The sequence below is a fragment of the Cupriavidus phytohabitans genome (assembly GCF_000426345.1).
GTDB lineage: Bacteria > Pseudomonadota > Gammaproteobacteria > Burkholderiales > Burkholderiaceae > Cupriavidus.
In genome coordinates, this window is record NZ_KE384523.1 from 22,958 (window position 1) to 71,973 (window position 49,016).

General features: G+C 66.2%; 53 protein-coding genes and 1 pseudogene. 21 read left to right on the forward strand and 33 right to left on the reverse strand.

Translation table 11 applies throughout. The annotated features are described in order from the left end of the window. The 3 genes from K309_RS43745 to K309_RS0135310 all read right to left on the reverse strand — a co-directional run. A partial coding sequence (locus tag K309_RS43745) for a hypothetical protein (RefSeq protein ID WP_035878996.1) occupies positions 1-359 on the reverse strand: 359 nt, incomplete at its 3' end. Positions 360-775: 416 nt separating this feature from the next. After that, entirely contained in the window at positions 776-1,342 is a 567-nt protein-coding gene (locus tag K309_RS0135300) for a TetR/AcrR family transcriptional regulator (RefSeq protein WP_029050525.1), read from the reverse strand. A 263-nt stretch (positions 1,343-1,605) separates the two neighbouring features. Further along, positions 1,606-2,115, reverse strand: coding sequence for a hypothetical protein (locus tag K309_RS0135310; RefSeq protein WP_029050526.1), 510 nt, complete (start codon positions 2,113-2,115; stop codon positions 1,606-1,608). A gap of 363 nt (positions 2,116-2,478) precedes the next feature. Between K309_RS0135310 and K309_RS0135315 the strand changes: the two genes are divergently transcribed. The 5 genes from K309_RS0135315 to K309_RS41445 all read left to right on the forward strand — a co-directional run bounded on the left by K309_RS0135315 (position 2,479) and on the right by K309_RS41445 (position 5,622). Beyond that, complete coding sequence (locus tag K309_RS0135315; RefSeq protein ID WP_029050527.1) at positions 2,479-3,501, forward strand: alpha/beta hydrolase; 1,023 nt, start codon at positions 2,479-2,481, stop codon at positions 3,499-3,501. A 176-nt stretch (positions 3,502-3,677) separates the two neighbouring features. Continuing rightward, positions 3,678-3,977, forward strand: coding sequence for a hypothetical protein (locus tag K309_RS0135320; RefSeq protein ID WP_029050528.1), 300 nt, complete (start codon positions 3,678-3,680; stop codon positions 3,975-3,977). Positions 3,978-4,104: 127 nt separating this feature from the next. Further along, positions 4,105-4,788, forward strand: coding sequence for an alpha/beta hydrolase (locus K309_RS0135325; RefSeq protein WP_029050529.1), 684 nt, complete (start codon positions 4,105-4,107; stop codon positions 4,786-4,788). Between the two features lie 67 nt (positions 4,789-4,855). Then, positions 4,856-5,224: a hypothetical protein gene (locus K309_RS0135330; RefSeq protein ID WP_029050530.1), complete on the forward strand. Its 369-nt coding sequence runs from the start codon at positions 4,856-4,858 to the stop codon at positions 5,222-5,224. A gap of 191 nt (positions 5,225-5,415) precedes the next feature. After that, positions 5,416-5,622 carry a hypothetical protein gene (locus K309_RS41445; RefSeq protein WP_084402732.1) on the forward strand — a complete coding sequence of 69 codons (207 nt, stop codon included), beginning with the start codon at positions 5,416-5,418 and terminating at the stop codon, positions 5,620-5,622. A 91-nt stretch (positions 5,623-5,713) separates the two neighbouring features. On the opposite strand, the gene K309_RS39030 is transcribed toward K309_RS41445, so the two are convergent. Further along, on the reverse strand, positions 5,714-6,835 hold the full coding sequence (locus K309_RS39030; RefSeq protein WP_035878997.1) for an AGE family epimerase/isomerase: 1,122 nt from the start codon (positions 6,833-6,835) through the stop codon (positions 5,714-5,716). Positions 6,836-7,013: 178 nt separating this feature from the next. Between K309_RS39030 and K309_RS0135345 the strand changes: the two genes are divergently transcribed. The 3 genes from K309_RS0135345 to K309_RS0135355 all read left to right on the forward strand — a co-directional run bounded on the left by K309_RS0135345 (position 7,014) and on the right by K309_RS0135355 (position 8,099). Then, the gene (locus tag K309_RS0135345; protein WP_029050531.1) at positions 7,014-7,262 is read left to right on the forward strand and encodes a hypothetical protein; all 249 of its coding nucleotides are present in this window, start codon (positions 7,014-7,016) and stop codon (positions 7,260-7,262) included. Between the two features lie 270 nt (positions 7,263-7,532). Beyond that, positions 7,533-7,811: a hypothetical protein gene (locus K309_RS0135350; protein WP_029050532.1), complete on the forward strand. Its 279-nt coding sequence runs from the start codon at positions 7,533-7,535 to the stop codon at positions 7,809-7,811. Positions 7,812-7,826: 15 nt separating this feature from the next. Beyond that, positions 7,827-8,099, forward strand: coding sequence for a DUF6566 family protein (locus K309_RS0135355; protein WP_029050533.1), 273 nt, complete (start codon positions 7,827-7,829; stop codon positions 8,097-8,099). A 12-nt stretch (positions 8,100-8,111) separates the two neighbouring features. Here K309_RS0135355 and K309_RS0135360 read toward each other — a convergent pair whose 3' ends face one another. After that, positions 8,112-9,746, reverse strand: coding sequence for an acyl-CoA synthetase (locus tag K309_RS0135360; protein WP_029050534.1), 1,635 nt, complete (start codon positions 9,744-9,746; stop codon positions 8,112-8,114). 156 nt (positions 9,747-9,902) lie between these two features. On the opposite strand from K309_RS0135360, the gene K309_RS0135365 reads away from it, so the two are divergent. After that, positions 9,903-10,607: a Crp/Fnr family transcriptional regulator gene (locus K309_RS0135365; protein WP_029050535.1), complete on the forward strand. Its 705-nt coding sequence runs from the start codon at positions 9,903-9,905 to the stop codon at positions 10,605-10,607. A 138-nt stretch (positions 10,608-10,745) separates the two neighbouring features. On the opposite strand, the gene K309_RS0135370 is transcribed toward K309_RS0135365, so the two are convergent. The 8 genes from K309_RS0135370 to kce all read right to left on the reverse strand — a co-directional run bounded on the left by K309_RS0135370 (position 10,746) and on the right by kce (position 18,818). After that, positions 10,746-11,315: an RBBP9/YdeN family alpha/beta hydrolase gene (locus K309_RS0135370; protein WP_029050536.1), complete on the reverse strand. Its 570-nt coding sequence runs from the start codon at positions 11,313-11,315 to the stop codon at positions 10,746-10,748. Between the two features lie 167 nt (positions 11,316-11,482). Beyond that, positions 11,483-12,640, reverse strand: coding sequence for a porin (locus K309_RS0135375; RefSeq protein WP_029050537.1), 1,158 nt, complete (start codon positions 12,638-12,640; stop codon positions 11,483-11,485). A 170-nt stretch (positions 12,641-12,810) separates the two neighbouring features. Then, complete coding sequence (locus tag K309_RS0135380; RefSeq protein ID WP_029050538.1) at positions 12,811-13,659, reverse strand: TauD/TfdA dioxygenase family protein; 849 nt, start codon at positions 13,657-13,659, stop codon at positions 12,811-12,813. A gap of 12 nt (positions 13,660-13,671) precedes the next feature. Next, positions 13,672-14,652: a tripartite tricarboxylate transporter substrate binding protein gene (locus tag K309_RS0135385; RefSeq protein WP_029050539.1), complete on the reverse strand. Its 981-nt coding sequence runs from the start codon at positions 14,650-14,652 to the stop codon at positions 13,672-13,674. Between the two features lie 138 nt (positions 14,653-14,790). Continuing rightward, positions 14,791-15,762 carry a quinone oxidoreductase family protein gene (locus tag K309_RS0135390; RefSeq protein WP_029050540.1) on the reverse strand — a complete coding sequence of 324 codons (972 nt, stop codon included), beginning with the start codon at positions 15,760-15,762 and terminating at the stop codon, positions 14,791-14,793. A gap of 69 nt (positions 15,763-15,831) precedes the next feature. Further along, complete coding sequence (locus K309_RS0135395) at positions 15,832-16,578, reverse strand: SDR family NAD(P)-dependent oxidoreductase (protein WP_029050541.1); 747 nt, start codon at positions 16,576-16,578, stop codon at positions 15,832-15,834. A gap of 107 nt (positions 16,579-16,685) precedes the next feature. Beyond that, a complete protein-coding gene (locus K309_RS0135400; protein WP_029050542.1) occupies positions 16,686-17,744 on the reverse strand; it encodes a beta-keto acid cleavage family enzyme in 1,059 nt (352 codons plus the stop codon). Positions 17,745-17,882: 138 nt separating this feature from the next. After that, on the reverse strand, positions 17,883-18,818 hold the full coding sequence (gene kce, locus K309_RS0135405) for a 3,5-dioxohexanoate:acetyl-CoA acetone transferase (RefSeq protein WP_029050543.1): 936 nt from the start codon (positions 18,816-18,818) through the stop codon (positions 17,883-17,885). Positions 18,819-18,981: 163 nt separating this feature from the next. Here kce and K309_RS0135410 point away from each other — a divergent pair, with 163 nt between their 5' ends. The 3 genes from K309_RS0135410 to K309_RS39035 all read left to right on the forward strand — a co-directional run bounded on the left by K309_RS0135410 (position 18,982) and on the right by K309_RS39035 (position 22,993). Beyond that, positions 18,982-19,992, forward strand: coding sequence for an AraC family transcriptional regulator (locus tag K309_RS0135410; protein ID WP_029050544.1), 1,011 nt, complete (start codon positions 18,982-18,984; stop codon positions 19,990-19,992). A gap of 422 nt (positions 19,993-20,414) precedes the next feature. Further along, positions 20,415-21,065 (forward strand): response regulator transcription factor, encoded by a 651-nt coding sequence (locus K309_RS0135415; protein ID WP_029050545.1) that lies wholly within the window; start codon positions 20,415-20,417, stop codon positions 21,063-21,065. After that, positions 21,062-22,993 (forward strand): ATP-binding response regulator, encoded by a 1,932-nt coding sequence (locus tag K309_RS39035; RefSeq protein WP_084402731.1) that lies wholly within the window; start codon positions 21,062-21,064, stop codon positions 22,991-22,993. Before K309_RS0135415 ends, K309_RS39035 begins: the two co-directional genes overlap by 4 nt. Here the strand turns inward: K309_RS39035 and K309_RS42770 are convergent. From K309_RS42770 to K309_RS0135450, 6 genes are all read right to left on the reverse strand, one after another. Continuing rightward, positions 22,960-23,127 carry a hypothetical protein gene (locus K309_RS42770; RefSeq protein WP_198030922.1) on the reverse strand — a complete coding sequence of 56 codons (168 nt, stop codon included), beginning with the start codon at positions 23,125-23,127 and terminating at the stop codon, positions 22,960-22,962. The genes K309_RS39035 and K309_RS42770 overlap by 34 nt on opposite strands. Before the next feature lie 210 nt (positions 23,128-23,337). Next, on the reverse strand, positions 23,338-23,760 hold the full coding sequence (locus K309_RS0135430) for a VOC family protein (protein ID WP_029050546.1): 423 nt from the start codon (positions 23,758-23,760) through the stop codon (positions 23,338-23,340). A gap of 29 nt (positions 23,761-23,789) precedes the next feature. Beyond that, positions 23,790-24,905: an NADH:flavin oxidoreductase/NADH oxidase gene (locus tag K309_RS0135435; protein ID WP_029050547.1), complete on the reverse strand. Its 1,116-nt coding sequence runs from the start codon at positions 24,903-24,905 to the stop codon at positions 23,790-23,792. A gap of 91 nt (positions 24,906-24,996) precedes the next feature. Then, positions 24,997-26,214 carry a YbfB/YjiJ family MFS transporter gene (locus tag K309_RS39040; protein ID WP_051320784.1) on the reverse strand — a complete coding sequence of 406 codons (1,218 nt, stop codon included), beginning with the start codon at positions 26,212-26,214 and terminating at the stop codon, positions 24,997-24,999. 154 nt (positions 26,215-26,368) lie between these two features. Continuing rightward, positions 26,369-26,989: a TetR/AcrR family transcriptional regulator gene (locus K309_RS0135445; protein ID WP_029050548.1), complete on the reverse strand. Its 621-nt coding sequence runs from the start codon at positions 26,987-26,989 to the stop codon at positions 26,369-26,371. A gap of 82 nt (positions 26,990-27,071) precedes the next feature. Further along, entirely contained in the window at positions 27,072-28,418 is a 1,347-nt protein-coding gene (locus K309_RS0135450; RefSeq protein WP_029050549.1) for an MFS transporter, read from the reverse strand. Positions 28,419-28,770: 352 nt separating this feature from the next. Here K309_RS0135450 and K309_RS0135455 point away from each other — a divergent pair, with 352 nt between their 5' ends. Beyond that, positions 28,771-29,658: a LysR substrate-binding domain-containing protein gene (locus K309_RS0135455; protein WP_029050550.1), complete on the forward strand. Its 888-nt coding sequence runs from the start codon at positions 28,771-28,773 to the stop codon at positions 29,656-29,658. 88 nt (positions 29,659-29,746) lie between these two features. Beyond that, positions 29,747-30,865, forward strand: a complete 1,119-nt coding sequence (locus K309_RS0135460) for an NAD(P)H-dependent flavin oxidoreductase (RefSeq protein WP_029050551.1) — start codon at positions 29,747-29,749, stop codon at positions 30,863-30,865. 22 nt (positions 30,866-30,887) lie between these two features. Here K309_RS0135460 and K309_RS0135465 read toward each other — a convergent pair whose 3' ends face one another. Beyond that, a complete protein-coding gene (locus K309_RS0135465; RefSeq protein WP_035878999.1) occupies positions 30,888-31,592 on the reverse strand; it encodes an MOSC domain-containing protein in 705 nt (234 codons plus the stop codon). A 112-nt stretch (positions 31,593-31,704) separates the two neighbouring features. On the opposite strand from K309_RS0135465, the gene K309_RS0135470 reads away from it, so the two are divergent. After that, positions 31,705-32,586 (forward strand): LysR family transcriptional regulator, encoded by an 882-nt coding sequence (locus K309_RS0135470; RefSeq protein ID WP_029050553.1) that lies wholly within the window; start codon positions 31,705-31,707, stop codon positions 32,584-32,586. A gap of 13 nt (positions 32,587-32,599) precedes the next feature. Here the strand turns inward: K309_RS0135470 and K309_RS0135475 are convergent, their stop codons facing one another. From K309_RS0135475 to K309_RS0135495, 5 genes are all read right to left on the reverse strand, one after another. After that, positions 32,600-33,025, reverse strand: a complete 426-nt coding sequence (locus K309_RS0135475; RefSeq protein WP_029050554.1) for a hypothetical protein — start codon at positions 33,023-33,025, stop codon at positions 32,600-32,602. Then, positions 33,026-34,021 (reverse strand): NAD(P)H-dependent flavin oxidoreductase, encoded by a 996-nt coding sequence (locus K309_RS39045; RefSeq protein ID WP_232232670.1) that lies wholly within the window; start codon positions 34,019-34,021, stop codon positions 33,026-33,028. Next, a complete protein-coding gene (locus K309_RS0135485) occupies positions 34,021-34,575 on the reverse strand; it encodes a cytochrome b (protein WP_029050555.1) in 555 nt (184 codons plus the stop codon). Before K309_RS0135485 ends, K309_RS39045 begins: the two co-directional genes overlap by 1 nt. Positions 34,576-34,652: 77 nt before the next feature. Next, complete coding sequence (gene actP, locus K309_RS0135490; protein WP_029050556.1) at positions 34,653-36,326, reverse strand: cation/acetate symporter ActP; 1,674 nt, start codon at positions 36,324-36,326, stop codon at positions 34,653-34,655. Further along, a complete protein-coding gene (locus K309_RS0135495; RefSeq protein ID WP_029050557.1) occupies positions 36,323-36,637 on the reverse strand; it encodes a DUF485 domain-containing protein in 315 nt (104 codons plus the stop codon). Before K309_RS0135495 ends, actP begins: the two co-directional genes overlap by 4 nt. 310 nt (positions 36,638-36,947) lie before the next feature. On the opposite strand from K309_RS0135495, the gene K309_RS0135500 reads away from it, so the two are divergent. From K309_RS0135500 to K309_RS42775, 3 genes are all read left to right on the forward strand, one after another. After that, positions 36,948-37,958, forward strand: a complete 1,011-nt coding sequence (locus K309_RS0135500) for a ribonuclease Z (protein WP_029050558.1) — start codon at positions 36,948-36,950, stop codon at positions 37,956-37,958. A 404-nt stretch (positions 37,959-38,362) separates the two neighbouring features. Continuing rightward, positions 38,363-39,784 carry an aspartate ammonia-lyase gene (gene aspA / locus K309_RS0135505; protein WP_029050559.1) on the forward strand — a complete coding sequence of 474 codons (1,422 nt, stop codon included), beginning with the start codon at positions 38,363-38,365 and terminating at the stop codon, positions 39,782-39,784. Next, positions 39,781-40,017 carry a hypothetical protein gene (locus tag K309_RS42775; RefSeq protein ID WP_029050560.1) on the forward strand — a complete coding sequence of 79 codons (237 nt, stop codon included), beginning with the start codon at positions 39,781-39,783 and terminating at the stop codon, positions 40,015-40,017. The genes aspA and K309_RS42775 overlap by 4 nt, the downstream gene beginning before the upstream one ends. On the opposite strand, the pseudogene K309_RS41450 reads toward K309_RS42775, so the two are convergent. Together K309_RS41450 and K309_RS0135515 are read right to left on the reverse strand one after the other, a co-directional pair. Then, a pseudogene (locus K309_RS41450) lies at positions 39,958-40,429 on the reverse strand (acetamidase/formamidase family protein); the annotation flags it as partial. The gene K309_RS42775 and the pseudogene K309_RS41450 sit on opposite strands and share 60 nt — an antisense overlap. A 264-nt stretch (positions 40,430-40,693) precedes the next feature. Beyond that, positions 40,694-41,461: an SDR family NAD(P)-dependent oxidoreductase gene (locus K309_RS0135515; protein ID WP_029050561.1), complete on the reverse strand. Its 768-nt coding sequence runs from the start codon at positions 41,459-41,461 to the stop codon at positions 40,694-40,696. A 126-nt stretch (positions 41,462-41,587) separates the two neighbouring features. Between K309_RS0135515 and K309_RS0135520 the strand changes: the two genes are divergently transcribed. Continuing rightward, positions 41,588-42,181, forward strand: a complete 594-nt coding sequence (locus tag K309_RS0135520) for a TetR/AcrR family transcriptional regulator (RefSeq protein ID WP_029050562.1) — start codon at positions 41,588-41,590, stop codon at positions 42,179-42,181. A 109-nt stretch (positions 42,182-42,290) separates the two neighbouring features. Beyond that, entirely contained in the window at positions 42,291-43,592 is a 1,302-nt protein-coding gene (locus K309_RS0135525) for an MFS transporter (protein ID WP_029050563.1), read from the forward strand. A gap of 103 nt (positions 43,593-43,695) precedes the next feature. Here K309_RS0135525 and K309_RS0135530 read toward each other — a convergent pair whose 3' ends face one another. Beyond that, entirely contained in the window at positions 43,696-44,334 is a 639-nt protein-coding gene (locus K309_RS0135530) for a CDP-alcohol phosphatidyltransferase family protein (protein ID WP_029050564.1), read from the reverse strand. A gap of 9 nt (positions 44,335-44,343) precedes the next feature. Then, complete coding sequence (locus K309_RS0135535) at positions 44,344-44,634, reverse strand: antibiotic biosynthesis monooxygenase family protein (protein ID WP_029050565.1); 291 nt, start codon at positions 44,632-44,634, stop codon at positions 44,344-44,346. Positions 44,635-44,785: 151 nt separating this feature from the next. Between K309_RS0135535 and K309_RS0135540 the strand changes: the two genes are divergently transcribed. After that, on the forward strand, positions 44,786-46,585 hold the full coding sequence (locus K309_RS0135540; RefSeq protein ID WP_029050566.1) for an ExeM/NucH family extracellular endonuclease: 1,800 nt from the start codon (positions 44,786-44,788) through the stop codon (positions 46,583-46,585). Here K309_RS0135540 and K309_RS0135545 read toward each other — a convergent pair. The 4 genes from K309_RS0135545 to K309_RS39050 form a co-directional block, all read right to left on the reverse strand. After that, positions 46,582-47,052, reverse strand: a complete 471-nt coding sequence (locus K309_RS0135545; RefSeq protein ID WP_029050567.1) for a DUF2127 domain-containing protein — start codon at positions 47,050-47,052, stop codon at positions 46,582-46,584. The genes K309_RS0135540 and K309_RS0135545 overlap by 4 nt on opposite strands. Positions 47,053-47,132: 80 nt before the next feature. Then, positions 47,133-47,570: a hypothetical protein gene (locus K309_RS0135550; RefSeq protein WP_029050568.1), complete on the reverse strand. Its 438-nt coding sequence runs from the start codon at positions 47,568-47,570 to the stop codon at positions 47,133-47,135. A gap of 73 nt (positions 47,571-47,643) precedes the next feature. Continuing rightward, a complete protein-coding gene (locus K309_RS0135555) occupies positions 47,644-48,210 on the reverse strand; it encodes an SRPBCC family protein (protein WP_029050569.1) in 567 nt (188 codons plus the stop codon). Positions 48,211-48,338: 128 nt separating this feature from the next. Then, on the reverse strand, positions 48,339-49,016 hold a 678-nt coding region (locus K309_RS39050; RefSeq protein WP_035879001.1), incomplete at its 5' end, for a TolC family protein.

The window sequence follows — 49,016 nt, forward strand, 5'->3', positions numbered from 1 at the left end:
TTGCCGACGCGTGCGCCATCGGTGTACGGGTCGACGCTGCGTGCCGGCGAGCCCGAGACGCCGCTGCGGTCCAGGCCGGCAACGATGCGGGCACCGTCGGTGTAGGGATCGGCCTTGCCGACACGTGTGCCGTCGGTGTACGGGTCGAACTTGCCGGCACGCGCGCCTTCGGTGAACGGGTCGAACGTGCCGGTGCGGGCGCCGTCGGTGAAGGCATCGGCTTTGCCGACGCGGAACTGGTAGCCGTACTTGTCACCGGCGAAGCTGCTGTCGTGCACGCCAGCGGCGTGGGCGGCGCCACCAGCGAAGGCGGCGGCAAGGGTGGCGGCGGTGATCAGGGTCTTGGCGAACTTGGTCATGATGGGCTCCTGGGGGCGAAGTTTCGGATCGTGTCAATCGGTGTCAGTGGCTCTGCAGTCTTTCTTCGGGGTGATTATCTACTAGTAGATAGATAACCGGTCCTGAAAAATGACCGCCTCCGGTCATGCATGGGATCGTCGCCGGGCCCTGCTTCTTGCTTGCTGCTGGCGCTGCGTCGCTTCCATGAGTCAAATACTATCTACTGCTAGATAGATAGTCAAGGAAGAATATTTCTATCGGGCCGATAGGCATCAGGCTCTTGATCGTAAGTTACTGATTTACAAGAATTTACGGTCATAACCGCGAACACTGCGGGACGGCGCGTCCCCGCCAATTGAAAAAGCCGCCGCGCAGCTTTCGCCACACGACGGCTCCGGACGCGCCACTGACAGCGCGAAAAATCGGTATGGAAACTTTAGCCAGTCACCGCTGCCATCAGCGTATCGGCCGCTGCCTCGACCCGGTCGGACGTGCCGAATAGGCGCGCTGCGATCAGGCCGCTTTGCAGCGAACCGAACACCACCTGCGCCAGCCGCGGCGGCGGCACCGGGAATGGCGTGGTGCGCAGCGGCTGCGCCCGCTCCAGCAGTCCCGTCAGCCACTTCTCGTGCATCAGGTAAAAGCCCTGCAGCAGCTTGTGCACGGATTCGGGCAGGCACAGGGTTTCTGTCGACAGCATGCCGCACAGGCAGATCTGGTCGGAGCCGCAGCTGTTGCGGAACGGCGCCAGGTAGATAGCCGCCTGTTCGGTCACAGGCAGCGTCGTGTCGATGGCGCGCAGGTGCTCACTCAGGCGTGCACTGTATTCCTTGACCGCTTCGAGGACGAGATCGTCCTTGGTCGGAAAGTAATAGTGGATGCTGGATGTTTTCACCCCCACCAGCTCGGCCAGGTCCCGATAGCTGAAGCCGTTGAAGCCGCGGCGGCGGATCAGGACGAGGGTGTGCTCGAGCAGTTGCTCGCGTACGGATTGCGTTTTCATGAAAGCAGTTTATCTACGCGAAGATAGACGCTCAAGTTGAAATGCCCCGACGCGCGGGTAATCCCCTAGCGCCGAGGCATGGCTTTAGCCTGGCAGGACCTGCGCGGCGAAGGTGATCATCGAGCCACTCGTCACGCAGAGCACCAGCCATCCGCCAAGCAGCAGGATGCTGTCACGCAAACTCATGATGGACTCCATCGGGCAGCGGCCTGGTGGCCGCCGCCGTAAAGGTGGTAAAGCCGCCGGCCGGTGGCCGGCAGCGATCAGGCGAGCGCGCCGTCGGTGTAGGGGTCGGCCTTGCCGACGCGCGCACCGTCCGTGTACGGGTCGAAGCTGCGCGCCGGCGCTGCCGAGACGCCGCTGCGGTCCAGGCCGGCCACGATGCGGGCACCGTCGGTGTACGGGTCAGCCTTGCCGACACGCGCGCCTTCCGTGAACGGGTCGAACTGGCCGCTACGGTAGTTGTAGCCGTAGGCGTCAGCCGGGACGTTCGCGGCAATGGTGCGAGCACCGTCGGTGTAGGGGTCGGCCTTGCCGACGCGGCCGTCGGTGTACGGATCGAACTTGCCAGCACGCGCGCCTTCGGTGAACGGATCGAACTTGCCGGTGCGGGCACCGTCGGTAAAGGCATCGGCCTTGCCGACGCGGAACTGGTAGCCATACTTGTCACCGGCAAAGTCGCTGTCCTGCACGCCAGCGGCGTGGGCGGCGCCACCGGCGAAGGCGGCTGCAAGGGTGGCGGCGGTGATCAGGGTCTTGGCAAACTTGGTCATGATGGGCTCCTGGGGGCGATGTTTCGGATCGCGTCAATCGGTGTCAGTGGCTCGCGGTTTCTTCTCAGGCCGATTATCTACTAGTAGATAGATATCCAGTCCTGAAAAAATGACCGCTCCGGTCATGCGATGGGATCGCCACTTATCCGCCCCTTCTTGCTTGTTGCTGGCGGTGCAGCGGTTCCATGAGGCAAATACTATCTACTGCTAGGTAGATAGTCAAGGCAAAAGTTTTCTATCGGCGCGATAGCGGCAGGCCCGCGCATGAAAAATCCTGCGGCGGGATGGACGTTTCTTCACATGTTCACAGTGGCCTGCTAGCCTGAATACACAGGCTCGTCACCACGGCGTGCCCTCTTATCAATGTTCGAGACGCCGCATCCCGACCCCCTCGCATCTTCGCCCTCGCCGGCGTCGCCCGGTTCGCTGCGCTGGATTGCCGTGGCGGCGGGGGTCGCACTGGCAGCCGGCGTTGCGCGCCACCTACTGTTTCGTGCGGTGGAGCGCAATGCATTTGTCACGCCGACGGATGAAACAAGCACCGAAATTCCCGTGCCCTGGTCATCCATGCCTGTGCGGCATACCACGTTCGCCAGCGGCGATCGCGAGCTGCATGCCCGCTTCGTTCCCGCCGCGCGCCACGATGCGCCCGCGTTGATGGTCTGCCATGGCGACAATGAAACCCTGGCCGACTGGCTGCCGGTACAGGCCATGCTGGCCGAGTCCGGCATTGCTTCCTTCGTGTTCGACTACAGCGGCTATGGCCGCAGCAGCGGACGCCCGTCCGTGCGCCATCTGCGCCAGGACGCCATGATCGCGTACCGGCAGTTTCTTGCGGCCGCGCCCGCGGCGTCGCGCCGCGTGGTGCTGGGCCACTCGCTGGGCTCGGGCATACTGCTTGACGTAGCGCGGCACTTCGCACCGCAGCCCGACGGCTACGTCATCGCCGCCGGCTTCAGCTCGGCGCGGCGCGCCGCGGTGCAGACCGGCCGCGTGCCGGCATGGGCGGCGTGGCTGCTGCCCGATCCCTGGGACAACGCCGCGCGTGCCAGCCGCCTCGAACGCCCACTGCTGGTGGTACACAGCCGCGCCGATGCCGTGTTCGCGCACGTCCATGCGGAGCGCGTGGCAGCTGCCGCGCGGCACTTGCACCAGTTGGTGATGCACGACGCCATGCCGCATGGCGCGGCCATCGAGCCAGACCATATCGCCGCATTCTGGCTGCCGATCGTGCGTTACGTGCAGGAATTGGACACCACTCCGCAGCATGAAATCGGCGCGCGCGTGGAGGTCGTGGAAGCAGGCGGGGAATACAGCCAGAGCCGGAATTCACGCGAAAATCCGCACAAAAACAGCGATTCAATGCGCGTGCCAGGCAAGCAGTAAAGAGGCGATCCGAAGTCGCCGGACAATCTACCGCAGACTCCCGCGAGCGGCAATCATCCTTGTGGGCGAGGCGCCACGGCAAGATAGCCAAGAGGTCTTTTATTGATTTCTTGTCTATATTTGTCCTCGTGGCACAAGCATCGCAATTTCGCTTTGACAGCACTGGAGGTACTGCCATGCGTTGGCTTGCAAACCTGTTCAGTCCGCCGACCCCGGAAAAAATCGCCGAAAGGGAACTGCAAAACATGAGGCTGACGCTGTTCCAGGCCGAGCGGAAATTGCTGGAGGCGCAGATGCAGGTGGCCTACTACCGCGACATGGTCGCGTTCCTGGAAGATGTCTCGGCCAAGGGCGTGGAGGACGTGGTGGACAAGCGCCGCGCCACCGTGCCTGCAATGCCCGAGCTGCCTGCCGCCGCGCTGAACGCGCGCGCGCCGGGCCTGACCACCGTGCCGATCGTTCCGTCCGCCGCCTGAACCGGCAGTCGCGCCGCCCTGCCCGCGTAGCGGGCGTGCGGCATCAGCGGGCCTGACCTGTGCGATACTCGCGCTGCCTGGCGCGCCCATCGGCGCGCGGGCACGCCGTCACACAGGAACCTGCCCCATGAGCGAACTGCTGCCCGCCATTGAAATCGAAACCGCGCCCGATCCCCGCTGCGCCGTGATCTGGATGCATGGGCTGGGCGCCGATGGCGGCGACTTTGCACCAGTGGTGCCGGAATTGCGGCTGCCCGCCTCGCCTGGCGTACGCTTTATCTTCCCGCACGCGCCGGCAATTGCCGTGACCTGCAACGGCGGCTATGTCATGCCGGCCTGGTATGACATCTATTCCCTCGACGAGGCCGGCCGACGTGCCGATGAGGCCGGCATCCAGGCTTCGTGCGACGCCATCCGCGCGCTGGTCGCGCGCGAGAATGCGCGCGGCATCCCCTGCAGCCGCATCGTGCTGGCCGGCTTTTCGCAGGGCGGCGCGATCGCCTATACCGCGGGCCTGACGCATCCGGAGCCGCTCGCCGGGATCGTGGCGCTGTCCACCTATATTCCCGCGGCAGCCGCGCTGGCTGCGAAGGCCAATGCCGCGAATGACGCCACGCCGGTATTTGCCGCACACGGCACGCAGGACGATGTGGTGCCGTTGCAGCTGGGCGTTGCCGCACGCGACTTTATCCAGGCGCGCGAGCATCCGCTGACGTGGCAGACCTACCCGATGGGGCATTCGGTCTGCCTGGAAGAGATCGTTGCCATCGGCGCATGGCTGGCGGAACGCTTCGGCCCTGCCGCTGCCTGACCCTATCCAACGCTGACATACCGACCACATCGCCGCCGGCGCCACGCCCGCGCGGCAAGCCGTACCCATGAGCCTCGCCCCACTGCCCCGCATCGATTTCAACACCCGCAAGGCGCTGCTGTTCGCGCTGGCCGCCGAGCGCCTCTCGGCCTTTTACGAGCACCGCACGTGGATGACGGACGCACAAGGCGCGACGCTTGCGGGCGAGTGGCTGTCGCGCTCGCGGCTGCAGCTGCCGCTGTCCGAGCGGCGCCTGCTGTCCGAGCTCAGCGACCAGTTCGCACGCCAGCTGGCCGGGACGCTGTCTCGCGAAGCGGGCTTGTATGCCGCGCATGAAATGATGGAAGCGCTCGATCCCAACTACCAGTCTGCCTTTGCGCACGACATGCTCGATGAATGCGAACGGCTGCTGCGCGAGAACGGCGTGATGGAATAAGCCGAATAAGCGAACAAGCCTTTCTTGCCAGCATTGCTGGAACTGGCGAAAACGCTAAACCGATTTGGAGGGGGACACGATTGCCAACGAGTCCAGACGTGGCATAACTGCTGCATTTGCAAAGATTCACAATCGCTTTGCGGCCGGGCGCTTACACTGCGCGCTCCGATAATGCCCCCATCCATTCCACCATGGAACGCAAGCACTGCCTCGCCTGGATCGCGCTGAGCATGATCGCAGCGGCCTTGCTGACGCTGCTGTGCCTGATCCTCAATGACCACGCGGAGACCCGCGCCGCCACCCGGATACGGCAGATGGAAGTCCGCGTAGGCACGCAGGTGTCGCCGCAGGCGGGTGCGCCCCGGCCCGCGACTTCAGAACGACGACCAGGTAGTTAAGAAGGACAACGCACGGGCGGAGCGCGGGCTTGAGTTTAGTCGCGCCCCCATGCCGCGACTGCAAAGAATTGATAACGCGATTGCGTCGCGGTCATCGGATCGGCCAGGACTGGCCCGCGGCTTGTGCCAGCGCCAGGTAGGACGTTGCCAGGTGGTATGGCGAAGTCGACGGCATCTCGGCACGCACCACGTCGCCTGACGGCGCGAGGCATTCATGCCATCCCTGCGCATGCAGGAAGCGGTTGCGGAACTGCCCGGCCCAGGCTTCCAGCGTGGCCAGCGACTCCGGTTGTCCATGCAGCGCCAGTGCGCGTGCATACTCGGTCTGCGCCCAGATGCGTTGGGTACCATCCAGCAGCCGGCCCTGCGCGTCCAGCGCCGCGCTGACGCCCAGCGTGCCAGGCGCAACGCCATGGCGTTGCGCAAAGTCGAAGGCCTGGCGCAGCGCGCCTTCCAGCGGCAGGTCACCGAACAGCTGCGGCCGGCTTGCGACCAGCGAGAACCATTCAAACTGATGGCCTGGTTCGATCCGGTTGTCCGCAGTGCCCTGCGGCAGCTCGGCAATGCAGCCGGTGGCGGGATCGACGAAGCGCTCGTACACGGCCATCGCGATTTCGCGCAGCCGCTCGGCATACCATTCGTCGCCGGTGGCATCGAGCGCCGCCAGATAGGCTTCGGTCAGATGCATCACGGGGTTCTGCAGCACGCCCATGCCTTTCGGGCGGAAATGCTCGCTGAGAGCGGCGTGGTAGAGCCCGCCGTCTTCGGCGAAGCGGTCTTCGACGATGTCGACGGTTTCGTCGAGCACTTCCAGCGCATCGGGATTGCCGCGCAGCGCGTGGTAGCTGGCGCAGGCGAAGATGACGAAGGCGTGCGTATAGAGGTCGCGCGTGGTGTCCAGCGGCGATCCATCCGGACCGACGCTGTAGATCCAGGCGCCGCCGCCATCTCCGAAATACGCCTGCAGCGAGCCGAACAGCGTATCGGCATGCGCCTGCTGGCCCGCCACCGAAAACACATAAAGCTGCCGCGCGCAGGCCATGGCACGGTAGCGCGCCGCCGGCAGCGGCGCTGCCGTGGCGCCGTCGAGGGCCTCATAGGGCAGGAACAGGCCGGCATTCCAGCCGCTGGCGGTCCACAGCGGCAGCACCGTGGCATCGTAGTGCGCCGTCAGGGCGGCAACCTGTTGGGTGAGCGCGGGCGAAATGAGCATGGTCGGTGGCGAGAAGCGGGCGCCACGTGGCGCCAGGCGCAGAAGGTTACTGGATTCGGCGCAGCTGGGGAAGCCACGCCACGCGTATCTTGCCATGCCGCGGTTGCAATTCTCCGATGGCGCCATGCGCTCGCAATTGCTAGCATCAATGCGTCCCACCTGCCAACGGGAGGCGCCAATGTCGACCCTGCCCCTTACGCTTTCGGACCATCACCGCACGCTGGTACTGCACGTGCTGGAAGAGCCATCCGGCCAGTACACCTGGCGCATCGTCATGGAAGAACTTTGCGGCGCGGCCTACGCCGACTGCACCGTTGAAGCGCCCTCCACTTACAGTTCGCATGCCGAGGCCGAGGCAGCCTGCTGGGCCGCAGGCAACGGCATGCTGGATGGCCCGCGCGCCGCGAGCGAACTGCGCACCACCTGATGCACGCCGCCCGCGCTGCCATGTGCAGGCGCGGGCGTCCGGGCGGCTCCAAACCTTGCGCGCTGCCGCGCATGTCCTAGTCTGGAATCGTGGCAGTGGCAACGCGGGCAGGCTGTTTGCCCGCGATTCTCCGTTCCGGCCACGCCCAGGTGCCAACCCGCTGCCTGGGTGCTTCCCTGCCACCTGCCTGTCATCTTCCTGGCCTTAACTGACCTGGTCGCCTCGCCGCGCTTGCCAGCGGTGTGATGGGCAGGCCCGCAGGAGCATGAAATGGAAAAGCCGGTCGTCTCTCCGCAGCGCTTCGTCGAGTTGATGAACGAGCGCCTTAGCAAGCATCCCTTGTACCAGGAGGGCATGCGCGTCTACGCCATTCCACAGCATACCGACCATCCGCGCAGCCTTGTGTGCGTGGGGCCACGCGGCACCGAATGCGTGTGCGCCACCATCGAGAACATCGTGCGTGGCGAATGCGAGGTATTCCCCGACATTGCGGAGGACTGGCATCGTCCCCGCGACCACGGAAGTCCACACGAGGCGCGGGCACGCTGAACGCCCGGCAAGCGCATGCCCAGCGGATGGCACGACGAGAACGCCAGCTACCGCGGCTACCGCATCCATGCCGCGGCGCTGCGCTATGGCAGCCAGCACGAAGGCTGGTGGACGCTGCGCGCCGAAGTCTGGCTTCACGGCACGCGGCTGCCGTGGCTGTGCCCCGTGATCCAGATGCGCTTTGGCTGTGCCAGCGATGCCACGCGCGCGGGCATGGCGTGGGGCCGCGAAGCCATCGATTCGCATATCGCCGGCCAGCGCGATGCCGAGGAGGCCGTGCAGCCCTAGCAGCCGCCGCGTTCAGACGTCGATGGCGGCATCCGACTTCACCTTGCGGCGCAATTCGAACTTCTGGATCTTTCCGGTCGACGTCTTGGGCAGCGGCCCGAAGTACACCGCCTTGGGCACCTTGAAGCCGGCCAGCAGCGTGCGGCAGTGCGCGATCAGGTCCTCGGCGGTGGCACTGGCCCCCTCCTTCAGCTCGACGAAGGCGCACGGCGTCTCGCCCCACTTGGCGTCAGGCTGCGCCACCACCGCCGCGGCAAGCACCGCGGGATGGCGATAGAGCGCATCTTCCACTTCCACGCTGGAAATGTTCTCGCCGCCGGAAATGATGATGTCCTTGCTGCGGTCCTTGATCTTGATATAGCCGTCGGGCATGCACACGCCGAGGTCGCCGGTATGGAACCAGCCGCCGGCGAATGCCTCGCGCGTGGCCTTCTCGTTCTTCAGGTAGCCCTTCATGCAGATGTTGCCGCGGAACATGATCTCGCCGATGGTCTCGCCGTCGGCTGGAACGGGCTGCATCGAATCAGGATCGAGCACGGCGACCTGCGACTGCAGGTGGTAGCGCACGCCCTGGCGCGCCTTGCGCACGGCGCGGTCCTGTTCCGACAGCGCACGCCAGTCATCCTGCTCGGCACAGACCGCGGCGGGACCATAGACCTCGGTCAGGCCGTAGACGTGCGTGAGTTCGAAGCCCATTGCCTCCATCTGCGCCAGCACCGCTGCGGGCGGCGGCGCGCCGGCGACCATGCCGCGCACCGGGCCGCGCACGCCTTCGCGCCACGATGGGGGCGCGTTGACCAGCGCGGTATGCACGATCGGCGCGGCACAGTAGTGCGTCACGCCTTCGGCGCGCATCAGGTCGAACACGAGCCTGGGCTCGAACTTGCGCAGGCAGACGTTGACGCCCGCGCGTGCCGCGATGGTCCACGGGAAGCACCAGCCATTGCAGTGGAACATGGGCAGCGTCCACAGGTAGACCGGATGCTTGGGCAGGTCCCATTCCAGGATGTTGGAGATCGCGTTGATGGCCGCGCCGCGGTGGTGATAGACCACGCCCTTCGGATCGCCGGTCGTCCCGGAGGTGTAGTTCAGCGCGATCGCTTCCCACTCGTCGGCGGGCATGCGCCACGCGTAGTCCGGGTCGCCGGCTGCCAGGAAGGACTCGTAGTCGGTATCGCCGAACGGCTCGGCCTGCGGCCCCAGCGCATCATGGACCGCGATCACCTTGAGCCCGGGGATTTCCAGCGCGACCTGCCGCGCCAGTTCGGCAAACTCGGTGTCGGCGAGCAGCACGCGGGCCTCGCCATGGCGCAGCATGAAGACGAGGTTGGCGGCATCGAGGCGGATATTGAGCGCATTGAGCACGGCGCCCGCCATCGGCACGCCGAAATGCGCCTCGACCATGGCAGGGGTGTTGGGCAACAGCGCGGCCACGGTATCGCCCTTGCCCACGCCGGCACGCGCCAGCGCGCTGGCCATGCGGCGCGCGCGCGCATAGGTGTCGCGCCAGTTCTGGCGCACCGGGCCGTGCACGATGGCCAGGCGGTCACCGTACACCTCGGCGGCGCGCACCAGGAAGTCGATGGGAGTGAGCGGTACGAAATTGGCCGCATTGCGGGCCAGGCCGCTGTCGAAATCAGTTGGCATTGATGTGTCTCCGCTTGTCGCACTTTTTCTGGGGCAAGGCTATCATCGCAGACATCCGGCGCACTGTCGTCCGGATGACAAACTCCCCGCAAACCCGCGCCAGCCAAGGCTTACGCGAATCTTACAAAGTGCCGCGCAGCCGCTCGCGCCGATGTCATGACCGCATCCCAGAACCCTGCCCGCGCCCCTGAAAGCACGCTGGCCAGCCATGCGTGGTACGCCGCGCTGGCGGCGGAACACCAGGCGCTGGCCGCGCGCGAAACGCTGCTGCAGTCCTTTGCCGCGGGCGCCTTCATTGCCCGGCGCGGCGAGCCTTCGCGCTACTGGATCGGGGTCGACAGCGGCCTGATCAAGCTGGCGGTGTACACGCCTGACGGGCGCGGTTGCACTTTTTCCGGCGTGCCGGCCGGCGGCTGGTGCGGCGAAGGCAGCGTGATCAAGCGCGAAGACCGCCGCTATGACGTGATCGCCATCCGCGACTCGCAAGTGCTGCTGGTGCCAGAGCCGGTCTTCAACACGCTGCTGGCGCAGAGCCTGCCGTTTGCCAGCTTTGTCGTACGCCAGCTCAACGAACGGATGGGCCAGTTCATCGCCACGGTGCAGAACGACCGCCTGCTCGGCGCCGACGCGCGCGTGGCGCAGGCAATCGCGCAGCTGTTCCATCCTGACCTGTATCCGCGCACCAGCCCCGTGCTGGAACTGTCGCAGGAGGAGATCGGCCTGCTGACCGGGCTGTCGCGGCAACGCGTCAACCAGGCGCTGCGCCGGCTGGCAGAAGCCGGCATGGTGCACCTGTCCTACCAGAGCATCCGCGTGACTGACTTGCCGCGGTTGCGCAGCTTCGGGCTGTCGGAGCTGTAGCAGCTCCGGATGCCCGTTGAATCAAAGAAGAGGTTCCACAGGCGTTGCCCGTGGAACCATCAAAACCCGGCTGCCGTGGAAAGTGTCATCAAGACCGGAGGTCGGCACCCGGAGTGGAGACGCAATGAATGGTGAATCTCACAGCTCGCGGAGCAACTCCGCTGCCTTCTGCCAGTTGCCATATCCGTCGGACGGCGAGAGGTGGCCAATGTCGCCCCCATTGACGAAGCGGCTGCCCCAGGCCTGCGCAAGGGCTTGGACCTGCTCGAATCCTCCGATCGGATCGTTGCGGCTGCCGACCACGATGCTCGGAAACGGCAGGCGCGCCCTCGGCAGCGGTGTCCAGCCGCTGGCAGCCAGGGTCTGCGGATCGGAGTAGCCGGCGGGCAGGGGCGTGTCGAGGTCGGCGGGGGCCGCAAGCAACGCGCCCTGGACCTCGCGCGTCGTCTGTTGCGCCCAGTGGACCGTGATGCAGCATCCCATGCTATGGGCCACCAGGACGATCGGCCCTTGGATGCTGCTGACGACGCGCTCCAGGTTCGCCACCCTGGCACTGCACAGCGCCTTGTCCTGGTCGATCTGCGGCACGATCTGCACCGCCCTTCCCTGCGCTTGCAGTTGCTCGGCGAGCAGCGATTGCCAGTGCTCCGGCATATGGTCGCGAAGACCGGGAACAATCACGACCGTCGGCTGGTTGGTAGAAGTCATGGATTTCGATTTCCTCGGTTACTCGGTTAAGGCCCGGAGCGTGATCGTTCTGCGCCCGCCGGATGAACTTGCCACGCTCCCTTCCGCGCGAAGCGTGGCATATCGCGAGGCGAGATACCGTGAGCGCAGGCTGCTGCCTGCGCCCGGCATCGCCACCGCGCGGGTGGTCAGAAGATATGGCGGATGCCCACAGCCGCACCGAACATGGACTTCTGCCCACTGGGCAGCGAGTAGCTGTTGCCCAGCGCCAGGCTGGTGGCGAAGCCGCTCGCCGCCGAGTCCATGGTCAGGCCGGCGTTGCGGGTATACGCCGTGGTCAGGTACACGTCGGTCCGCTTCGAGATCGAGTAGTCAGTGATCAGAGCGATCTGCCACGGATTGGCCGCGTGCGTGTTGCCGCCGACGTTCTTCAGGTTCTGGTAGTCATACTCCAGCGTGAAATCCAGCGCCGCCGACACGCGGTACTGGCCACCGATCCAGTAGAAGTCGTCGCGCAGGAACTCCCTGCCTGTATGGTCCTTGTTCTGCCCCCAGCGGTAGCCGCCCATCACCTTGCCCGCGCCGACCGAATAGCTGGCCATGACGGCCGCCTTCTTCAACGTGCCGTTGCTGGTGCCGATCGTCGGGTTCCACTGGTCGTAGGCAACGCCCAGGCCGAGCGGGCCGTTGATGTAGGTCACGCCCGCACCGTAGGCCGAATCCCGGCGGAACTGGCCCGGTATTTCGCCGTTGCCGCCCAACGTGGGAATACCGGGGTTGATCTGCGGCAGCGTCGTACCGACACCGAACGACCAGTGCGCCACGGCGGTCACGGGACCGAACTTGCCGGTGTACTGCGCCACGTTGTCCTCGCGGAAGTTCGCGCCGGCGATAACGCCCGCCGGTTCATACTGCGTGGCGAAGCGGGCCGGCACGAAGTTGGCCAACGACACGAACAACGACGTGTACTGGCGGCCGAAGGTGACCTGCCCGTAATCGGATTTGAGGCCGACAAAAGCCTGGCGGCCGAACATGCGTCCGCCCTGCTGCTGGGTGCCGGTATCGGCGTTGAAGCCGCTTTCCAGCACGAAGATGGACTTCAGCCCGCCACCGAGGTCTTCCGTGCCGCGCAGGCCCCAACGCGAGCCGGAGTAGCCGCCGGAGTTCTCACGGAACACCGAGTGGCCCGTACCGGGATTAAAGCCGTTAGCCGCCGACGGGACGACGCCGACCTTGTTGACGTATTCGAGGTTGACGTCGATCACGCCGTACAACGTTACGCCGGACTGCGCCTGGGCTGCACCACATGCCATCGCGGCGGCCAGGGCAAGAATCGCTCTTCTCATCTACTCCCATCCTCCATGGTTCATCGTTCTCATTTGTTTGTTTTCAGACTCAGTCACAGCGACTTCCGGCGCCAGGTGCGCCGCTACTACAGGGAGGCTCTGCGATCCGCCACCTTTTGATCAACGTTCTGCAGCCATGACCTCCCGGTATGCGAGCCAGCCCGCCCGGATCAGAAAGGGCGGTCTCCGATGATCGTTGCGCGGTCCATCCTCCGGTTGCACGGCGGATAGTCCATGACGGCGTAATGTTGGGTCGACCGGTTGTCCCAGATAGCCACGCTGTTCTTCCTCCAGCGCCAGCGGACCTGGTGTTCGGGGATGTGCGCCTGCGTAACCAGGTAGCGCAACAGGTCGGCACCGCCAGGGCTGTAGTCCTGCCCAAAGCGCACGCGGCCCGGCGTGTGGAAGTTGGTGAAGTGCGTGGTAAACCCGTTGACGAACAGCACCTTCTCGCCAGTCTCCGGGTGGGTCCGCACCACCGGATGCTCGGCGTCAGGGAACTGACTCTTCAGCGCCAGGCGCCGCTCGATTGGCATGGCGGCGCCAAAGCTCGCCTCGATGCTGTGACGCGCCCGAAGGTCGGCAATCTGCTCCTTGACGTGGGCGGGCAGGTTTTCGTACGCAAGCACCATGTTGGCCCACATGGTGTCGCCCCCGACGGGCGGGCACTCCCAGCACCGCAGGACAGCGCCAAGCGGCGGTACTTCGCGCCAGGTCGCATCGGTGTGCCAGGCGTTCTCGTAACGATCCGGCGGGTTGGCGGGCGTCTTGTAGATCTGCACCAACCCCGGATTCTCCGGGTCGCTACCCGTCACAGGGTGATCCTCCAGATCCCCGAAGCGGCGCGCGAAGGCCACGTGCTGGGCAGCGGTGATGTCCTGGTCGCGCAGAAACAGGACGCGGTGCCTGAGCAGCGCCTCGCGGATGCCGGCGAACACGCCATCATCATGGATCGCATCGGCAAGGCTGACCCCGATGAGTTCTGCGCCGATTGCGCAGGTAAGTTGTTCAACTCGCATGGTCGATGGATGTCATTGCGGCTGGATGTTGAACGTCTTCACGATGCGGGCGTTGCGATCGAAATCGGCGCGCAGATCCTGGCTGAGCTGGCCAAGGCTCTGCGGCTGCAGCGGCTCGAACCCGAGCGCGGCAATCCGTTCCTGCACGCCGGCCCTGGAGGCTGCCTTGTAGACCGCGGCCTGGATCTTCTCGGTCAGGTCCGCCGGCAGCCTGGACGACACGAACACGCCGGTCCAGTTGCTGAAGTCAACGTCCGGATAGCCCAGTTCGGCGAAGGTCGGCACCTGCGGGAGCATCGGCAAGCGCTGCTTGGCGGCCACGGCATAGGCCTTGAGCTTGCCCGCCTTGAGGTACGGCAGCGAGGTCACCATGCCGTCATACATCACGGCGATCTGCCCGCCCATCACCTGCGTCAGGGCCGGCGGCGATCCCGGGAACGGGATGTTCTGGAGATCGATCCCGGCCTTCTGGTTCATGATCATGCCGGCGTACTGCGAGGCCGTGCCCGGGCCATAGGTGGCGAAACTCAGGTTGCCCGGATGCGCCTTCACGTAGCTGATCAGCCCCGGCAGGTCCTTGGCCGGCAGGCCGGGGGCGCTGACGAGCAGCAGGGTCGACCTGGCTGCGGCGGCAACCGGCCTCACGTCCTTCATCGGATCGTAGGGCACCTTCATCACGTGGGGGATTTCCGCAAACACGTTGGTTGCCGACACCAGGATGGTCTGGCCATCGGGCGGCGCCGCCAGCAGTGCGCCGACCGCGATGGCGCCGCCGGCACCCGGCTTGTTGTCGACGACCACGGGCTGGCCCAGCTCTGCCGTGAGTTGTTCGGACAGCATGCGTGCCATCACGTCCATCGTGCCGCCGGCAGGCGCTGGCACCAGTACGCGCACCGGCTTGTTGGTCCATGCCATGGCGGCGGGCATGGCAAGTGCAAGAATCGTCGCGGCGACGACGCGGCGCACGCGCAGAACGGCAGGTCGGTCTGACATCTTTGTCTCCATCTCGGTATTTCCGGCAATGTGAACTTGCCTTCGAGGGCGCAGCCGCCCCTCCACCCTCGCCCCTGCGAGGATGGAAATGCGACTGCGGCATGCGTGCGAAGGGAAAGCCCGCGCTATGGCACCGCTTTACGGCACCAGTACGGTGGCGCCGCTCGTCTGCCTGTTTTCCAGTGCGCGATGGGCCTGCGCGGCGTCTTCCAGCGCGAACTGCTGCTTCGGCTCGCTGGTGATCTTTCCGGCCGTCACCATGTCGAACACCTCGTTGGCCATGGCGAGCATGTGCGAGCGCGGCGTGGCGTAGTGCACCATGGCCGGACGCGTGACCCAGAGCGAACCCTTCGCCGCCAGCGTGCGGCTGTCGATCTCGACGGGACCTGAAGTCGTGCCGTTGCTGACCAGCGTGCCGCGCACCTGCAGGCAGGACAGCGAGGCGTCCAGCGTCGACTTGCCGACCGAATCGAACACCACCGGCACCTTCTTGCCGTCGGTGATTTCCATCACGCGCTCGACGATGTTCTCGCGCGAGGTGACAATGACGTGCGAGCAGCCGTTGGCCCTGGCAAGCTCCGCCTTCTCGTCGGTGCTGACCGTTCCGATCATGTTTACGCCCAGCGCGCGTGCCCACTGGCAGGCGATCAGGCCCACGCCTCCGGCCGCGGCGTGATAGAGGATGGTCTCGCCACCCTTGAGCGGATAGACCTGGCGGAACAGATACTGCGCCGTCATGCCCTTCATGATGAGCGTGGAAGCGGTACGGTCCGAGACACCATCCGGCAGCGGAATCAGCACCTCGGCAGGCATGACCCGCACGTCCGCATAAGCGCCTTGCGGGCCGAGCAGGTAGCCCACGCGGTCGCCCACGCGGATGTCCGTCACGCCGGGCCCCACCGCCTCGACGACACCAACGGCGTCGGAGCCCAGGCCGTTGGGAAGTTCGAGGGGATAGTGGCCGGTCCGAAAATAGATGTCGATGAAGTTGACGGCGATATAAGTGTGCCGCACGCGAGCCTGGCCCGGGCCGGGATCACCTACCTCCACGGACTCGAGCTTGAGGACATCAGCGCTGCCTGTCTCGTGAAACCGAATTGCTTTTGCCATGACTTGTCTCCTGAAATGCCTTGTTCATTGCCTCTGACCGCGCCTGGGGCAAGCCCAGCGTGTCGGCGGCTACATCGCTGTCTTGCCACCATTGACGCCGAGAATCTGGCCCGTTATGTATCTGGACCGCGCGGACGCGAGGAACACGATGGCGTCGGCGACCTCCTCCGGGGTCCCAATCCGGCCCGCCGGGATCGTCGCCGCAACTGCCGCAATGTTGTCGGCGCCTCCTGCAATGCGGTCCAGCATCCCGGTATCGATAGGGCCAGGCGCGACCGCATTCACTCGCACATTCGATCTGCCTGCCTCGAGTGCCGCAGCCTTGGTCAAGCCCTCGATCGCGTGCTTGCTGGCCACATACATTGGATTCTGCGCATTGCCGCGGCTTCCCATGGTCGAGGAGAGGTTGATCACAACGCCCTCTTTCTGTTCCAGCATGACGCGCAACTCATACTTCATGCTCAGGAACGTCCCAAGGACATTGGCGTCGAAAGTTGTCGCATAGGATTCAACTGTCTGGTCGACGATCGACCCCGGCGTGCCTTCGGTCCCTGCACTGTTCACTGCGACATCGAGCCGTCCAAAGCGGGTGACGGTATGCTCGACGAGTTGGCGGACCTGCTCCTCATCAGCTACGTCAGCGGGTACAAACTCGGCCTCGGCACCGAGTTCCCGGAGTTGGGATACAAGTGCGGCGCCTGCGGTGGCATTGCGGCCGGAGCAAACCAGCTGTGCCCCATCACGGCCGAATGCAAGCGCCGTGGCGCGGCCGATCCCAGACGTGGCTCCCGTAACGAGAACGACGGTACGAGTCATGACATTCCTTATTTGAATCAAGTCAAAACAGATCGATCCGGTTGCAGCAATTCAGGCTGGAGTGCGCACTTCAACCGGATCAATTCTTGGTCTGTGCCGTAGCAGGCTCAGGCTGCGCGGCGCAGCGGCACGTTCTTGACACCGGGCTTGCGGTTCGGCGTCATGCCGTTGGCGGCCAGGGTTTCATCGACATCGTTGTACCAGGTGCCAATACGGTAGATTTCCCGCGCTTCCTTGCCATCGGCGATCTCGCGGCCCAACTCCCTGGCGATACGCACGGTCTGCTGAATCTGCTGCACCGAGGTGAACCGGTTGCCATGCTGATCGATGAGGGTGTCCTCAATGCCGCAGCGCACGTGCATACCCATTGCCAGCGCCATCGTGTTCCACGGAAGTACGTTCTTGAACAACGACTCGGCGGTAATGGTGCAGCCATCCGGCGCACGTTGAATGAAGTCGAACAGGTTGTACGGATGCGGTCCATGGTGGCCGCCACCGATGCCGATGCAGGTCAGGTTCAGCGGGCCCTTGTAGATCCCTCTGCGCACCATGCGGTCCAGCGTTTCGAGCGCATGCATGCCCACCAACTGAAAGTGCGGCTGGATGCCGGCTTCCTGCAGGCGGCGCAAGTGCTCTTCTGCCCAGGCCGGGCCAGCCGGAACAATCATTTCACGGTAGGCATCGTAGACGGCCGGGTTGGCCATGTGCGTGCTCTCGTAGAACTCCGGGTAGATCAACTCCATGATGTTCATCTGGATGGTGTTGAGTGCTACCGTCACCTGGTCCGGCTTGGGGTCGAGATCCGCCAGCGCGTGACGCGTGTCATCATCCAGCCATTTCGCGGCCTGGCCTTCATCTTCCGGTGCGAACGAGATCGAGCCGCCGACCTGAATGATCATGTCCGGCACCGCCTTGCGCACGCCGGCGATCAGTTCGTTGAACATGGACAGGCGCTTGGAGCCCTTGCCATCCGGCTCACGCACGTGCAGGTGCAGCACGCTGGCCCCGGCTTCATAGCAATCCACCGCCTTCTGGATTTGCTCTTCCATGGTCACGGGGATGTCTTCCGGGAAATCTTCGGGCATCCACTCCGGGCCGTACGGGGCCACGGTGATTACCACCTTGTCCATGTTCTCCGGGTGCAGCGAATCATCCAGAAATTGCATTTCTTTCTCCTTGATAGGGGATTTAACTATCGGCGCCGCAACGGACAGTTGAGGTCGGACCGGGCATCAAATTATTCAGGTGGCTTGTCGCCGGGAACGCGCTCGCGGGTTAAGGGGCGGCAAGGCAATTGGAAGAGATCAGAATGCAACAGCATCCCTGCCCTTCAACTGGAGCATGTCGCGCGTCTCATCGGGAGTGGCCACTTCCAGGTTCAGCGATTTCAGGATCCCGACGATGCGACTGACTTGATCGGCGTTGCTGGTCGAAAGCCGGCCCGGCCCATCCCAAAGCGAATCCTCCAGGCCCACGCGGACATTTCCGCCCATCGCAGCCGCCATGGAAGCAATCGGCATCTGACTGCGGCCCGCACCCAGGACGGACCAGTAGTAGTCCTTGCCAAACAGCCGTTCGGCGGTGCGGCGCATATGCATGACATCATCGGGATGCGTCCCGATGCCGCCGAGCAAGCCAAAAACGGACTGTATGAAGAACGGCGGCCTGAGGATGCCACGGTCAATGAAATGCGCCGCCGTGTAGAGATGGCTGGTGTCGTAGCATTCGATTTCGAAGCGAGTCCCATTGCCGGCGCACGATTCCAGGATGTAGCGGATTTCCCTGAACGTGTTGCGGAAGACGCGGTCTTCGGAGCCTTCGAGGTAAGGACGTTCCCAGTCGTACTTGAACTCTTTGTGCCTGCCAAGCATCGGGTACAGCCCAAAGTTCATCGACCCCATGTTCAGCGAAGCGACTTCGGGCTTGAGTTGCAGCGCCGGCTGCAGTCGTTCCTCGACGAGCATGTTGGGGGCGCCGCCGGTGGTGAGGTTGATGATGACGTCGGTACGCGCGGCGATCTCGGGGAGGAATTCCCGGAAGAGCGCGGGATCCTGCGAGGGCTGGCCATTCTCCGGCTTGCGCGCGTGCAGATGGACGATCGAGGCGCCGGCCTGGGCCGCACCGATTGCCTCGCCGGCGATGTCTTCTGCCGTGATGGGCAGGTAGGGGGACATCGTTGGCGTGTGAATGCCGCCGGTTATGGCGCAGGTGACTATGACCTTGTCTTGAGGGGCTGCCATGGGTTCCGTTTGTCGTCGAATTACGGGATCAGTCTAGTAATCCCCGGGCGGCCGTTGTCTCTCATTTCACGACATTCACATCTCATTTCGTGACAGAATCTGGTGGTATCCGGGTTTCCCCGGGCGAGTGGATCCGGGCTACACACCGGGTGAGGGAGAAGCAATGGGCACACTGATTCGCACAGGCGTGCTAAAGAACTACTTCAGGGTGGCGCAGCAACTGGGCCTTGAACCGCAGCCGTTGCTGCGCAAGCTGGGCTTGAGCAGCGAGATGCTTGCGGACCCGGAACATTGGATTTCCGGAAGCGGAGCCGTTACCTTGCTGGAAGAGTCAGCGCGACTTACGCAATGCCCGACATTCGGGCTGCGTATGGCGGACCTGTGGCAGCTGTCTGACCTTGGTGTCGTCAGCGTGTTGCTCACGCACCAGAGAACACTGCGCGACGCTCTTGGAACCCTGATTCAGTATCGGCACCTGATGAATGAGTTCCTCGTCATCCGTATTGAGGAGACCGGCAAGAAGGTCATCGTGCGGGAAGACGTCGTCGCGGATAACGCCGGGCCGTCCACGCAGTCAATTGAGCTGGCACTGGGCTCACTGTCACGCATGTGCAGAATACTGCTGGGCACGTCCTGGCACCCCCTTGGCGTCAGTTTCACCCATGACGCTCCCCCCGATCTGCAGCTGCACCGCCACATCTTCGGGGGGAAGGTGGAGTTCGCAAGCCCTTTCAATGGCTTGATTTGCCGCGCCGCCGACCTGGACTTGCCCAACCCTATCGCCGACCCTGTCATGGCCCGCCATGCGCAACGCCTGCTTGAAGGCCTTCCGGGAGCCAATGAGCCGTCAGTTGTGCTCGAGGTGCGCAGGGCAATCTATCTGATGCTTCCGGCAGGGCGCGCGACGATTGAGCAAGTTGCTCAGGGCCTGGGGATGAACGTGCGTACACTGCAGCGCCAACTCGAAGGCGCTGGAATGGTTTTCTCAGACATGGTCAATGGCGTACGGCGCGATCTCGTTATCCACTATATTGACAACAGAAGCTACTCGCTCGGGCGCATTGCCGAATCGCTTGGCTATTCGGCTTATGGCTCATTCGTCCGTTGGTTCACGGCGCAGTTCGGCATGACGCCGACGCGGTGGCGCAGCACCAAGCCGGCAAATATGAGGTAAGCCGCCTATCTTTAGGATTCGGTTCGTCACTCCGACGTCAGGCTCTGACGGCGGGCATATCGGTTGCCCGGACGATTGTTCGTGGAATACCGGCGGTACCCCGTGCTCGCGGGACTGCATGCGTGTCGAAAATCGAAGACGGCTCAGCGCGATACCCTGCGTGTCGTTGGTGAAGCAAAAAAAATACCCACAGCCGGGTGGTAGTGGGTAACGAAAAGTGGTTGTGGACACGTCGCGGAACTGTCCACGGAGAGGATCTTCGCACTGCCGCTGCGCCGCGCCAATAATCTTTCCGGACTAGTCGCGTTCACGCATCCGGTGCATGGACAAGTGTCGCAGATTCTTGTCCAATGGCTGTCACCCGTGCCCGCTGAGCCGGCATCCAGACTGTCCTGCACCGGTCGTCCGCGGTGCCTGTTCCCATGCCACAAGCCCGCCTGCTCCTGATCGACGACCACACCTTGTTCCGTACCGGCCTGCGCCTGGTCCTGGCCGACAGCCCGAGCGTCGGGCAGATCATCGAAGCCGGCTCTGTCATGCAGGCGGTACAGGACCACGCCGGCGCCGCGGTCGATATCCTGCTGCTCGATATCCAGATGCCCGGCCTGAACGGCCTTGAAGGCGTCAAGGTACTGCGGCGGCATTTCCCGGCGGCGCGCATCCTGATCGTGTCCGGCACCTCCGGCCTCGAAACCATTCCGGCCGAGGTACGGCGCGAGATCGCCGGTTTCTTGCCCAAGTCGGCCGATGCGCGCGAGATCGAGGAAGCGATCGCCTGCTGCCTCGCCGGCGGCACGCATTTCCCCGATGACGCCAGTTCGGCCGGCCGTGCCGCCGCGCCCGCGCCCGCGCCCGCGCCATATTCAGCCAGCGCGCTCACGCCGCGCCAGCTGGAGGTGCTGCACCAGCTGACGCTGGGCCGCTCCAACAAGGTCATTGCCTACCATATGGGCCTGTCGGAAAATACCGTGCGCGTCCATGTGGCAGCCATCCTCGAGCACCTCGGCGTGGTCAGCCGTGTCGAAGCCATCCTCGAAGCGCAGCGCCGCGGGCTGGTGCAGGCGGCCCGATGATCGCGGACCGGGCGCCGCGCGTAAGGGGAGATTGCCAGCACGGCCTGCGGCTGCTGCCGCGCTTCGACGAGCCGCGGCTGCTGGCCGCGCAGATGGCGCTGATCGACCAGAGCTTCGGCATCGCCATGCTGGGCTGCACGCTGGCGGCCTTTATCCTCGCCGCGGGCCTGACGCTGTCAGGCGACCGCCCCGGCGCCCTGCCCTGGGCCTGCGCCATGGCGGTAGCCTGCGCGGTGGCGTACTTCGGACGGCTGACGCTGCCCGGGCGGCTGACCGAAGCCGGTGCGGACCGCTTTGCGCGCGGCATGACCGCGATGCTCGCGCTGATCGGCGCGCTGTGGGGACTGGTGGCATGGCTGTACCTGGACGTGCGCATGCCGGCGGTGGTGATCTGCGTGCTGTCGCTGATCGCCGGCATGAGCGCGGCGGCGCTGGCGGTGTTCTCCGCCTGCCTGCCGGTGGCGATCGGCTTCTTTGTCCCGTCGATCGTGCCGGTCTGGATCGCGTTCCTGGCCACCGGCGATATCGAATACCTGCCGATGTTCCTCGGCACGCCGCTGTACCTGTTCGTGCTGATCATGTTCGCGCGCAATTATTCGCGCGTGGCGCGGCATTCGATCGCGCTGCGCTTCGAGAACGTCGAGCTGATCTCGCAGCTGCGCGAACAGACCACGCGCGCCGAAGCGGCGCAGCACGAAGCCGAGCAGGCGAGCCGCGCCAAGTCGGTGTTCCTGGCCTCGGCCAGCCATGACCTGCGCCAGCCGCTGCATGCGATGGGGCTGTTCCTGGTGTCGCTGGGCCGCACCGCGCTGGATGAGCGCCAGCGCCAGTTGCTGGCGCATATCGAGGCATCGTCCGGCGCCGCGCGCGAGATGCTGAACTCGCTGCTGGATTTCTCCAAGCTCGAAGCCGGCGTGATCACGCCACGGCCGCGGCCGTTCCGGCTGCAGCCGCTGCTGCACAAGCTGGAGAACGAATTCGCGCCGCAGGCCGATGCGCGCGGACTCGTGTACCGCACGCGCGATACCACCACGACGCTTTACGGCGATCCCACGCTGGTCGAACTGGTGCTGCGCAACCTGATCGCCAATGCGATCCGCTATACCCGGCAGGGTGGCGTGCTGGTGGCCTGCCGCCAGCGCAAGCTGCATGCCGTGATCGAGGTGTGGGACACCGGCATCGGCATCCCTGCCGCGCAGCATCGCGACATCTTCCGCGAGTTCCACCAGCTCGGCAATCCGGAGCGCGACCAGCGCAAGGGGCTGGGGCTGGGGCTGGCCATCGTCGAGGGGCTGGCGCGCACGATCCGCACGCGCGTGACACTGGGCTCGCGGCCGGGGCGCGGCTCGGTGTTCCGCTTCAGCATGCCGCTGGCCTGGAGCACACCGGAAGACGTACCGCGGCCCCTCGCGCCGCGCGGGCTGGACGGGCTGCGCGTGCTGGTGATCGACGACGACGAAGCGATCCGCACCGCCATGTCGGAGCTGCTGGGGGCATGGCAATGCGACTGCCGCACGGCCGATTCCGAGGATGAGGCACTGGCCATGCTTGCGGCGTTCCAACCCGCACTGGTGCTTGCCGACTACCGCCTGCGCGGCCACCGCACCGGCCAGGAAGCGCTGGACGCGATCCGGCAGCAGGTGGGCCGCCATGTGCCGGCGATCGTCATCACGGGAGATACGGCGGCAGACCGCCTGCGCACCGCGCACGCGGCGGGCACCTTGCTGCTGCACAAGCCGGTGGTTCCGCAGGAATTGCACGCAGCGATCGACACGCTGCTGCGCGACGCGCCAGCGCAGGAGACGCAAGGCGAGACACGCCACGGCCAGGCACAGGCCGGGGCTGAGCAGAACGGCCCTTCCGCATCAGGGAAGGCCGCGCACCGCTGCGGGCGTCAGCCGCCCGAATGCAGCGGGGACAGCGAATAGGCGAGCACCAGTCCCGCCACGATTGCCGGCGAACCCAGGCGAATCGCAGTGCTGCGCGACAGCGCGCCCAGGTACACATACAAGCACACCAGCACCATCGCAGTCACATACAGCAGGCTGTCATAGACTTGCATGGATGTCTCCCTTGCCATTGTTCTTATTGCTTTACTTCGGTGGTCTGCCGACGAAGCGTGATGCAAAGGCAATGCGTGGGGGCGCTCCGCCGACATGCTATGGCTGTCTACAAGGATAGTCGGGAGTTCGCGGGGTCGTGGCAATCATGGAAATCCCTTTGCGGCGCCGCACCACGGCTGGTGCGGCGCCGCAAAGGGGGCAGCGGCAAATCAGCTGGCAGGCGGCATTTCCGGGTTCCAGGCCACCTCCCACAGGTGTCCGTCGGGATCCTGGAAATAGCCGGCATAACCGCCCCAGAAGGTGTCCTGCGCCGGCTTGACCACGCTGGCGCCTGCCGCGCTCGCCTGCGCCATCACGGCGTCGACCTCCGCCTTGTCGCCGACGTTGTGGGCCAGCGAAAAATCGGTGGACGCCCGCGCTGTCACCGTCAGCCCGGTATCGTGCGCCAGGCTCGCGCGCGGCCACAGCGCCAGCTTCAGCCCGGACTGCAGGTCGAAGAACGCGACCGCGCCGTGTTCGAACTGCTGGCCGACAATGCCCGGTGTCGACAATCCCAGTCCATCGCGATAGAAGCGCACGGCGCGCTCCAGGTCGTCGACGCCCAGCGTGACCAGTGTGATGCGAGGCTTCATGGCACTACCCTCCTGCACATGTCGTGGGCCTAGCGCTGCCCGAATGCGGCGCCGGCAAACAGGTCTTTCAGCTCGCGCGGCTGCGAGCGCCAGTACTGCTTCGGCGCATGGACGCTGGCGCCCAGCCGCGCCGCCGCATGCCATGGCCAGCGCGGGTCGTACAGCATGGCGCGCGCCAGCGAGACGGCATCCGCCTCCTGGTTGGCGATGATCGCTTCGGCCTGCTCGGGCTCGGTGATCAGGCCCACCGCAATCGTCGGCAGCCCGACTTCGGCCTTGACGCGCTGTGCGTACGGCACCTGGTAGCCCGGGCCGAGCTTGATCGCCTGCTGCGGCGAGACGCCGCCGGTGGTGACGTGGATGGCCGCGCAGCCGCGCGCCTTTACTGCCCTGGACAAGGCGACCGTCCCTTCGATATCCCATCCGCCCGGCACCCAGTCGGTGGCCGAGATGCGCATCCACACCGGCCGCTCCGCGGGAAACGCGTCGCGCACCGCGTCGAAGACTTCGATGGGGAAGCGCATGCGGTTTTCCAGGCTGCCGCCGTACTCGTCGTCGCGATGGTTGGCCAGCGGCGACAGGAACTGGTGCAGCAGGTAGCCGTGCGCGGCGTGGATCTCGATGCCGTCCAGCCCGAGCCGCGCCGCGCGCCGTGCCGCCGCGACAAAGTCGTCGCGCACCTTGTCCATGCCGGCGCGGTCGAGCGCGGCCGGTGGCGCTTCGCCGTCGCCATGCGGCACCGCCGACGGTGCCACGGCGTGCCACCCGCCGGGCGCATCCGGTGCGATCTGCTGCCCGCCGTCCCACGGCGCGTGGCTCGAGGCCTTGCGTCCGGCATGGCCCAGCTGGATCGCGATGCCGATAGGCGAATGCGCGCGCATCGCCTGCACCACGCGCCCCAGCGCCGCCTCGTTGTCGTCCGAGTACAGGCCCAGGTCCTGCGGCGTGATGCGACCTTCCGGCGAGACTGCCGTCGCTTCCACGATCACCATGCCCGCGCCGGACAGCGCCAGCGTGCCGAGATGGATCATGTGCCAGTCGCCGGCGTTGCCGTCCTGCGCCGAGTACTGGCACATCGGCGCGATCATGATGCGGTTGGCGAGCCGGAGGTTGCCGATCTCCAGCGGTTCGAACAGATGGCTCATGCGTTGCTGCTCCTTGCAGGTCATGCCGGCCCGCAGCGGGGCCGGGGAAATCTGGATTCTAGGCCGATGCCGGGATTGCTGCCGGCGGCGTTCACGGTGCCGCGCGGCGCTCGCCGGCCAGGCTCAACGCGAGCGCCAGTGCCAGCGCCACCGCGCCGCAGCCGAAGATCAGCGCGTAGTTCTCATGCGAATGCGCAAACATCCACGCATAGCCGTAGCCGGCCAGCGCCTGGAACAGCGCGAAAGCACTGGTGGCATGGCTCCACGCGGCGCGCTGCGCGGCCGCGTCGTGCGGCAGCGCCTCCTGGATCGCGCCCAGCCCCAGCGGCGCAATGCCGGGCGTGAAGGCGCCGAGGACCACCGCCGCCACGCCCAGCGCAAGCGGAGCGCCGCACAATGCCAGCATCGCCGTGGCAAGTCCCTGCAGCAGCAGCGAAACGCGATAGGCAACGCCGAAGCCGATGCGTTCGCCGGCAAAGCCGCACACCAGCGGTCCGGCGATCGCGCCCAGGCCATAGAGCACCCAGTACGATGCGCCGACCTCGCTGCCGCGCCCCAGGCCACGTGCGACCAGATCGACCAGCAGCATCATGGCCGGCACCAGGCCGAAGGCATTGATTGCGTATTGCGCATACAGCCATTGCAGCCGGCGCCGCGCCCCTGCCGGCGGTGCTTTTGCCGCCGCACCCGTACCGGATTGCGGCAACGGGCCGGGCCAGCCGAACCAGCTGAACGCAGTCAGCGCCAGCGCCACTGCGCCCAACCCGAGCCAGGTTTCGCGCAGGCCGAACTGCAGCAAGCGCGGCACGAGCGTGCCCGAAGCGGCGATACCCAGCCCGAGCCCGACGAAGATCGTGCCCATCGCCAGCCCGCGGCGCGGCGCCGGGATGTGCGGCAGGATCGAGGTCGCCACCAGCACCATGATGCCGCCCCCGGCCAGCCCGGAGACAAAGCGCCAGCCGAAGAACCACGCCACCGACAGGGGCCACGCGCAGGCAAGGAATGCCAGCGTGGCGGCAAGCATCAACGCGCGCAGCACCGTGCGGCTGGGCCAGACCGATACCATCGGCCGACCCAGCAAGGCGCCGGCCAGGTAGCCGGCGAAATTGGCCGCGCCCAGCGCAACGGTTTGCGAGGCCGGGAACCAGTGCGACTGGATCAGCGGCGGGATCAGCGCGGTGTAGGCAAAGCGCGCCAGGCCGATGGCGACAAGGCTGGCGCACAGGCCGCACAGCGCGGCGTAGATCTCGCGCCATGCCAAAGGATCGGGGGCGGTGGCGGCGGCGCAGAGGCCGGCAGGTCTGGACATGGGACTCTCCGGTTTGGCCCCACCCTTGCGCAGGGCAAAAGGGGGCCATCGGCGCCAGGCATGGCGCCGAAAAAAAGCATGCAGGCTCCCGGCACGCTGCCAAGGCGGCGTGTCCGGAATTGCAAAGGGGAAGATCAGGCAGTTATGGCGGGAATCAGCCGGTGCCGGGCACGGCGGCCATGCTCAACGGTGGCAAGCCAAGTAGTGCCAAAGTCGGCCGCACAGCCGCCTCGAGCAAGGCGCGCTGTGGGGCGGCGCGAGCCAGCACGCGCATGCCGAGCAGCGTCGCCAGCAACTGTGCCGAAGCGTCGTCGGCCGACACGCTAGTGCTGGCCGTGCCATCCTGCTGCGCGGCGGCAAACCGGTCCCGGAAGAACGCACGGATTTCCGCGAACGCGTCCGCGACCTTCTGCTGCACGTCGGAAGCGTCAGGCGTGACTTCCAACGCGGTATTGACCAGCAGGCAGCCGCGATGCAGCGGATCCGCCAGCGAGCGCTCCAGGCTCTCCGACAGGTACGCCGAAATGGCCGCGCCGGGTGGCAGCATAGTGCCCAGACGGCCGATCCGCTCGCGCATGCTGGCTTCGAGATAACCCTCCAGCGCCAGCAGGAACAGCGAGCGCTTGTCGCCGAAGGCGTTGTACAGGCTGGGCTGGGTCATGCCCATGGCACTGGTCAGGTCGCGCGTGGAGGTAGCTTCGTAGCCACGCGCCCAGAAGGCGTCAAGCGCGGCCGTCAGCGCGGCCTGTTCGTCGAATTTGCGGGGTCTGGCCATGGTCGCTCGATTTTGTATCGTTCGCTATGAAACGGATTATAGATCGATCGATACAAAACACAAGACCATGCCCGGGCAAGGGTCAGGCCGGCGCCAGCGGGTCTGGTGCGACCAATCGCAGCCAGCTCGCAACCGCGGCCACGGCAGCAAATCCTGCCCCCAGCGCCAGGGCCAGCCCTGGGCCGTGCGCTCCGCCGATGCCGAAGCACAGCGCCACCAGCGCGGCGCCGGTGGCCTGGCCTAGCAGGCGCGCGGTGGCAATCACCCCGCTGGCGCCGCCGCTGCGCTCACGCGGCGCGCTGGCCATCAAGGCTTTCAGGTTTGGCGACTGGAAGAAGCCGAAACCGGCACCGCAAATGCACATGCGGATACCGATATCGAGCGTACTGGGATTGGCGGGCAGCAGCGCCAGCGATACCATGCCCGCACTCAGCACCGCCAGCCCCACCCCACCCAGCAAGCCCGGCGGATAGCGGTCGGAAAGCCGGCCGGCCAGCGGCGCGACCAGCGCCACCACCACCGACCACGGCGTCAGCAGGAAACCGGTCTCGACCTGGCCGCGCCCCAGCACATGCTGGAAGTAGAACGGCAGCGACACGAACGCCAGCCCCTGTGCCGCGAACGAGCACACCGCCGTCAGCGTCGACAGCGCGAACATCGGACGACGGAACAGGTCCAGCGGCAGCATCGGCGCGGCCCGCCCGCGTTCGCGCCAGACCAGCAGGCCGAACGCCACCACGAACACGCCGGCAGCCGCGAGCGACTCATGCAGCGGCGCGCGCTGCGCGCCTTCGCCCAGCGCGAAGATCAGCGCGGCGAAGGCCACCACGTTGAGCAGCGCCGCGACCCGGTCAAACGTCTGCGTGCCGCGCGGCGTCTGCGGCAGCGCGCCGCGCGCGATCCCCAGCGCCAGCAGCCCGATCGGCAGGTTGACGGCAAACAGCCACGGCCATGTGCCGAACGACAGGATCACCGACGCCACGGTCGGCCCGACCGCGAACGACACGCCCACCACCAGCGCATTCAATCCCAGCCCGCGCCCCAGCCTGTGCATGGGAAAGATGGAGCTGATCAGCGCCGTGTTGACGCTCATGATCGCGGCCGCACCGATGCCTTGTAGCGCGCGTGCCGCCGCCAGTGTCGGCAACGACCACGCCAGCGCGCACACGACCGACGCGACGGTGAACACCGCGACACCGCCAAGATAGATGCGGCGGTGCCCCAGGATGCCACCCAGCGCCGCGAACGGCAGCAGCGTGGCGACCATGGCCAGCTGGTACGCATTGATCACCCATACCGAAGCCGCCGGCGTGGCGCGCAGGTCGGCGGCGATCGAGGGCAGTGCCGTGTTGGCGATCGCGGTATCGAGGGTCGCCAGAGCGACCGCGATCATGATGGCGGCCATGCCGCGCCGTTCGCGCGAGGTCATGGCGTTGTCTGCGGCAGCGGCAGACGCGGAAGGAAGGGGCGCTGAGGTGGACACTGTCGTTGCCGGTTACCGGTTGCCGCCAGCGGCGGCATCAGATCGACACGATACGGGAAAATCCTTCAGCGCGCTGAAGAGGGTTTCATATGTATGCACATTTACCGACCGGGCGCGCTCGCTTCGTTTGCGCAAGCCCGGCACTGGCAAATCCAAGGCTTTCGAGCGCAATGCGATCCTTGCCTCGAAACGCGTGCGCCCATCGGGGCGCCGCCTTGACATACCATTCTCAATACACAATACTAAATCAAATTTAATTCTTTTTTTGAGAACGTCATCGCAAGATGCCGTAGCCAGTGTGGAACTTGCTGAACTTGAAATCTTCCAGGCCGTCGCACGTGAACAAAGCATCACGCGGGCGGCAAAGACGCTGGAGCGGGTGCAATCCAACGTCACCACGCGCATCAAGCAGCTGGAGGAAAGCCTGGGCGTCGCGCTGTTCCAGCGTGACAGCAAGAAGATGATCCTGACGCCCGAAGGCCAGCGCCTGCTGGGCTATGCCGAGCAGTTGCTCACGCTGGCCGAGGAGGCGCGCCAGTCCATGCGCACCACTGCGCCAAGCGGCAGGCTGCGCCTGGGCTCGATGGAAAGCTCGGCGGCAACGCTGCTGCCAAAGCCGCTGGGGCGCTATCACGCGGCCTGGCCGGATGTCGAACTGACCGTCACCACGGGCACCACGCAATTCCTGGTCGACGCCGTGCTGGGGCACCGTCTGGATTGCGCGGTGGTGGCTCATCCGGGCACGGGCGCACCGCGCAGCCTCGATGTCGCCGCGCTGGGTGATGGTCTTGACGGCGTCTTCCTGCGGACCGAAGAGCTTGTGCTGGTGCTGCCCGCCACGCACCCGAAGGTACGCCAGCCGGGGGACGTCACGCTGCGCCATCTCGCGGCCTTCAGCCGGGGCTGCACCTATCGGCAGTGTGCCGAAGCCTGGCTTGAGTCAGGCGGCGAGGAGATGCGCCGTCGGCTCGCCGTGGTGGAAATGCCTTCCTATCATGCGATCTTTGCCTATGTCTCCGCGGGATCCGCCGTCGGCATCGTGCCGCGCGCCCTGCTGGCCATGCATCCGGATGCGGCGGAGTTCCACACGGTACCGATCAGGCCGGTCCATACCTTCCTGGTCAGGCGATCCGGCTTCAGCACGTCGGCATACGAAGCCTTCCTGCGGGAACTGCGCCGTGACTGACCGGCGCCGGCGCCCGCACCGCTGCCAGTCGCAACCGCTCTCCGACCGGCGCGCTCAGGCGCCTGTCATCAACAAAGGGAACAGCATCATGGAATCATCCAAGCCCCTGGACAACCGCCGCGACCTGCTTGCGCGGCTCCGGATTTCCACGCCCATCATCCAGGCGCCGATGGCCGGCGTCGGTACGCCCGCGCTGGCGGCTGCCGTGTCCGAAGCCGGCGGCCTCGGTTCGCTCGGCGTCGGCGCCATGGACGCCGAAGGCGCACGCAAGGCGATCCGCGAAACGCGTGCGCTGACCGGCAAGCCGTTCAACGTCAACCTGTTCTGCCATGCGCCGGCCCAGTCCGATCCCGCACGCGAACAGGCCTGGCTCGACTATCTCGCCCCGCATTTCGCGGAGCATGGCGGCACCGTTCCAGACAGCCTGCGCGAGATCTACAAGAGCTTCGTCGAAGACGACGACATGTTCCGGATGCTGCTGGAAGAAAAGCCCGCCGTCGTGAGCTTCCATTTCGGCCTTCCTCCCCAGCACAAGATCGATGCGCTGCACGCCGCAGGCATCGTGCTGCTGGCCAGCGCGACGTCGTTGCAGGAGGCCCGCCAGATCGAAGCCGCGGGCATCGATGCCATCGTCGCGCAAGGCATCGAAGCGGGCGGCCATCGCGGCGTGTTTGATCCGGCCGCCTACGACGAGGGGCTCGGCACGCTGGCACTGGTGCGCGTCCTGGTGCAGAACGCGCGCCTGCCGGTGATTGCAGCGGGTGGCATCATGGACGGCGCGGGGATTGCCGCAGTACTGGCGCTGGGTGCGCAAGCGGCGCAACTCGGCACCGCCTTTATCGCCTGCCCCGAGACCTCGGTGGATGCCACTTATCGCAGCGCACTCGCGGCGGACATCAAGCGCCCCACCACGCTCACTCACGCCATCTCCGGCCGCGCCGCCCGAGGCTTCATGAACCGCCTCTCGGAAATCGGCGAGCATCCGGACGCCCCGGCCATTCCCGACTACCCGATCACGTATGACGCCGGCAAGGCGCTGCACGCCGCTGCCAAGGCCAAGGGAAGCGCGGACTATGCAGCGCAGTGGGCGGGACAGGCAGTACCGCTGGCCCGATCGCTGCCCGCGGCTGAGCTCGTCGAACGACTGCAGTCAGAATTGCAGGACGCGGTCGAGCGCCTGGCCGCCATGCAACGCGTGACTGCCTAGCTTTGCCGTGCCGGCCGCTGTCTCAGCGATGCAGCGTGCCGGCCTGCGCAGCAACGCGGCGCTCCCGAATCCACCGCGCGCGCTCGGTCAGTCGCCGTTTCCAGTCATCAGCCAGTCCCTCTACCGCACTGAGCGCCTGCATGTCATCGACTTCCGGCACGTGTGCCGACACGACCTGCCAGAACTCGCTGATCGAAAACCGGTCGTTCGCGCGTTCGAGGCGCTCCAGGATATCTCCCGGCCGGATCGTTCCCGGCTGGAGCACGCGGTAATACCACCCGGTGATGCGTTCCCTGGCGACCAGCAACGACAGCCCTTCCACCGAGAAACGATGATTGATCTTCCAGCAAGGACTACGCGGCTGCGAAACCTGCAGCACGACGCTGCCGGCCCGATAGATATCGCCGATATGCACGCTGCGCTCATCGAGACCGACCGTGGCAATGTTCTCGCCGAAGCTGCCGGGAACCAGCGCATCGGCGACATGGGGAAAGCCAGTCGCCAGCGTTGCATAGTTTTCGGTGGCGAAATGGTGGACAGCCTTCTCCGGACCGCCATGCACGCGCGTATCCGCATGCTGGTCGCCAACGATGCCTTCCGCGACGACCCGGACCTCGCCTTCGATGCGCCGCTTGAAGATGCCACTGCGATGGCCCTCTTCGCCGAGTATGCCGATGCCGCCGGCAAAGATCGCGTCAATAGGTACGTTGTGCGTCGATTCAGGCATTGGTGACTCCGTCATGCATCTGGTCGGACTATAGATTCACAGCAGACAGCATGGCCAATGCTTTATAGGCATTCCATGCATCACTACCAATCATGGATGGAGGCCCGGCGACATGGAACTGCGCCAGCTGAAGATGTTCTGCGCGGCCGCGGAGTATGGCAGCTTCACCGCAGCCGCGGAAAAGGTGCACTGCGTGCAGTCGAACATCACCATGCGCGTCAAGGAGCTTGAGGCCGAGCTGCAGCAGACTCTGTTTATCCGGCGCAAGACCGGCATCACGCTGACCTCGGCCGGGGAAGTCTTTCTTGGCTATGCGCGGCGGATCCTTCAGCTCACCGAGGAAAGCCGCAGCGCGCTGCTGGACAGCACCGTGCCCGCCGGTCCGTTGCGGCTGGGCTCCATGGAGACCACAGCCGCGGTGCGGTTGCCAAGGGTGCTGGCGCGGTATCGCGAACGCTATCCCAAGGTGCAGCTATCGCTGACCACCGGCACCACGGCGGAGCTGATCAAGGCCGTCGCCACGCACCGGCTGGACGGCGCCTTTGTCGGAGGCTTTCACCAGAACCCCTCGCTCCACGAGGAAGCGGTCTTCAACGAGGAACTGGTGCTGGTCAGCAGCAGCCGGTACGCCTCGCTTGCCGAACTGGCCGGCGAGATCACCCAGCAGACCGTACTCGTATTCCGCTCGGGGTGCTTCTATCGCTCCACGCTGGAGCAATGGCTATACCAGGCGGGGCTGATTCCGGGGCAGATCCTGGAACTCGGGACGCTTGACGGCATCCTGTCTTGCACCGCCGCGGGCATGGGCGTGACGATCCTGCCCAGGGCGGTGGTCGAACACCATGAATCGCGCGACCAGATTTCATGCCACAGCTTGCCCGACGAGTTCGCAAAGGTGGCGACTGTCTTCATCCGGCGCAAGGACACGTTCGAAACGGCGGCGCTGCGGGCCATGGCCAGCATGGTGCATGAGCAGTACGCAGTGTCCGGCTGATCGGCCGCCCGGGTCAGCCGGCGCGTGCCAGCCGGCTTTCCAGCGCCAGCAGGATAGCCGTCAGCACCGTACAGGCAACGACCGCCGGCAGCGGCAGGCCCAGCAGGACCGCGCCGCCGCTGGCCAACGCGGGAGGATGGCGCAGCATCGTTGCCTGGATGCCCAGCAGCACGATGCATCCTGGCAGCCATAGCAGTGGCTGGTGACCGCTCCCCGCTGCCGACAGCGAAGTCATCAGCGCACTGACGATGAATGCAGCCGCACCGCTGACCAGGTGGGAAGCGGCAAAGCCCGCGATGCGCCTGGTCCCGCCCCGGGCCGGGACGCCGGCAGTCAAGGCAGTGATCACCAGCGGAAACACCGCCGCCTCCGATGCCCACACCGCGGCCAGCGGCATGCCGAGCGTGCAGACCAGCAACGCCCTGAGGAGTGGCGCCATTCAGGCGACGGCCTGCAAGAGAGGCGCCGCGGTCTGGCAATCGCCCGCACGCCAGTTCGAGAATCCCGCCACCAGTTCCGCGACGCGCTCGGCGGCGGGAACGATTCCATGGATCTTGCCTACCCCCTGCCCCGCGTACAGCGACAGTTTTTCCGCCATCTCCGGCTTGTCGATGACCCGCGCGCCGCCGCCGACGTACTTGACCGGATTCCACTTCTTCCGGTTGGGGATCACCCGATGCGGCGTGCCGAACTTCCATCCGAACGAGTAGCCGGTGCGATACTCGGTGTCATCGATGGTCGCTTCCACGATCTTCTGCTTGTAGAGGTCGTGCGCCAGGGACTCGTCGCTGGCGACAAAGGCGGTGCCCACCCACACCCCGGCGGCGCCCACTTCCAGCACGGCGCGTACATCCGCACAATGCGTGATGCCGCCGGCGGCCAGCACCGGCCGGCCCTCGGCAATCTCGACGAAGGCAGGTACCAGCGACAACACGCCGATGGTGCCGCGGTTGAGGTGGCCGCCGCCCTCGGCACCCTGTGCGACCAGGATGTCGGCGCCCCAGGCTATTGCCTGCCGGGCAAGCGCGACCGAACCCACTTGCACGATCACCGTGATACCGGCCGCTTTCGCGCGCGGGATCATCTCGGCAAAGTCGCCATAGAAAAGCGAGACCACCCGCGGCTTCTCTTCGAGGATCACGCGGAACTGGGCTTCGAAGACTTCCGGGCCGCCGAAGGACGGGACGATGTTCACGCCAAACGGCTTGTCGGTAAGCGCCCTGGTCTCGCGGATCCACTTGCGCAATGCCAGCGGCGGCAGCCGCAACCCGCCAAGATGCCCCAGGCCACCCGCATTGGACACGGCGGCGGTCAGCGCGGGCCCTGATATGCCGGCCATGCCAGCCTGGAACACGGGATAGCGGATGCCACACAGGGCTGCCGCCGGCCACGTCGGCGCGGCGTGCATATCGTCTTGCTGGATCGGTTGCATCATCAGAGCTCCACTCGCTTGCCGAGCATGCGCTTCAGCGTGTCATTCTTCAGAACAAAATGATTCTTCATGGCGCCGAAAATATGGAGCGCCAGTCCCGCCAGGAACGCGTACGCGCCGATCTTGTGCAGAAGCCTGGCGAAGTACTCCACCTCCGGATTGGGCGCCACGATGGCAGGCAGCGCGATGCCGCCCGGCAGCCGCACCACGTCGCCGGCCGCCGACATGGCCAGCCAGCCGTCAAGCGGCAGCAGCACGGGCGCCAGCGCCAGCGCGACCGCGACCGAGCGGCTGATCATCACCTCGATCGGATTCGGCGTGCCCACCGGCAGTGGGTGATAGGAAGTGAGCCGCGCCCACAGCCGGTAAGCCGCCACGGCGAACAGCGCCGTGCCCAGCGTGCTGTGCATCGCGACCAGCTCTGCCTTCGCGGCGCCCGCGTCCGTCTGGCCGGCCGACAGGCCGAGCCAGACCATTACCGCCACTGCCGCCGCGATCAGCCAGTGCAGGCCGATGGTGATGGGCGAAAAGCCCAGTCCTGTGTCTCTCATCTGCATTGTTCAACTCCGGATGACTTCAAGTTCAATGCACGCCCCGGCGGTTCATCCGAGGCCTGTCCCACCGATCCGCCGCCTCAGTGGTTCACCGCGCCGGACGCGCCGATGCCGGTTTGCGCACGGACAAACTGGTCGCCGTAGGCGTCCCGCTCGCGGCGGCTGCGTGCGCTGCGATCGGTGACCGAGACCAGCCAGGTGCACAGCAGCGCCACGTTCATCGAGACGATGGCGGGATAGTCGTAGGGAAAGATCGCTGCCTTGAATCCAAGGATCTTGACCCAGACCGCCGGCGACAGAACGACCAGCCCGACCGCACACACCAGCCCGGCGATGCCGCCGGCCAGGGCGCCGCGCGTAGTCAGCCCCTTCCAGTAGATGGAAAGCACCAGGATCGGGAAATTGACCGAAGCCGCCACACCAAAGGTCAGTGCTACCAGGAAGGCGATGTTCTGCTCCTTGAACAGGATCCCGAGCGCAACCGCGACCACGCCAATCGACACCGACGCCAGGCGGGACACGCGCATCTCGTCCGCCGGGCTCGCGGTATTCTTCCTGAGCACCCTGGCGTACAGGTCGTGGGAAATCGCCGAGGTGCCGGCCATGGTCAGGCCCGCAACAACCGCGAGGATGGTGGCAAAGGCAACTGCCGACAGGAAGCCCAGGAACAGGTCGCCACCGAGCGCCCTGGCCAGGTGCATCACCGCCATATTGCTGCCGCCGATCATGTTGCCGCCCAACACGCCGCCCTCGAAGAACGCGGCATCCTGACCGACGATGACAATGGCCGAAAGCCCCAGCACCGCCACAATCAGGAAAAAGAATCCGATAAACCCGGTGGCGATAAAGACTGACTTGCGGGCTTGCTGCGCATCGGGCACCGTGAAGAAGCGCATCAGGATATGCGGCAGCCCCGCCGTGCCGAACACCAGGCCCACCGACAGCGACAGCATCGACAGCGGGTCGGAGACGAGCGCGCCGGGCGCGAGGATCTTCACGCCGTCCTTGTGGCTGGCCACCGCCTGCGTCAGCAGTGTTTCAAACGAGAAGCCGAATCGCCACAGGGCAAGGATCGCCAGCAGCGTGCCCCCGGCCAGCAGCAAGACCGCCTTGATGATCTGTACCCAGGTGGTCGCGACCATGCCGCCGAAGGTGACATAGATCATCATCAACAGGCCTACGCCGATCACCGCGTAGTTGTACTCGAGCCCGAACAGCAGCTGGATCAGCTGCCCGGCTCCCACCATCTGGACGACCAGGTAGAAGCAGACGATCGTCAGCGAGCCGAAGGACATGAAGGTACGAATCCGGTCCTGGTCAAGCCGGTAGGAGGCAATATCGGCAATAGTGACCTTGCCCAGATTGCGGATCTTCTCCGCGAACAGGAACAGCAGCAGCGGCCACGCGACAAAGAAGCTGATCGCGTAGATAAAGCCGTCGTAACCCTTGGCGAAGATCATGCTGGTGACACCGAGCAGCGCCGCCGCCGACATGTAGTCACCCGCCAGTGCAAGGCCGTTCTGGAAGCCGGTAATGCCGCCGTTGCAGGTGTAGAAGTCATCCAGTGACCTGGTGCGCGCCGCGGCCCAGTAGGTAATGCCCAGTGTCGCCAGCACGAACAGCAGGAACATGACGATGGCGACCATGTTGATCGGCTGGGCCTGCACCGACTGCAGTGCCGCGGGGGCGGCGTGGGTGCTGGCGGCGCCCAGCATGGCGCACGATGCGAGCCATCGAATGAAAGTGGCCTTCATTTCGCGGCCTCCCCGACCAGCTTGCTGGTGAGGCCGTCGAATTCATTATTGGCGCGGCTTACGTAAAGGCCGGTCAGAAGCCACGCGCCCAGGATGATCAGCACGCCGACCAGCCAGCCGACGCTGACGCTGCTTAGCGCGGAAACCCGTGCGGCGAGTATATCGGGGCGCAGCGCCGCGACGAGAATGAAGAGGTAGTACGGGACCAGCGTGACGGCCGATAGCAATACCACCAGCCGCCTTCGCCGCCGGACCAGTTCCTCGAATAGCGGGTGTTCGCCGATGATGGAATAGGCGCTTTTATGGGACATGTCTCCTCCTTTTTTGATCGTGCAGGTAGCGTTGCAGATAAGGTTGGGTACGCCTAAATTAGGCGGCCGGACCTCTCATGTAAAACGATCTTTGGTGATGCCTTCCATCACTGGCGGTGAGGGATCGGATTCGCCGGGAGCACGCTCCTCGCACGCAAAAAATGGTTCATCGAGGACGGCCGAGGCGGGATTGCGCGGTACGCAGCGAGGCGTCGCTTCGGGAGGAGCGCCGCGCCGCGCTTTGTCGCCCCCTATACTTCTCGATAGAGATGGCCGGAAAGCCCGGTTGCCTTCCGCACCGCGAGTGACCATGCGTCCCCTGCTGCAAGCCCGCCTCGTCAATGACGCTTTCGGCGACCCTGCCCTGTTCGTGGATTTCCTGGACGAACGGCGCGCGTTGCTATTCGACCTGGGCGACATCACCGCGCTGATGCCGCGCGACCTGATGCGCGTCTCGCACGTGTTTGTCACGCATACGCATATGGATCACTTTTCCGGCTTCGACCATCTGCTGCGGGTACTGCTCGGGCGCAAGCCATGCATCGCGCTATACGGCGGGCCGGGATTCGTGGCGCAGGTCGCACACAAGCTGCATGCGTATATCTGGAACGTGGTGCATCGCTACGACATGGAGTTGGTCGTAGAGGCGTTTGAACTCGCATTGGACGGCCGCATGCGTAGCGCCCGGTTTTCCAGCCGGGATCGCTTTGCCGGCGTGACCGGGGCAACGACTGAACAGATCGACGATATCGTTCACGACGAGACGACGTTCCGGGTGCGCGCCTGCTTTGTCGACCATGGCATTCCATGCCTGTCTTACCTGGTCGAGGAAAAGGTGCGGCTCGGCATCAACAAGGAGCGCCTGGAAGCATCGGGCATGACCAAAGGCGCCTGGCTCCGTGAGCTGAAGCATGCGGTCCTGACCGATGCCCCCCAGGACACGCCGATTCTCGTGCAATGGCGCGACAGAAGCGGCGACCGTGCGGCAACGCAAACGGTTGGCAAATTAAGCCGCCTGATTCTCGACGCCGAGCCCGGCCAGCGCTTCGGCTACGCGACCGATCTTCGTGATACCAGCGACAACGAGCAAGCGCTGTCGAACCTGATGCAAGGCGCCGACCAGCTCTTCATCGAGAGCGTGTTCCTGGATGCCGATCGCGCGCACGCCCTGCGCAAGAACCACCTGACCGCTGCCCAGGCTGGCCGGATCGCGCGCGGCATCGGCGCCCGCGCGGTGACGCCTTTCCATTTCTCGCCGCGCTACCGTGGTCGCGCGGCGGAACTGGCCGGCGAAGTACAGGCGGCCTGGAAGCACTTTTGACCCCGGCCTCAATTGACGGCCTTGGAAGAGCTGGCGCCGGCCATCATAGTCGAGAACGATCTGGTTCATCGCGCCCAGCAGTGCCTGATCGCCACCACCTCACCACGGCGGAAGCCGCCATGGCCTATCGTGAACGTATCCTTGGCGCATTGCCGCCGGGCTCCGCATTCACGCCGCTGATGACCTGCCACCTCTGCGACACCACCGATCCGGCGGACATCCGCGCCGGCTATGACGCGGGTGGCTTTGCCGCCGCAAAACTGTATCCCGCCGGCGCAACCACCCATTCCGAATATGGCGTGACGTCGACTTGCCGGACGGCCTGCACATTCGCCAGTTCCTCGCGGGCGAGACGCTGCCACGGACGCTCGCCTAGCGGACGACCACATTTATCGGATCGCATCATGACCAATACCTATCGCACCGAAACCGATCTGCTTGGCGAACGCCAGGTGCCGGCCGACGCCTACTACGGCGTCCACACCCTGCGGGCCTGGGAGAACTTCCAGATCAGCGGCACCCCCATTTCCTCATGGCCGGAGCTGATCATTGCACTGGCCTCCGTCAAGCAGGCCGCCGCCGAGGCCAATGCCGAACTCGGCCTGCTGCCGGCCAACCTGCGCGACGCCATCCTGGCCGCCTGCCATGACGTGCGCGAAGGCATGCTGCACGACCAGTTCATCGTCGACACGATCCAGGGCGGCGCCGGCACGTCGACGAACATGAATGCCAATGAGGTCATCTGCAACCGCGCGCTCGAGCACATGGGCCACCGCAGGGGCGAATACCAGTTCCTGCACCCGAACGAGCACGTGAACATGGCGCAGAGTACCAACGACGTCTACCCCACAGCGCTGCGCATTGCCACGTACTTCGCCATCGAGCGCCTTCTCGAAGCGATGGAAGTCCTTCGCGCCGCGTTCGACCGCAAGTCGAGTGAATTCTCCGGCCTGCTCAAGCTCGGCCGCACTCAGTTGCAGGATGCGGTGCCGATGACGCTCGGCCAGGAGTTCTCCACGTATGCGGTCATGCTCGAAGAGGACATGGCGCGCCTGCGCGAAACCGCCCTGCTGATCCGGGAAATCAACCTCGGCGCGACCGCGATCGGCACCGGCATCACTGCGCATCCCGACTACGCGCCGAGGGCCCTGTCCGCATTGCGGCGGATCACCGGCATCGACCTGTGCCTCGCACCCAACCTGGTGGAAGCCACGCAGGATTGCGGCGCCTTCGTGCAGATCTCCGGCGTGCTCAAGCGCATCGCCGTGAAGCTGTCCAAGACCTGCAACGACTTGCGGCTGCTGTCGAGCGGGCCGCGCGCCGGCTTCGGCGAGATCAACCTGCCGCCGATGCAGGCGGGGTCGTCGATCATGCCGGGCAAGGTCAACCCGGTCATCCCGGAAGTCGTGAACCAGATCGCCTTCGAGGTATTTGGCAACGACACCACCATCACCTTCGCCGCCGAGGCCGGCCAGTTGCAGCTCAATGCCTTCGAGCCGGTGATCGCCGCGAGCCTGTTGCGCAGTTTCCGCCACTTGACCAATGGCTGCGTGACGCTGGCGCGGAAATGCGTCGATGGCATTACCGCGAACCCTGAGCGCCTGCGCGAGACCATCGAGCGCTCGATCGCACTGGTTACGGCGCTCAATCCGGTGATCGGCTACAAGAACGCGACCTCGGTCGCAGCTGAAGCCCATGCCAAGGGCACCACCATCCGCGAAGTGGTGCTGGCACGGGGCCTGATGACCGCCGAGGCGCTCGACGAAGCGTTGCGCCCCGAAACGCTGATCCGGCCGCGGGCCGACAAGCTGGCGGGCAAGCCATGAACGAGGGAATCCACACGCGCCATCGCAACGCAGTCGCGCTCGGGGGATCGGTCGGGCGGGCGTTGCTCGAGGCCGGCGCGGTCGTGCAGGACATCCTGGTCCTGTTCGACTACGGCACGTTCCCAACGCAGGCGGCCCGGTCCCGACGGAGCACCGCGTTCGATCATGGTGCTCTTGTGCAGGACCAGCTGAAAGTCCCCGGTGAGCGAGCATTCGATGGCGGTTCCGCATAGCTCCGAGTCACCCTGGGAGGCATGGGGATCGCCAATCGACAGCAACGCGCCCGGCACGGCAACCCTGAGGTAGACGGTGGCGCCTCGCGTGACACGCCAGTTGCCCAGGTTCCCGGCGAAGCTCGACGGCGGGATGGAATCGATCAGCCCGTCTTGCGCCGGCGCCACGGCAATGACGCCGAAGTGCGGCCGGACCGGTATGGCGACATCGCGCAGCACGTCGTAGTTCTTCGTGATGGTGGCATGGTCGACCGGCACGCCGGGATAGTCGATGGTCGGATGCAGCACGCCGAAGGGATCGCGCTGTGGCGTCCAGCGGAAGCTCGGCGCGCGCGCAACCGTCGGCCCGTTCGCAATCGATCTCGAACACGGTCACCACTTCGCGCTCGCGCGGTTCCGTCAGCATGTCGCGGCAAGCCCGGGTACGTGCCGCAGTTCGTTCAGTGCCGCACGGTGAATCCATACTAGGGATGGCAAGTGCGGGACTACTAGGACGGTACGTCCCAACACTTGTGCTGATGCGTACCAGGGTAAACCTGCGCGATGGCAACGCCGGGCATGGAACTGATTGACCGGCCGGCGGGTGCCCTGCGTCAGGCGATCCGGGACCAGCGGGCACGCTGGAAGTCTGTGGCCATGGCTTCCGGCTTCACGGCGGCCAAATCGTTGTCTCGCTTCATTGCGCCGACAAGCCTCCATCCACCCCGATGCTCTGGCCATGGATATAGCGCCCGGCCGGCGCCGCCAGCAGCACCGCCAGCCCCGCCACGTCCTCCGCCTCGCCGATGCGCCGCATCGGCACGCCCGCAGCCAGCCGCGCTTCGCGTTCGGGGTCGCCCCACAGGGCGTCGCGCGAGAACTCCGTGCGCACCGGGCCCGGGTTGATCGCATTGACGTTGATACCGGACGGGCCAAGCTCGAGCGCAAGGCTGCGCATGGCCTGGTCGATCGCCGCCTTGGTCACGCTGTACAGGCCAAGGAACGCCGAGCCGCGCTTGGCCGCGATGCTCGACATGAAGGTAATCGAGCCGTCGCGGCGCTCGGCCATTTGCGGCGCCAGCGCATTCACCAGCATCAGGTTGCCGCGCACGTTGCCGGCCATGGCCGCATCGAATACCTCGGGGCCTTGCGCCAACATGGAACCCGGCGTCGCGCCGGCGGCCGCATTGAGGACGAGCGCATCGACCCGGCCGTAGGCGGCCAGCGCCTGCTCCGCGAAGGCGCGCACGCTGTCGACGTCGCCAATGTCACAGGCGATGCCGGTGGCACGGATGCCTTCCGCTTCCAGCTGGACGGCGACGGTGCGCCCCGCTTCGCCGTCGCGTCCCGACACCACTACCGCGGCGCCGGCGCTGCCCAGCGCCCGCGCCATGGCGAGGCCCATGCCGCGGGTGGATCCGGTGACGACGGCAACGCGGCCGCTCAAATCGAAGAGGTTCTGCATGACGGGTGACTCCTGAAGGTGATGGCTGGATTGCCTTGCGCTTATAGATGATCACTGACATCTATTGAATAAAGTATGGTCGTCATCTAAACTGCGGTCAAGGCAGAAATCCGAGGAGCTCTTCACATGGCACGCGCATCACGCGAACAGGCCGACAAGAACCGCGAAGCGATCGAACAGGCGTCGTCGCGACTGTTCCGCGAGCGCGGACTGAACGGCGTCAGCGTCGCCGAGCTGATGGCCGGTGCCGGCCTGACCCACGGCGGCTTTTATGGTCACTTTGCGTCCAAGGACGCGCTCGCCGCACAGGCCTGCAAGCGCGCCTTTGAGGAATCCACCGGACGCTGGGAGCGCCGCCTGGCGCGCGCCGGCGGCGACCGGCATGCCATGCTGGCCAACCTGGTCGAGCCTTACCTGACGCCTGCGCACTGCGCCAACCCCGGAGCTGGCTGCGCGGCCGCGGCGCTGGCGGGGGACGTGGCGCGCGAGCCTGCCGACAAGCCGGTGCGGCAGGCTTTCCTGGAGGGCTTCAAGGTACTGGTCGATGACATGGCCACGACCGTGGCCAGCGATGAACCGCAGGTGCGGGAGGAAGAGGCGTTGGTCCGCATGGCCATGCTGGTCGGTGCGCTGACGCTGGCGCGCGCAACCGAGGGCGATCCGATCTCCGACGCCATGCTCGACGCCGTCCGCAACCGCTTGCTGGGCAGTTCCGCGTAGTCCGGAAGCCGTTTTTCAACCACTCGCCGGGCCTGCTCCCTGCCACCTCCAGGCCGGCGGGTGGGGCCCCTTTTTCCTGTCGTTACCCAACCGAGGCCAGAAAAATCCAATGTTTGCGCAAGCCTTGTCCAGCCGGCTCGACCGGCGCGGCATCCACTACGCGTGGCTGGTCGCCACCCTGACCTTCCTGGTGATGCTCACTACCTCGGCCGCGCTCGGCCTGCCCGGCGCGTTCCTGTCGCCGCTGGCACGCGAGATGGGCTGGAACACCGATGAGATCTCGTCGATCCTGGCCTTCCGCTTTGCGCTGTTCGGGCTGATGGCGCCGTTCTCGGCCATCCTGATGGAGCGCTTCGGCGTGCGCAACGTGGTGTGCGCGGCGCTGGCACTGATCGCCGGCGGCATGGCGCTGGCAACGGTGTCGACCGAGTTGTGGCAGCTCTTCGTTGCGTGGGGGCTGATGCTGGGCGTTGGCTCCGGGCTGACCGCGCTGGTGCTGGCGGCCGTGGTCGCCAACCGCTGGTTCAGCGCGCGGCGCGGGCTGGTCATCGGCATCCTGACCGCCAGTTCGGCCACCGGCCAGCTCGCGTTCCTGCCGGTGGCGGCCTGGCTGATCGAACATATGGGCTGGCGCGTCGCGGTGCTGCCCGTGCTGGCCGCGTGCGCGTTGCTGGCAGTGCTGGTGCTGGGCATGATGCGCAACCGCCCCGCCGACGTGGGCCTGGCGGCGTTTGGCGAAGTCCCGGTCGCGACGCCGGTGCAGCCGCCGGCGCCCCCGGCACCACTGACGCTGCGCGGTCCCTTCGTGGTGTTGCGCGACGCCGCGCGCACGCAGGCCTTCTGGGTCCTGGCCGGCACCTTCTTTATCTGCGGCCTGAGCACCAACGGCCTGATCCAGACGCATTTCATCGCGCTGTGCGGCGACTTCGGCATGGGCCCGGTGCCGGCCGCATCCGCGCTGGCGATGATGGGCGCCTTCGACTTCGTAGGCACGATTTTGTCGGGCTGGCTGTCGGACCGCTATGACAGCCGCAAGCTGCTGTTCTGGTATTACGGGCTGCGCGGCCTGTCGCTGTTCTGGCTGCCGCATTCGACCTTCACGCTCTATGGCCTGTCGATCTTTGCCATGTTCTACGGGCTGGACTGGATCGCCACCGTGCCGCCGACGGTCAAGCTGGCTGCAACCACCTTCGGGCGCGAGCGCGCGCCGATGGTGTTCGGCTGGATCTTCGCGGCCCACCAGATCGGCGCGGCCGTGGCGGCGTTCGGCGCGGGGATGACCCGCACGCTGCTGCTGACGTATACGCCGGCGCTGTATGCAGCCGGCGCGGCCTGCCTGGTGGCGGCGCTGCTGGCGTTGATGGTCAGCCGCAAGCGCGCGGCCGGAGTGGCGGAGCCGGCACGCGCATGAGCCCGGGCGGAAAGCGGCGCAACAAATGATGCAAGGCGGGCCGGGATCGCCGGATTTCGGTCCATCCTGACAAAAGCCCGCCCGCATCCGCGCGCCGGCGGACTCAGAACTTGGGAATGCGCAGCGTCTTGCTGACCATCAGCGTGCCCGACAGCGCGAACAGCAGCGCCAGCGGATGCAGCACGGCAGGCCCCAGCAGCCAGGCGCCGCCGGGCAGGCCGCCGCCCAGCTGTCCTTGCCAGCCACACCACGCCAGCACGGCGGTGAGCAGCACGCTGGTCGGAATCGGCGTGCCTTCGAAATACGCCACCTTGCCACTGTCGCTGCCGGCGGCCAGCGTTTCGGCGGTGACATTGAAGCGCGCCAGCCGGCTCACGCCGCAGCAGACGAAGTAGATCAGGATGGCCAGGTCCCAGCCGCCGCGCATGCCGGCGGCAAACGCCAGCGTGGCCGGGCCGACGCCGAACGAGATCACGTCGGCCAGCGAATCGAGTTCGCGCCCCAGCGCCGAATGGGCATGGCGCCAGCGCGCGATGCGGCCGTCGAGCACGTCGAAGATGAAGGCCAGCGGCGCCAGCGCCGCGGCCGTATAGAAGTGCGACAGCCGCTGGTCCGCAACGAAGAACATGGCGAAGAACACCGACGCCATGCCGCAGGCGGCATTGCCGAGCGTGAACACATCGGCAAGCTGCAGCTCGCGCAGCATCGAGAAATGGCGGGGACGCTCGGGCCGGGTGTTCATCGGTCGCGCTTACAGGGCCTTGGATACGTGGTGCACATTCGGCGGCGCGGCGAAGGTATCGCCGACCAATGCACGCCACTGCTGGAATTCGGGCGATTCGCGGAAGTGGACCATGTGGTCTTCCACGGTCTCCCAGTCGACCACCAGCGTGTACTGCTCGGGCTGCTCGATGGAGCGGAACAGCTGCACGCCGTGGCAGCCGCGCGAGCGCAGGAACAGCGGCTTGGCCTGGCTGACGCCCTGTTCGAACTGCTGCTCCATGCCGGGCTTGATGGTGAGTTGGGCGATTTCCTTGATCATGGCGGTTCCGGGGACTTTGGGTTGGAGGCCGGCGCGCGCCGGCGGGTTCCTGCTACCTTAGCACGATCGCGGCGCCGCATGCCGCGGAAAGCATTCCGTTACACGGCTCAGCTAGCATCGTGGACCTTGCCACTTCGTTGCCAGAACTGCCATGCCGACACGCTTGCGACCGCTGACCGGAAACCTTAGCATCCCTGCCTTAGCCGTTCTTCTTTGCCTGCCCGGTGCCGCGCCGGCATTTGGCGCCATGCAGCCATGCGGCGCGCCGGCGACAGCCATTGCCCAGATCCAGGATGGCGGCGCATTGTCCGGCCGCACGGTGGAACTCGAAGCCGTGGTGACCGCGGATTTCAGCGGCGAGCGCGGCCTGCGCGGCTTCTTCGTGCAGCAGGCTGACGCCCGGCGCCAGCGGCGGCCGGGCATTTCCGAAGGGTTGTTCGTCTATGCGCCGCGGGCAACGGCGCGCGCGGGCGACCTGGTGCGCCTGTCCGGAAGGGTCGAGGAAAAATTCGGACAAACGCAGCTCACCTTGTCCGATGCGCCGACCGTCTGCGCCAGCGGCATCCCGGTCACGCCGGCAACGCTGACGCTGCCAGCCAGCGATGCCGACCTGCGTGCCCGTGCGGGCATGCTGGTCACGCTGCCGCAGACGCTGACGGTCAGCGATACCCATGAACTGGCGCGCTACGGCACGCTGGCGCTGAGCCTCGGGCGCCCGTTCGCGCCGACGCAGGCCGCCTTGCCGGGCGCGGCGGCAGCGCAAGGCGCGGCAGCCAATTCGCGCAACCGGCTGCTGCTCGACGATGGCTCTACGCGCCAGTATCCGGAAGTGGTGCCCTACCCGCCGCCGCAGCTTGCGGCCACCCATCCGCTGCGTGCCGGCGATACCGTCAGCGGCGTGGCCGGCGTGCTGGAGATGCGCCACGGGCAGTGGCGCCTGCAGCCGGTGCGCGGCGCGCGGGCTCCGGCGTTCCAGGCCACCAACCCGCGCCCGGGCGTGCCGGCGCGCCATCCCGCCGCAACGTTGCGGGTGGCGGCATTCAATCTGCAAAACTACTTCAATGGCGGCAGTGGCGGTCTCGCTTCGGCCGACAACCGCGGCGCGCGGAGCGCCGCGGCGCTGGCCCGGCAGGAAGCCAAGCTGGCCGCCGCGCTGCACGCGCTGGATGCCGACGTGATCGGCCTGATGGAGCTGCAGAACAACGGCTTTGGCCCGGACGGCGCCGCGGGGCAACTGGCGGCGCGGCTCGGGCCCGACTGGCGCGTCGTCGATCCCGGCACGCCCGCGCTCGGCGGCGACGTGATCGCGGTGGGCCTGCTCTACAACGCCCGCGCCGCGGAGATCGTCGGCCGTGCCGCCACCACGTGGCTGGGCGCGCGCAACCGGCAGCCGCTCGCCGCCAGCTTCCGGGCAAAGGCCGGCGGCGCGCCCGTGACGGTCGTGGTCAACCACCTCAAGTCAAAGAACTGCATGGAAGCCGGTGGCGCACAAGCCGACCAGGGGGATGGCCAGGGATGCTGGAATCCCTCGCGCATGCAAGCGGCCGGCGCCCTCGCCGACTGGCTTGCCACGGTGCCGACCGGCGCGCCCGGCGCGGGCGTGCTGGTGATCGGCGACCTGAACAGCTATGCGATGGAAGATCCGGTGCGCCTGCTGGCACGGCGCGGCTATGCGGACATGGTGGCGAAGCTGGCGGGACCGCACGCCTACAGCTACGTCTATAACGGGCAGGCCGGCTACCTCGACCATGTGCTGGCCGATGCCGCGGCCGCAAGGCATGTCGTCGCCGTGCAGGCATGGCATATCAATGCCGACGAGCCCGCGGCGTTCTCGTATGCGCCGGCCCCGGGCGCGCCTTCGGTGCCCGCCTACTACGCCCCCGATGCATACCGGTCGTCCGACCACGACCCCTTGCTGATCGACCTCGCCCTCCCCACCGCATCGCCCTAGCCGCCCGACACGCGCCGCATCAGCAATCCCCGCGCAAGGTATAGCACCACCAGCAGGTTGGCGGCCGCCAGCCCGCCATGCAGCCAGCTCGGGTGGACAAAGGCCTCGTACAGCTCCAGCGGGATATAGCTGCCGCCGGACCAGACGCCGATCCAGCTGCCCCACGCGAGCCCACGCCAAAGCCCGTAAGCCTCGGCGAAGCGCATCAGCGCATAGACCGCCGCCGAGCCGCCGATCGCCCACAGCCGCGCGTTCTCGGGATGCGCGAGCAGCGACAGGAAGATGGTGGGATAGCGGCTGGCGGGGTTGACGTGCAGGCGCTGGATGATGGCTTCGGCCAGCGCCTGCGCATCGCGGTGCAGCAGCGCCGCCAGCCCCAGGCCGGCGACGATCACCAGCAGGCCCTTGGCCGCCTCGAACATGGCGATGCCCTTCAGGCCCAGTGCGCCCTCGCCCTGCTTTGCCATGCGTGTTCCCCGTACGGATTGCAGTGACTGCAAAGCCGGTATTGTGCAACAGGGGAACGGCGCGCGGCAGGGCTGCGCCTTCAGCGGCCGTAGTCGCGCTCGCGCATCGGCCCGTCGGCATCGATGCCGCCGCTGGCGGCAAGCGGGCCATCGACGGTCAGCGGTCCGGCAACGGTCAGGTCGCCATTGACCACCATGTCTCCGTGCACGGTCAACGGTCCCTTGAACACCTTCAGGTAGCCGCCGCGATACGGCACCGCGCGGGCGCTGACCGGGCCGGTGAAATACGCCGCGGTCAGCGGGCCGCTGGCGAAGACGTGGCCGGCGACGGTAAGCGTGCCATGGACCCGCACCGGTCCCTGCACTTGCGCCGATCCGCCGGTCGTGATCGAGCCCGACTCATGCGGCTGCGCACGCAACGGCCCCGCGCCGAGCTGCAACGCCAGCGCCAGCGTGGCGCCCAATGCCAGCCGCCACGCCCATGTCGCGGTATCGAGGCCAAGGGTACGGGGCATCATGATGATGAAAAACCTCCTGCAGCGGCGTTGGCCGCTGTTTCCAACTTAGTGCCGATCGCAATGCCGTGCAAGGTTATGGCACCTGCTGTGCTTCCAGCCTCGCCTTCAGGCGCCTGACCGCCTCGGCCGACTCTGACTGCAGTCTCGAGCGCAGCATCAGGCGATTGATCAGCGCAAAGAGCAGCGTGGGCGACTGGTAGCTGAATTCCCGTTCGAAACGCGTGCTTTCCGCCGACGGCGTCAGCGACGGCGTCATGGCCGGCGTGAGCTTGTAGGTGATGGTGCCGGCCCGCCGTCCGCCCGGCACCTCGCCAGCGATCGCCCAGAGGCGTGGCCGCTGGCTGATGGTGACGGTCCAGATGACCACGGCGCTGCGCTCGCCTGCGACAAAGCTTTCGGCCACGCGCTCGCCCAGGCCCAGCGGATGGTCAGTCGCGCCGGCTACCGCGCCAGAGGCGGGATACCAGGCCGGCCAGTGCCGCGGCGTGGAAATATAGTCGAACACCTCGGTCGGGGTGCGCGCGATCACTACTTCGTCATGGATGCTGGTGCGGTCGGCCCACGGCAATGGCACCAGCAGCAGCGCCACCGTGAGCGCGGCAAAGATCAATCCCCAGACCGGTTTCCTGAAGCGAAGCATGGCGGCGGAACCAGGCGCACGCGGGTCTGTCCCCGGGCGCCCCGGACGCGTGGCGCGATGCTTCCAGTGTAGTGATTCCGGGGCGTCGCGCCAGCACCGCCGCGGTCACGGCACGGCGTTGCAGTGCGTCATTGCGCCGGCGCCGGCTGCGCGGCCGCCACCGTCTCCGGCACCGGCCCCCAGCCGCCGCCCAGCCGGCGGACCAGCGACACCGTTGCGGCAGCGCGCAAACCGGCCACCGCATTGGCTTCGCGCTGCGACTGCAGCACGGTGCGGTCGGCATCGATCACGGCCAGGTAGTCGACCGCGCCGGCATCGTAGCGGCTGCGCGAGATCCGCGCCGCGCGGCGCGCACCGCCCAGCGCGCTGTCCAGCGCGCCCGCCTGCTGGCTCAACCAGCGCACGTCGGCCAGGCTGTCCTCGACTTCGCGGAAGGCCACCAGCACGGTCTGCCGGTACGCGGCCACGCTCTCCTCGTGCGCGGCGCGCGCGCCGGCCAGGTTGGAACTGTTGCGGCCGCCGTCGAACACCGTCTGCGCGATGGTCGAGCCGATCAGAGGGCCCAGCATCCACGTGCGCGACGACCACTTGAACAGGTTGGACAGGTCCGCCGATTCAAAGCCAAACAGTCCGGTCAGCGTGATGCGCGGGAAGAAGGCCGCCTTGGCCACGCCGATGCGGGCATTGGCAGCGGCCATCTGCCGCTCCGCTGCGGCGATGTCGGGACGCCGCTCCAGCAACTCGGACGGCAGCCCGGCCGGGATCGCGATCGGCGCGGCATCGAACGGCCGCGCCGGCAGCGAGAA

What these genes read in the sequence shown, in the direction of transcription:
- K309_RS0135300 (WP_029050525.1), bottom strand. Translation starts at nt 1,342, where the DNA reads ATGAAAACGCAATCCGTACGCGAGCAACTGCTCGAGCACACCCTCGTC.
- K309_RS0135310 (WP_029050526.1), bottom strand. Translation starts at nt 2,115, where the DNA reads ATGACCAAGTTTGCCAAGACCCTGATCACCGCCGCCACCCTTGCAGCC.
- K309_RS0135315 (WP_029050527.1), top strand. Translation starts at nt 2,479, where the DNA reads ATGTTCGAGACGCCGCATCCCGACCCCCTCGCATCTTCGCCCTCGCCG.
- K309_RS0135320 (WP_029050528.1), top strand. Translation starts at nt 3,678, where the DNA reads ATGCGTTGGCTTGCAAACCTGTTCAGTCCGCCGACCCCGGAAAAAATC.
- K309_RS0135325 (WP_029050529.1), top strand. Translation starts at nt 4,105, where the DNA reads ATGAGCGAACTGCTGCCCGCCATTGAAATCGAAACCGCGCCCGATCCC.
- K309_RS0135330 (WP_029050530.1), top strand. Translation starts at nt 4,856, where the DNA reads ATGAGCCTCGCCCCACTGCCCCGCATCGATTTCAACACCCGCAAGGCG.
- K309_RS41445 (WP_084402732.1), top strand. Translation starts at nt 5,416, where the DNA reads ATGGAACGCAAGCACTGCCTCGCCTGGATCGCGCTGAGCATGATCGCA.
- K309_RS39030 (WP_035878997.1), bottom strand. Translation starts at nt 6,835, where the DNA reads ATGCTCATTTCGCCCGCGCTCACCCAACAGGTTGCCGCCCTGACGGCG.
- K309_RS0135345 (WP_029050531.1), top strand. Translation starts at nt 7,014, where the DNA reads ATGTCGACCCTGCCCCTTACGCTTTCGGACCATCACCGCACGCTGGTA.
- K309_RS0135350 (WP_029050532.1), top strand. Translation starts at nt 7,533, where the DNA reads ATGGAAAAGCCGGTCGTCTCTCCGCAGCGCTTCGTCGAGTTGATGAAC.
- K309_RS0135355 (WP_029050533.1), top strand. Translation starts at nt 7,827, where the DNA reads ATGCCCAGCGGATGGCACGACGAGAACGCCAGCTACCGCGGCTACCGC.
- K309_RS0135360 (WP_029050534.1), bottom strand. Translation starts at nt 9,746, where the DNA reads ATGCCAACTGATTTCGACAGCGGCCTGGCCCGCAATGCGGCCAATTTC.
- K309_RS0135365 (WP_029050535.1), top strand. Translation starts at nt 9,903, where the DNA reads ATGACCGCATCCCAGAACCCTGCCCGCGCCCCTGAAAGCACGCTGGCC.
- K309_RS0135370 (WP_029050536.1), bottom strand. Translation starts at nt 11,315, where the DNA reads ATGACTTCTACCAACCAGCCGACGGTCGTGATTGTTCCCGGTCTTCGC.
- K309_RS0135375 (WP_029050537.1), bottom strand. Translation starts at nt 12,640, where the DNA reads ATGAGAAGAGCGATTCTTGCCCTGGCCGCCGCGATGGCATGTGGTGCA.
- K309_RS0135380 (WP_029050538.1), bottom strand. Translation starts at nt 13,659, where the DNA reads ATGCGAGTTGAACAACTTACCTGCGCAATCGGCGCAGAACTCATCGGG.
- K309_RS0135385 (WP_029050539.1), bottom strand. Translation starts at nt 14,652, where the DNA reads ATGTCAGACCGACCTGCCGTTCTGCGCGTGCGCCGCGTCGTCGCCGCG.
- K309_RS0135390 (WP_029050540.1), bottom strand. Translation starts at nt 15,762, where the DNA reads ATGGCAAAAGCAATTCGGTTTCACGAGACAGGCAGCGCTGATGTCCTC.
- K309_RS0135395 (WP_029050541.1), bottom strand. Translation starts at nt 16,578, where the DNA reads ATGACTCGTACCGTCGTTCTCGTTACGGGAGCCACGTCTGGGATCGGC.
- K309_RS0135400 (WP_029050542.1), bottom strand. Translation starts at nt 17,744, where the DNA reads ATGCAATTTCTGGATGATTCGCTGCACCCGGAGAACATGGACAAGGTG.
- kce (WP_029050543.1), bottom strand. Translation starts at nt 18,818, where the DNA reads ATGGCAGCCCCTCAAGACAAGGTCATAGTCACCTGCGCCATAACCGGC.
- K309_RS0135410 (WP_029050544.1), top strand. Translation starts at nt 18,982, where the DNA reads ATGGGCACACTGATTCGCACAGGCGTGCTAAAGAACTACTTCAGGGTG.
- K309_RS0135415 (WP_029050545.1), top strand. Translation starts at nt 20,415, where the DNA reads ATGCCACAAGCCCGCCTGCTCCTGATCGACGACCACACCTTGTTCCGT.
- K309_RS39035 (WP_084402731.1), top strand. Translation starts at nt 21,062, where the DNA reads ATGATCGCGGACCGGGCGCCGCGCGTAAGGGGAGATTGCCAGCACGGC.
- K309_RS42770 (WP_198030922.1), bottom strand. Translation starts at nt 23,127, where the DNA reads ATGCAAGTCTATGACAGCCTGCTGTATGTGACTGCGATGGTGCTGGTG.
- K309_RS0135430 (WP_029050546.1), bottom strand. Translation starts at nt 23,760, where the DNA reads ATGAAGCCTCGCATCACACTGGTCACGCTGGGCGTCGACGACCTGGAG.
- K309_RS0135435 (WP_029050547.1), bottom strand. Translation starts at nt 24,905, where the DNA reads ATGAGCCATCTGTTCGAACCGCTGGAGATCGGCAACCTCCGGCTCGCC.
- K309_RS39040 (WP_051320784.1), bottom strand. Translation starts at nt 26,214, where the DNA reads ATGTCCAGACCTGCCGGCCTCTGCGCCGCCGCCACCGCCCCCGATCCT.
- K309_RS0135445 (WP_029050548.1), bottom strand. Translation starts at nt 26,989, where the DNA reads ATGGCCAGACCCCGCAAATTCGACGAACAGGCCGCGCTGACGGCCGCG.
- K309_RS0135450 (WP_029050549.1), bottom strand. Translation starts at nt 28,418, where the DNA reads ATGACCTCGCGCGAACGGCGCGGCATGGCCGCCATCATGATCGCGGTC.
- K309_RS0135460 (WP_029050551.1), top strand. Translation starts at nt 29,747, where the DNA reads ATGGAATCATCCAAGCCCCTGGACAACCGCCGCGACCTGCTTGCGCGG.
- K309_RS0135465 (WP_035878999.1), bottom strand. Translation starts at nt 31,592, where the DNA reads ATGCCTGAATCGACGCACAACGTACCTATTGACGCGATCTTTGCCGGC.
- K309_RS0135470 (WP_029050553.1), top strand. Translation starts at nt 31,705, where the DNA reads ATGGAACTGCGCCAGCTGAAGATGTTCTGCGCGGCCGCGGAGTATGGC.
- K309_RS0135475 (WP_029050554.1), bottom strand. Translation starts at nt 33,025, where the DNA reads ATGGCGCCACTCCTCAGGGCGTTGCTGGTCTGCACGCTCGGCATGCCG.
- K309_RS39045 (WP_232232670.1), bottom strand. Translation starts at nt 34,021, where the DNA reads ATGATGCAACCGATCCAGCAAGACGATATGCACGCCGCGCCGACGTGG.
- K309_RS0135485 (WP_029050555.1), bottom strand. Translation starts at nt 34,575, where the DNA reads ATGCAGATGAGAGACACAGGACTGGGCTTTTCGCCCATCACCATCGGC.
- actP (WP_029050556.1), bottom strand. Translation starts at nt 36,326, where the DNA reads ATGAAGGCCACTTTCATTCGATGGCTCGCATCGTGCGCCATGCTGGGC.
- K309_RS0135495 (WP_029050557.1), bottom strand. Translation starts at nt 36,637, where the DNA reads ATGTCCCATAAAAGCGCCTATTCCATCATCGGCGAACACCCGCTATTC.
- K309_RS0135500 (WP_029050558.1), top strand. Translation starts at nt 36,948, where the DNA reads ATGCGTCCCCTGCTGCAAGCCCGCCTCGTCAATGACGCTTTCGGCGAC.
- aspA (WP_029050559.1), top strand. Translation starts at nt 38,363, where the DNA reads ATGACCAATACCTATCGCACCGAAACCGATCTGCTTGGCGAACGCCAG.
- K309_RS42775 (WP_029050560.1), top strand. Translation starts at nt 39,781, where the DNA reads ATGAACGAGGGAATCCACACGCGCCATCGCAACGCAGTCGCGCTCGGG.
- K309_RS0135515 (WP_029050561.1), bottom strand. Translation starts at nt 41,461, where the DNA reads ATGCAGAACCTCTTCGATTTGAGCGGCCGCGTTGCCGTCGTCACCGGA.
- K309_RS0135520 (WP_029050562.1), top strand. Translation starts at nt 41,588, where the DNA reads ATGGCACGCGCATCACGCGAACAGGCCGACAAGAACCGCGAAGCGATC.
- K309_RS0135525 (WP_029050563.1), top strand. Translation starts at nt 42,291, where the DNA reads ATGTTTGCGCAAGCCTTGTCCAGCCGGCTCGACCGGCGCGGCATCCAC.
- K309_RS0135530 (WP_029050564.1), bottom strand. Translation starts at nt 44,334, where the DNA reads ATGAACACCCGGCCCGAGCGTCCCCGCCATTTCTCGATGCTGCGCGAG.
- K309_RS0135535 (WP_029050565.1), bottom strand. Translation starts at nt 44,634, where the DNA reads ATGATCAAGGAAATCGCCCAACTCACCATCAAGCCCGGCATGGAGCAG.
- K309_RS0135540 (WP_029050566.1), top strand. Translation starts at nt 44,786, where the DNA reads ATGCCGACACGCTTGCGACCGCTGACCGGAAACCTTAGCATCCCTGCC.
- K309_RS0135545 (WP_029050567.1), bottom strand. Translation starts at nt 47,052, where the DNA reads ATGGCAAAGCAGGGCGAGGGCGCACTGGGCCTGAAGGGCATCGCCATG.
- K309_RS0135550 (WP_029050568.1), bottom strand. Translation starts at nt 47,570, where the DNA reads ATGATGCCCCGTACCCTTGGCCTCGATACCGCGACATGGGCGTGGCGG.
- K309_RS0135555 (WP_029050569.1), bottom strand. Translation starts at nt 48,210, where the DNA reads ATGCTTCGCTTCAGGAAACCGGTCTGGGGATTGATCTTTGCCGCGCTC.